Source organism: Burkholderia sp. AU6039, from assembly GCF_002223365.1.
Lineage (GTDB): Bacteria > Pseudomonadota > Gammaproteobacteria > Burkholderiales > Burkholderiaceae > Burkholderia.
Window position 1 is genome coordinate 1 of the sequence record NZ_NKFK01000010.1, and the last position, 55,495, is coordinate 55,495.

At 61.4% G+C, this 55,495-nt stretch carries 59 protein-coding genes, 8 pseudogenes and 1 other annotated feature (1 of these 68 cut by a window edge); of the genes and pseudogenes, 23 read left to right on the top strand and 44 right to left on the bottom strand.

The features are described from left to right. Nucleotides 1–34: 34 nt before the first annotated feature. Nucleotides 35–343: pseudogene (locus CFB39_RS37535) on the bottom strand (transposase); the annotation flags it as partial. Between the two features lie 511 nt (nt 344–854). Between CFB39_RS37535 and CFB39_RS37540 the strand changes: the two are divergent. After that, the gene (locus CFB39_RS37540; RefSeq protein WP_089476842.1) at nt 855–2,597 is read left to right on the top strand and encodes a thiamine pyrophosphate-binding protein; all 1,743 of its coding nucleotides are present in this window, start codon (nt 855–857) and stop codon (nt 2,595–2,597) included. A 103-nt stretch (nt 2,598–2,700) separates the two neighbouring features. Here CFB39_RS37540 and CFB39_RS37545 read toward each other — a convergent pair. Then, nucleotides 2,701–3,040: pseudogene (locus tag CFB39_RS37545) on the bottom strand (integrase core domain-containing protein); the annotation flags it as partial. Nucleotides 3,041–3,131: 91 nt separating this feature from the next. Here CFB39_RS37545 and CFB39_RS37550 point away from each other — a divergent pair. The 9 genes and pseudogenes from CFB39_RS37550 to CFB39_RS37590 form a co-directional block, all read left to right on the top strand. Further along, nucleotides 3,132–3,824 (top strand): annotated as a pseudogene (locus tag CFB39_RS37550) (IS256 family transposase); the annotation flags it as partial. A gap of 270 nt (nt 3,825–4,094) precedes the next feature. Beyond that, a complete protein-coding gene (locus CFB39_RS37555; RefSeq protein ID WP_089476843.1) occupies nt 4,095–4,397 on the top strand; it encodes a helix-turn-helix transcriptional regulator in 303 nt (100 codons plus the stop codon). Between the two features lie 61 nt (nt 4,398–4,458). After that, nucleotides 4,459–5,448, top strand: coding sequence for a zinc-dependent alcohol dehydrogenase family protein (locus CFB39_RS37560; RefSeq protein WP_089476844.1), 990 nt, complete (start codon nt 4,459–4,461; stop codon nt 5,446–5,448). 69 nt (nt 5,449–5,517) lie between these two features. Continuing rightward, nucleotides 5,518–6,511 (top strand): annotated as a pseudogene (locus CFB39_RS37565) (IS3 family transposase). After that, nucleotides 6,499–6,678: pseudogene (locus CFB39_RS37570) on the top strand (IS30 family transposase); the annotation flags it as partial. The pseudogenes CFB39_RS37565 and CFB39_RS37570, both read left to right, overlap by 13 nt. Before the next feature lie 48 nt (nt 6,679–6,726). After that, nucleotides 6,727–7,298 (top strand): annotated as a pseudogene (locus CFB39_RS37575) (IS3 family transposase); the annotation flags it as partial. Beyond that, nucleotides 7,008–7,124, top strand: a sequence feature (AL1L pseudoknot). Its footprint overlaps the pseudogene before it by 117 nt. Continuing rightward, nucleotides 7,276–7,599: pseudogene (locus tag CFB39_RS41085) on the top strand (hypothetical protein); the annotation flags it as partial. The pseudogenes CFB39_RS37575 and CFB39_RS41085, both read left to right, overlap by 23 nt. Before the next feature lie 763 nt (nt 7,600–8,362). Next, entirely contained in the window at nt 8,363–8,950 is a 588-nt protein-coding gene (locus tag CFB39_RS37585) for a chorismate mutase (protein WP_089476845.1), read from the top strand. 14 nt (nt 8,951–8,964) lie between these two features. Then, a pseudogene (locus CFB39_RS37590) lies at nt 8,965–9,299 on the top strand (Tn3 family transposase); the annotation flags it as partial. 65 nt (nt 9,300–9,364) lie between these two features. Here CFB39_RS37590 and CFB39_RS37595 read toward each other — a convergent pair. The 14 genes from CFB39_RS37595 to CFB39_RS37650 form a co-directional block, all read right to left on the bottom strand. Then, the gene (locus tag CFB39_RS37595; protein WP_089476846.1) at nt 9,365–9,697 is read right to left on the bottom strand and encodes a hypothetical protein; all 333 of its coding nucleotides are present in this window, start codon (nt 9,695–9,697) and stop codon (nt 9,365–9,367) included. A 58-nt stretch (nt 9,698–9,755) separates the two neighbouring features. Further along, the gene (locus tag CFB39_RS39965) at nt 9,756–9,959 is read right to left on the bottom strand and encodes a hypothetical protein (protein ID WP_144030387.1); all 204 of its coding nucleotides are present in this window, start codon (nt 9,957–9,959) and stop codon (nt 9,756–9,758) included. Nucleotides 9,960–9,978: 19 nt separating this feature from the next. Continuing rightward, nucleotides 9,979–10,320 (bottom strand): hypothetical protein, encoded by a 342-nt coding sequence (locus tag CFB39_RS39970; RefSeq protein WP_144030388.1) that lies wholly within the window; start codon nt 10,318–10,320, stop codon nt 9,979–9,981. 31 nt (nt 10,321–10,351) lie between these two features. Continuing rightward, nucleotides 10,352–11,077: a GIY-YIG nuclease family protein gene (locus CFB39_RS37600; RefSeq protein WP_256991560.1), complete on the bottom strand. Its 726-nt coding sequence runs from the start codon at nt 11,075–11,077 to the stop codon at nt 10,352–10,354. A gap of 24 nt (nt 11,078–11,101) precedes the next feature. Then, entirely contained in the window at nt 11,102–11,419 is a 318-nt protein-coding gene (locus CFB39_RS37605) for a hypothetical protein (protein WP_089476848.1), read from the bottom strand. Between the two features lie 132 nt (nt 11,420–11,551). Continuing rightward, a complete protein-coding gene (locus CFB39_RS37610; RefSeq protein ID WP_089476849.1) occupies nt 11,552–11,845 on the bottom strand; it encodes a hypothetical protein in 294 nt (97 codons plus the stop codon). Between the two features lie 38 nt (nt 11,846–11,883). Further along, a complete protein-coding gene (locus CFB39_RS37615) occupies nt 11,884–12,114 on the bottom strand; it encodes a hypothetical protein (protein ID WP_089476850.1) in 231 nt (76 codons plus the stop codon). A gap of 57 nt (nt 12,115–12,171) precedes the next feature. Then, a complete protein-coding gene (locus CFB39_RS37620) occupies nt 12,172–12,687 on the bottom strand; it encodes a hypothetical protein (RefSeq protein ID WP_089476851.1) in 516 nt (171 codons plus the stop codon). Nucleotides 12,688–12,718: 31 nt separating this feature from the next. Next, the gene (locus tag CFB39_RS37625) at nt 12,719–13,204 is read right to left on the bottom strand and encodes a hypothetical protein (RefSeq protein ID WP_089476852.1); all 486 of its coding nucleotides are present in this window, start codon (nt 13,202–13,204) and stop codon (nt 12,719–12,721) included. 113 nt (nt 13,205–13,317) lie between these two features. Beyond that, entirely contained in the window at nt 13,318–13,797 is a 480-nt protein-coding gene (locus tag CFB39_RS37630) for a hypothetical protein (protein ID WP_089476853.1), read from the bottom strand. Nucleotides 13,798–13,992: 195 nt separating this feature from the next. After that, nucleotides 13,993–14,178, bottom strand: coding sequence for a hypothetical protein (locus tag CFB39_RS37635; RefSeq protein ID WP_060349285.1), 186 nt, complete (start codon nt 14,176–14,178; stop codon nt 13,993–13,995). A gap of 221 nt (nt 14,179–14,399) precedes the next feature. Beyond that, entirely contained in the window at nt 14,400–14,750 is a 351-nt protein-coding gene (locus CFB39_RS37640; RefSeq protein WP_060321556.1) for a type II toxin-antitoxin system ChpB family toxin, read from the bottom strand. Next, nucleotides 14,744–14,995 (bottom strand): AbrB/MazE/SpoVT family DNA-binding domain-containing protein, encoded by a 252-nt coding sequence (locus CFB39_RS37645; protein ID WP_017425280.1) that lies wholly within the window; start codon nt 14,993–14,995, stop codon nt 14,744–14,746. The genes CFB39_RS37640 and CFB39_RS37645 overlap by 7 nt, the downstream gene beginning before the upstream one ends. 168 nt (nt 14,996–15,163) lie before the next feature. After that, on the bottom strand, nt 15,164–15,961 hold the full coding sequence (locus tag CFB39_RS37650; protein ID WP_373452772.1) for a tyrosine-type recombinase/integrase: 798 nt from the start codon (nt 15,959–15,961) through the stop codon (nt 15,164–15,166). A gap of 37 nt (nt 15,962–15,998) precedes the next feature. Here CFB39_RS37650 and CFB39_RS37655 point away from each other — a divergent pair, with 37 nt between their 5' ends. The 9 genes from CFB39_RS37655 (at nt 15,999) to CFB39_RS37695 (ending at nt 25,307) form a co-directional block, all read left to right on the top strand. Beyond that, nucleotides 15,999–16,325, top strand: a complete 327-nt coding sequence (locus CFB39_RS37655; protein ID WP_089476854.1) for an H-NS family nucleoid-associated regulatory protein — start codon at nt 15,999–16,001, stop codon at nt 16,323–16,325. Between the two features lie 127 nt (nt 16,326–16,452). Beyond that, entirely contained in the window at nt 16,453–17,364 is a 912-nt protein-coding gene (locus CFB39_RS37660; protein WP_089476855.1) for an SOS response-associated peptidase family protein, read from the top strand. A 73-nt stretch (nt 17,365–17,437) separates the two neighbouring features. Next, nucleotides 17,438–18,154, top strand: coding sequence for a translesion DNA synthesis-associated protein ImuA (gene imuA / locus CFB39_RS37665; RefSeq protein ID WP_089476856.1), 717 nt, complete (start codon nt 17,438–17,440; stop codon nt 18,152–18,154). Further along, entirely contained in the window at nt 18,075–19,553 is a 1,479-nt protein-coding gene (locus tag CFB39_RS37670) for a DNA polymerase Y family protein (RefSeq protein WP_179257804.1), read from the top strand. The genes imuA and CFB39_RS37670 overlap by 80 nt, the downstream gene beginning before the upstream one ends. Nucleotides 19,554–19,559: 6 nt before the next feature. Then, a complete protein-coding gene (locus tag CFB39_RS37675) occupies nt 19,560–22,709 on the top strand; it encodes an error-prone DNA polymerase (RefSeq protein WP_089476857.1) in 3,150 nt (1,049 codons plus the stop codon). A gap of 74 nt (nt 22,710–22,783) precedes the next feature. Next, nucleotides 22,784–23,125 (top strand): H-NS family nucleoid-associated regulatory protein, encoded by a 342-nt coding sequence (locus tag CFB39_RS37680; protein WP_226113879.1) that lies wholly within the window; start codon nt 22,784–22,786, stop codon nt 23,123–23,125. 90 nt (nt 23,126–23,215) lie between these two features. Then, a complete protein-coding gene (locus CFB39_RS37685; RefSeq protein ID WP_089476858.1) occupies nt 23,216–23,608 on the top strand; it encodes a DUF2471 family protein in 393 nt (130 codons plus the stop codon). A 218-nt stretch (nt 23,609–23,826) separates the two neighbouring features. After that, nucleotides 23,827–24,756 carry a tyrosine-type recombinase/integrase gene (locus CFB39_RS37690; RefSeq protein WP_089476859.1) on the top strand — a complete coding sequence of 310 codons (930 nt, stop codon included), beginning with the start codon at nt 23,827–23,829 and terminating at the stop codon, nt 24,754–24,756. Between the two features lie 71 nt (nt 24,757–24,827). Continuing rightward, nucleotides 24,828–25,307, top strand: a complete 480-nt coding sequence (locus CFB39_RS37695) for a hypothetical protein (RefSeq protein WP_089476860.1) — start codon at nt 24,828–24,830, stop codon at nt 25,305–25,307. A 130-nt stretch (nt 25,308–25,437) separates the two neighbouring features. On the opposite strand, the gene CFB39_RS37700 is transcribed toward CFB39_RS37695, so the two are convergent. The 11 genes from CFB39_RS37700 to CFB39_RS37745 all read right to left on the bottom strand — a co-directional run bounded on the left by CFB39_RS37700 (nt 25,438) and on the right by CFB39_RS37745 (nt 35,552). Next, the gene (locus tag CFB39_RS37700; protein ID WP_089476936.1) at nt 25,438–27,240 is read right to left on the bottom strand and encodes a phosphoadenosine phosphosulfate reductase family protein; all 1,803 of its coding nucleotides are present in this window, start codon (nt 27,238–27,240) and stop codon (nt 25,438–25,440) included. A gap of 71 nt (nt 27,241–27,311) precedes the next feature. Then, entirely contained in the window at nt 27,312–27,875 is a 564-nt protein-coding gene (locus CFB39_RS37705; protein ID WP_089476861.1) for a phospholipase D family protein, read from the bottom strand. 86 nt (nt 27,876–27,961) lie between these two features. Further along, the gene (locus CFB39_RS37710) at nt 27,962–28,369 is read right to left on the bottom strand and encodes a hypothetical protein (protein ID WP_089476862.1); all 408 of its coding nucleotides are present in this window, start codon (nt 28,367–28,369) and stop codon (nt 27,962–27,964) included. 60 nt (nt 28,370–28,429) lie between these two features. Beyond that, entirely contained in the window at nt 28,430–28,618 is a 189-nt protein-coding gene (locus tag CFB39_RS37715) for a hypothetical protein (protein ID WP_089476863.1), read from the bottom strand. Between the two features lie 22 nt (nt 28,619–28,640). Beyond that, a complete protein-coding gene (locus CFB39_RS40485) occupies nt 28,641–28,817 on the bottom strand; it encodes a hypothetical protein (RefSeq protein WP_179257805.1) in 177 nt (58 codons plus the stop codon). A 79-nt stretch (nt 28,818–28,896) separates the two neighbouring features. Beyond that, on the bottom strand, nt 28,897–31,218 hold the full coding sequence (locus CFB39_RS37720; RefSeq protein ID WP_089476864.1) for a nuclease SbcCD subunit C: 2,322 nt from the start codon (nt 31,216–31,218) through the stop codon (nt 28,897–28,899). Then, on the bottom strand, nt 31,206–31,727 hold the full coding sequence (locus CFB39_RS37725) for a hypothetical protein (RefSeq protein ID WP_089476865.1): 522 nt from the start codon (nt 31,725–31,727) through the stop codon (nt 31,206–31,208). Before CFB39_RS37725 ends, CFB39_RS37720 begins: the two co-directional genes overlap by 13 nt. A 198-nt stretch (nt 31,728–31,925) precedes the next feature. Next, complete coding sequence (locus CFB39_RS37730; protein WP_089476866.1) at nt 31,926–33,281, bottom strand: metallophosphoesterase family protein; 1,356 nt, start codon at nt 33,279–33,281, stop codon at nt 31,926–31,928. Between the two features lie 80 nt (nt 33,282–33,361). Continuing rightward, a complete protein-coding gene (locus tag CFB39_RS37735; RefSeq protein WP_089476867.1) occupies nt 33,362–33,847 on the bottom strand; it encodes an NADAR family protein in 486 nt (161 codons plus the stop codon). 167 nt (nt 33,848–34,014) lie between these two features. Continuing rightward, nucleotides 34,015–35,289, bottom strand: coding sequence for a hypothetical protein (locus CFB39_RS37740; RefSeq protein WP_089476868.1), 1,275 nt, complete (start codon nt 35,287–35,289; stop codon nt 34,015–34,017). Continuing rightward, the gene (locus CFB39_RS37745) at nt 35,286–35,552 is read right to left on the bottom strand and encodes a hypothetical protein (protein ID WP_060321642.1); all 267 of its coding nucleotides are present in this window, start codon (nt 35,550–35,552) and stop codon (nt 35,286–35,288) included. Before CFB39_RS37745 ends, CFB39_RS37740 begins: the two co-directional genes overlap by 4 nt. A gap of 616 nt (nt 35,553–36,168) precedes the next feature. On the opposite strand from CFB39_RS37745, the gene CFB39_RS37750 reads away from it, so the two are divergent. The 4 genes from CFB39_RS37750 to CFB39_RS37765 all read left to right on the top strand — a co-directional run bounded on the left by CFB39_RS37750 (nt 36,169) and on the right by CFB39_RS37765 (nt 38,829). Next, nucleotides 36,169–36,777, top strand: coding sequence for a DUF1845 domain-containing protein (locus CFB39_RS37750; RefSeq protein ID WP_089476869.1), 609 nt, complete (start codon nt 36,169–36,171; stop codon nt 36,775–36,777). A 122-nt stretch (nt 36,778–36,899) separates the two neighbouring features. Continuing rightward, nucleotides 36,900–37,715 carry a hypothetical protein gene (locus CFB39_RS37755; protein ID WP_089476870.1) on the top strand — a complete coding sequence of 272 codons (816 nt, stop codon included), beginning with the start codon at nt 36,900–36,902 and terminating at the stop codon, nt 37,713–37,715. Between the two features lie 12 nt (nt 37,716–37,727). Continuing rightward, nucleotides 37,728–38,135 carry a polymer-forming cytoskeletal protein gene (locus CFB39_RS37760; RefSeq protein ID WP_089476871.1) on the top strand — a complete coding sequence of 136 codons (408 nt, stop codon included), beginning with the start codon at nt 37,728–37,730 and terminating at the stop codon, nt 38,133–38,135. A 196-nt stretch (nt 38,136–38,331) separates the two neighbouring features. Further along, the gene (locus CFB39_RS37765) at nt 38,332–38,829 is read left to right on the top strand and encodes a hypothetical protein (RefSeq protein WP_089476872.1); all 498 of its coding nucleotides are present in this window, start codon (nt 38,332–38,334) and stop codon (nt 38,827–38,829) included. A 48-nt stretch (nt 38,830–38,877) separates the two neighbouring features. Here the strand turns inward: CFB39_RS37765 and CFB39_RS37770 are convergent, their stop codons facing one another. From CFB39_RS37770 to CFB39_RS37850, 17 genes are all read right to left on the bottom strand, one after another. Next, nucleotides 38,878–40,584, bottom strand: a complete 1,707-nt coding sequence (locus CFB39_RS37770; protein WP_089476873.1) for an ATP-dependent helicase — start codon at nt 40,582–40,584, stop codon at nt 38,878–38,880. A 17-nt stretch (nt 40,585–40,601) separates the two neighbouring features. Next, nucleotides 40,602–41,495, bottom strand: coding sequence for an ATPase (locus CFB39_RS37775; protein ID WP_089476874.1), 894 nt, complete (start codon nt 41,493–41,495; stop codon nt 40,602–40,604). 347 nt (nt 41,496–41,842) lie between these two features. Further along, entirely contained in the window at nt 41,843–42,448 is a 606-nt protein-coding gene (locus CFB39_RS37780) for a DUF4400 domain-containing protein (protein WP_089476875.1), read from the bottom strand. Continuing rightward, entirely contained in the window at nt 42,438–42,701 is a 264-nt protein-coding gene (locus CFB39_RS37785) for a hypothetical protein (protein ID WP_089476876.1), read from the bottom strand. The genes CFB39_RS37780 and CFB39_RS37785 overlap by 11 nt, the downstream gene beginning before the upstream one ends. Beyond that, entirely contained in the window at nt 42,655–43,173 is a 519-nt protein-coding gene (locus tag CFB39_RS37790; protein ID WP_060221180.1) for a hypothetical protein, read from the bottom strand. Before CFB39_RS37790 ends, CFB39_RS37785 begins: the two co-directional genes overlap by 47 nt. Before the next feature lie 10 nt (nt 43,174–43,183). Beyond that, the gene (gene traD, locus CFB39_RS37795; protein ID WP_089476877.1) at nt 43,184–45,052 is read right to left on the bottom strand and encodes a conjugative transfer system coupling protein TraD; all 1,869 of its coding nucleotides are present in this window, start codon (nt 45,050–45,052) and stop codon (nt 43,184–43,186) included. Next, nucleotides 45,049–46,377, bottom strand: coding sequence for a TraI domain-containing protein (locus CFB39_RS37800; RefSeq protein WP_089476878.1), 1,329 nt, complete (start codon nt 46,375–46,377; stop codon nt 45,049–45,051). The genes traD and CFB39_RS37800 overlap by 4 nt, the downstream gene beginning before the upstream one ends. Next, nucleotides 46,377–47,366, bottom strand: coding sequence for a type IV secretion system protein (locus CFB39_RS37805; RefSeq protein ID WP_373452773.1), 990 nt, complete (start codon nt 47,364–47,366; stop codon nt 46,377–46,379). The genes CFB39_RS37800 and CFB39_RS37805 overlap by 1 nt, the downstream gene beginning before the upstream one ends. 17 nt (nt 47,367–47,383) lie before the next feature. Further along, entirely contained in the window at nt 47,384–48,124 is a 741-nt protein-coding gene (locus CFB39_RS37810; protein ID WP_089476880.1) for a type VI secretion protein, read from the bottom strand. Nucleotides 48,125–48,135: 11 nt separating this feature from the next. Beyond that, a complete protein-coding gene (locus CFB39_RS37815) occupies nt 48,136–48,348 on the bottom strand; it encodes a hypothetical protein (protein ID WP_089476881.1) in 213 nt (70 codons plus the stop codon). A 10-nt stretch (nt 48,349–48,358) separates the two neighbouring features. Beyond that, nucleotides 48,359–50,836, bottom strand: coding sequence for a VirB4 family type IV secretion system protein (locus CFB39_RS37820; protein ID WP_089476882.1), 2,478 nt, complete (start codon nt 50,834–50,836; stop codon nt 48,359–48,361). Beyond that, on the bottom strand, nt 50,833–51,144 hold the full coding sequence (locus tag CFB39_RS37825) for a VirB3 family type IV secretion system protein (protein ID WP_089476883.1): 312 nt from the start codon (nt 51,142–51,144) through the stop codon (nt 50,833–50,835). Before CFB39_RS37825 ends, CFB39_RS37820 begins: the two co-directional genes overlap by 4 nt. Next, a complete protein-coding gene (locus CFB39_RS37830; RefSeq protein ID WP_060321674.1) occupies nt 51,137–51,517 on the bottom strand; it encodes a TrbC/VirB2 family protein in 381 nt (126 codons plus the stop codon). The genes CFB39_RS37825 and CFB39_RS37830 overlap by 8 nt, the downstream gene beginning before the upstream one ends. A 17-nt stretch (nt 51,518–51,534) precedes the next feature. Then, on the bottom strand, nt 51,535–52,581 hold the full coding sequence (locus CFB39_RS37835) for a CpaF family protein (RefSeq protein ID WP_060321675.1): 1,047 nt from the start codon (nt 52,579–52,581) through the stop codon (nt 51,535–51,537). A 275-nt stretch (nt 52,582–52,856) separates the two neighbouring features. Beyond that, nucleotides 52,857–54,095, bottom strand: a complete 1,239-nt coding sequence (locus CFB39_RS37840; RefSeq protein ID WP_089476937.1) for a VWA-like domain-containing protein — start codon at nt 54,093–54,095, stop codon at nt 52,857–52,859. A gap of 7 nt (nt 54,096–54,102) precedes the next feature. Beyond that, a complete protein-coding gene (locus CFB39_RS37845) occupies nt 54,103–55,032 on the bottom strand; it encodes a hypothetical protein (RefSeq protein ID WP_089476884.1) in 930 nt (309 codons plus the stop codon). Nucleotides 55,033–55,130: 98 nt separating this feature from the next. Beyond that, nucleotides 55,131–55,495, bottom strand: partial view of an ATP-binding protein gene (locus tag CFB39_RS37850; protein ID WP_089476885.1) — the final stretch only. Its footprint extends 661 nt past the window's final position; only the last 365 of its 1,026 coding nucleotides appear in the window; its start codon lies off the right edge, out of view; it ends in the stop codon at nt 55,131–55,133.

A 55,495-nucleotide genomic window follows, 5' to 3' on the forward strand; every position in this document is an offset into this window, starting at 1 on the left:
GCAGCTTTACCAGCAGCGTCTGGGCGCGACGTCACACGGTCGTGTAGTTCGGTACCGGCAAATCGGCGAAAGCCAGGTCACGCAGGCTTTGTGCGAAGCCTTGCACGGCACGCAACGGAAGATGGAACACGGTCTTCAGTCCGAGCAAGGCCCGAATCAGCACATCGCTGTACAGCCGCGGACGCCCCCGCGTGGGCGCGATGTCGGGCAGGTTCGCAAGAGCGTCGTCGTCAATCCACATCGTGATTTTGCCTCGATTGATCAGGCCGGCGTTGTATGCCGCCCAGTTTCTGACGCGGTATTTCGCCTTCGGCTCCTGCGTCCCGCTCTTGTCCTTGCGCATGTTCTCGCACGCAAAGATCGAGAATCTACGCAGGATGCCGAATTGTTAACAGAGGCATCGCTCAGGCTGTTGTGCGTAAACGTCATCGCCACGGGTGGGATTAATGCAACAACGCCCCTTGCTGCATACGGACAAGGACTTGACGATACTCAAACAATACGAACCTCCGGTTGGTCATAGGCGCTCCGTTCAAAAAGAACAAAGCGTACCGACTGGGAAAGTTCAAACCGCGCTTACAACCCGGCATCACTGGCGTCAATGCGCCGATCATCAGGTGGCTCCTTTACGCCGACCACGGATTGGCTCCATAACGGCGATCCGTGACATCTGCCGCAAAACTCGCGCTCGGTTTGGCCCAGGATGACTAAAGCAGATCAAAAGCTACCGAAGGCTGGCCGATCCACACCAGATCGCTGGAACAACTCGCGATAAAGAAGTCGTTGATGCGCAAGAATGTTCAATCCCGCAGCTTTGCTTACGTTCTATCCTGCGCCCTTTGTTAGAGGAAGACATGGCTGAAACTCTCTCGGGAAACACCCCGCAAAAGGGGGATTCCAGCACAAACAGAAATGTCTTTGCCCTCGACGAGGTTCAACCCCCGCGAGGCGCAGAAGTGCTGGTCGATATCCTCCTCAGCGAAGGTGTGCGTTATGTGTTTGGTAACCCAGGTACGACCGAATTGTCGTTCATCGATGCGCTCACCGATGTACAGGACCTGTCCTACATTTTGGGTCTGCAAGAAGCCGCCGTGGTCGCGATGGCAGACGGCTATGCGCAGGCATCCGGCCACACTGGGTTCATTAATCTCCATACGGTGGGCGGACTTGGCCATGCCATGGGCGCGCTCGTGAATTCGAAGGCCGCAAAAACGCCATTGGTGGTCACGGCGGGCCAGCAAGATATGCGTCATGCTTTTACCGATCCACTGCTTTATGGGGATCTACTGGGGGTCGCTCGACCCGCGGTCAAGTGGGCGCATGAAATCGCACATCCGGACGAAATCTCGGTGCTCGTGCGAAGAGCCTTCCACGACAGTAACGCGGCCCCGTCAGGTCCGGTATTCCTCTCGCTACCAATGGACGTGATGGAGCGCACCACGACCAGACCTGTCTCGCATCGGTCTGCAATCGACCGGACCTCAGTCGCCAGTGCGTTGCCCGAACTGGCCGACGCGCTGGCATCGATCGCGCCGGGTCGGCTTGCCCTGATTGCGGGCGACGATGTGTTCGCGTCGGAGGCGAGTGCGGAGGTGGTGGTTGTTGCCGAAATCCTGGGTGCGACCGTGTTCGGATCGTCGTGGCCTGCTCATCTCCCTTTTCCGACGTCGCATCCCTTGTGGGCGGGCAATCTCCCCACGACTGCGTCCGCCATTCGCGCGGCTCTCCAGCCATACGATGCCGTTTTCGCGCTCGGCGGCAATTTCACGGTGACGATTCTTTATTCTGAAGGTCCCGCTATTCCGGCCACTTGCAAGCTATTTCAGTTGACGGCCGACGCGAATGATCCGGGTCGAACTTACGCAACCGACCTGGCGTGTGTTGGTAGCCTACGGCAATCGCTCCAAGCCTTAGTGCCGCTGCTGAACGAGGCGACGCACTGCCAACGTGCCGCAATCGAATCGCTGAAGTGTAACGCGCAGCGCGAACGCGAACGGCGGCGCACTGATCTCGCGCTGCGCTTCGCGTCCGAGGTCGATTCACCGGACACGACGCCATTTGTGGTGGCACACGAGGTGGCCCGAGCAGTAGGCGCGAGGATACCGATCGTCGACGAATCGCCTGCCACGATGCCACTTCTGCGCAGTGCGCTGGATTCTGGCAGTACACGGCAGTACTACGGCACACGAGGGGCCGTCTTGGGCTGGGGCATGGGCGCAGCCGTCGGGGTATCACTCGGATTGGGACGAGAGCCCGTTGTTGCCATCATAGGCGACGGTTCTGCCCTTTACGCGCCGCAGGCCTTATGGACAGCAGCGCACGAACGTTTGCCAGTCACCTTCGTCGTGCTCAACAATCGTGAGTACAATATCCTGAAGAAGTTCATGAAGTCGCAAAGTCATTTCGCGAGTGCGCGCACGAGCCGTTTCATCGGCATGGAACTGGATGATCCGCCCATCGACTTCATTGCCCTCGCCCGTTCCTGGGGTTTGCATGCGCTCCGCGTCGACCGCGCCGCTGACATTGCAGTGGCGGTCGAGCATGGCATTGTGTCGGGTGTGCCTAACCTGATCGAGATCCCTGTCGGCCTGGTTTGATGTGGGGTATTGTCAACTTGGCGGCCCGAACGGGTTACGGTTTTTCGAGGCTACAAAAATCTTCTGCGAGCCTCATTGACATGCGGCGGAATTTTGTAACCAATCAGGCAGTGAGTCTCGAGTCGAGATTGTCGGAATCCAGCCAGGCTCGACGGACCGTGGCCGGAGGTTGATGGCGATGCGCGCTGTGGGGCCAGCGCTCGTTGTAAAACTGCCGCCAGCGTTCGATGAGCACCACCTTGGCCTCGGCGCGGCTGCGGAACCATTCGCGGTTTAGCAATTCGTCGCGCAGCCTGCCGTTGAAGCTTTCGATGAACCCGTTTTTCCACGGACTGCCTGGAGCGATGAAGGCCGGGGCGATTGCAGCATCTCGCAGCCAGCTGCACGACCTTGGCAGCGGTGAATGCGCCGCCGTTGTCCGACCGAATGAAAGCGGGGTTGCCGCCAAACGCTTTGCGCTACAGAAGATGAGATCACATCGCGTTTAAGGAATTCGAATAGTGCAGTAGCGGTTGGAGGGCGGGGTAAGGTCACTTCGGCACCGAGGTCTCGCCCGACTTCATCAGCTCTCTTACCGACAGGTCGTGGCCAAGGCGCTGACCTGGAAGAGCTGCCCCCGGTGGTGTTCTTCGATGCACTGCGCGTGAAGATCCGAGACGACGGCGTGGTCAGCAACAAAGCCGTGTATCTGGCGCTGGGCATCCAGACCGGCGGTCAGAGCGACGTGCTCGGCCTCTGGATCGAGTAGACCGAAGATGCGAAGTTCTGGCTGCGGGGTGGTCAACGATCTGAAACTGCGCGGCGTGCAGGACATTCTGATTGCGGTGGTCGACGTGCTGAACGGCTGCCCCGAAACGATTGACTTCGTATTCCCGGAAACGACGGTTCAGACCTGCATCGTGCACCTGATCCGGAACTCGCTGGACTCCACGAATTGGAAAGATCGCAAGCCGACTGCCGCCGCACTCAAAGAGGTCTATCGGGCGCAAACGGCCGAGGCAGCCGCCATAACACTGGAGGTGTTCGACGCCGGCCGTGGGGCGAGAAATACCCGACCATCGTGCAATCTGGCAGCGCGCGTTGGAACACGTCGTACCGTTCTTCGTGTTTCCGTCGGAGATTCGACGGGTTGACTACACAACGGATGAATGACTGAACATGCAGTCGCGCAAGATCGTCAAGACCCGCGGCCACTTCTCGAATGACGAAGCGGCCATCAAGCTGCTCTGAGCCGCCCTCAACCTTAATCCGCGTACCTGGAGGTGCGGCAGGCCCATACATGATGCCCAGTGCCGCGGAAGCCGGTGATCGAGCAGCGGGTTGGACAGAACATCGCCGTGACGGTGCGCGATCCTAAGAGGTCGGGCGCCAGCCTGGGCCGTGCCCGTTAGACAGAGCCTTCGGCATCAGATTGCCAGGATTTGCTCGAGCCCAGGCTGACTCTACGGCGGTCAACTCTCATATTGACAAATCGTGAAATACCGATATACTCGCATCATGGAATTGCTCGAAATATTCAAAGCCCTCTCGAACCGGACACGCCTTGAAATCTTGCAAGGCTTGAAGGATCCCGTGAAAAACTTCCCTCCGCAGGATGAAGGGGACGTTCTCACGGTGGGCGTCTGCGTCAGTAGTATTCAAGAAGGCGTCGGACTGTCGCAGTCAACGGTGTCCGATTATCTTGCCACCCTGCAACGAGCAGGCCTGGTCGAAGTCAGGCGCATCGGTCAGTGGACCTACTACAAGCGGAACGAAGCAGCCATCAGCGCCCTTGCCAAGAGCATTGGCAAAGAGCTGTAATTTTTTACCCAATTATATCGATAATTCCCGATATCCCTTTTTACAGAAACAAGGAGTTACAATGAAAGCACTCATGCTCAAATCATTTGGCAGCCCGGAATCGTTCGAACTTTGCGACGTGCCCAAGCCTGTGCCGCACACGGGACAAGTCCTGGTCCGGGTACAAGCAACCTCCATCAATCCGTTGGATTACCAGGTCCGACGCGGCGACTATTCCGACCTGGTGCAACTGCCGGCCATTACCGGACACGACGTATCTGGCGTTGTCGAAGCAGTCGGGCCGGGTGTGACGGCCTTCTCTCCAGGAGACGAAGTCTGGTACACCCCGCAAATCTTCGACGGCCCAGGCAGCTATGCCGAATACCACGTTGCTGCCGAAGGCATTATCGGGAAGAAGCCTCCCTCGCTGAGCCATCTCGAGGCGGCAAGCCTGACCCTGGTTGGCGGGACGGCGTGGGAAGCACTGGTCGTGCGTGCGGCGCTGAGAGTGGGAGAAAGCATTCTGGTACATGGCGGCTCGGGCGGCGTTGGCCATGTGGCGATCCAGCTCGCAAAAGCCATTGGCGCAAGGGTGTTCACGACCGTGCGCGAAGCAAACGTCGAGTTCGCTCGAAGCCTGGGTGCCGATGTGGTCATCGACTACGAGAAGGACGATTATGTCGACGCCATCATGCGGGAAACGGATGGCCGCGGAGTCGATGTCGTGTTCGACACCATCGGCGGCAACACCTTGTCGCGCAGCCCCGACGCGCTTGCACAACTTGGCCGCGTAGTCACGATCGTGGACATTGCACAGCCACAAAACGTCATCCAGGCCTGGGGCAAGAACGCGAGCTATCACTTCGTTTTCACCAGACAAAACCGCGGCAAGCTTGATGAGTTGAGCGCATTGATTGTGCGCGGCCAACTGCGGCCGCACGTTGGCGCGGTCTATTCCCTTGCCGACATTCCGCTCGCCCATGCCCGACTAGAGAGTCCCAACAACGGTGTTAGAGGAAAAATCGCGATTGCAGTCGGGCCGTCAGCTCATCTCGAAAGTGTGTGCCTTTAACCGTTGCAGGCCCTTTTGACCCTGCCTCGATTCCACGTACAGCAAGAAGTTTGAAAACTTTTTGACTGTATGGAGAAGAACATGGCAGAGAACGTGGTACCGAGACGGCAGTACACGAAGGAATTCAAGGTTGAGGCGGTGCGGCTGGCTGAGAGCGTCGGTCAGCATGAGGCTGCTCGCAGGCTGGGGGTGCCGGTGGCGACGCCGGGAAACTGGTACCGTGATCGGCGCGATGGAAGTGCGCAGGCCGCAGCAGGGCCGGCGCCGAGTGCACCGAGCTCAAGTCGTCGTCCGGTCAGCGACCTGGAGGCTGAGAACAGTCGTCTGGGTAAGGAACTGGCCAGCGCAAAACTGGATATCGAAATTCTTCGAAAGGCGACGGCGTACTTCGCGACGGGGGCGCGGTGAGGTACGCCTGGATTGACGCACATCGCGACCAGTACAGCGTGAGTCGGCTTTGCCGGGTTCTGGGTGTGTCGCGCAGCGGCTATTGCCAGTGGCGCGGCCGGGAGCCAAGTCGGCGGGCACTGGCCAATGCCATGTTGGACGCTGAGGTCGCCGCCATTCATCGTGCCAGCCGCGGCAGCTACGGCCGTCCTCGTATCGTGCGACAGTTGCGTGCTCAGGGCCGGCCGGCGAGTGCCGAACGCGTGCGTCGCAGCGGCTGCGCCCGGTCTACAAGCGCCCGTATCGGGTGACGACGGATTCGACCCATCGCCTGCCGGTGGCGCCGAATCTGTTGGATCGGCGTTTCGATGGCTGGCGGCCCAATCAAGCCTAGGTAAGCGACATCACGTTCATCAAGACCGGCGAGGGCTCGTTGTATCTGGCGGCGATCCTGGATCTGGCGAGCCGACGCATCGTCGGCTGGTCGATGTCCGAGCGGATCAACGCGGACCTGGTCTGCCAGGAGTTGCGCAGCGCGTGCTTGCAACGCAAACCGCCACCGGGATTGCTGCTGCACTCCGATCGCGGCGCTCAAGGTGGATTCAACCGGTCGTCGCAACACCTTAATCCAGGAGGTGTTTCATGGGTCGTCCATCGAAGTGGATACAACAGTTGACGAGGCGAGGAGCGATGCGCTCGCCAGGTGCACCATCGCTTCGGCACGAGGTTGAGCGCCAGTTTTGGGAGCAGGTTGCGACCGGAATCACAAGCGAGAAGGCTGCTGCGGCAGTTGGCGTGTCCCAGGCGGCAGGGACACGCTGGTTTCGCGAGCGTGGCGGTATGAACCGCCCCGAGTTTTGTGGAGGCTCCAACTCTTGAGAGAATGGAGCCATGAACAAGAAGCCAAGCAAGTTTTCCCCGGAAGTCCGAGAGCGCGCAGTGCGCCTGGTACGCGAGCAGCGTAGCGAGCACCCGTCGATGTGGGCGGCCGTCGAATCGATTGCGCCAATGATCGGCTGCACGCCGCAGACGCTGTTGGATTGGGTTAAGCGCGACGAGGTCGACCGTGGAGAGCGCGATGGCGTGAGTACGGCCGAGCGTGAACGCATCAAAGCCTTGGAGCGCGAGGTCAAGGAACTGCGCCGGACCAACGAGATTCTCAAACTGGCGAGCGCATTTTTCGCCCAGGCGGAGCTCGACCGCCGTTTCAAGTCCTGAAAGCCTTCATTGATCAGCATCGCGACACCTTCGGGGTCGAGCCGATCTGCAAGGTCTTGCGGATTGCCCCGTCGGGCTACCGACGCCATGCAGCACAACTTCGCGATCCGTCGAAACGCTGCGCCCGCGCGAAACGCGATGAGCTTTTGCAACCGGAGATCAAGCGTGTCTGGCAGGCCAACATGCAGGTCTATGGCGTGCCGAAGGTCTGGAAGCAGATGAACCGGGAAGGCATTGCGGTGGCACACGGTCTACCTCGAGCGGGCCGTTCAGGCCGTTCAGGCCGTTCACGCGCGAAGTGTACCGGCCGACACAGCGCCGCTGCTCCCGTATTTGTCGCCGCTGGGCTGGAAGCACATCAACCTGACGGGCGACTACGTGTGGCAGCAAAACCGGAGACTTCAGTCCGTCAGGTTCAGGCCCCTTCGCCCAACCGCGGATTATTCCCCCGGACCGGATACATCGCACTCTTCGCATATATGGAGACTTTTTCCGATTGGCGATGAGAGAACGCGACTTTCTGTGGAGAAATGTGCGTTTCTATAGTGATCGAAAGAGGGAATTATGCTGGGCTGTGGAATCGGCAAGAATGCTAGGACAACCCGGATCTGAATCGAGGATAGATACTCAATTTGCAACAGGTTCGCGCCCCGATCGCTCTTTTCGCCTGAGGGCTGGAAACGGCGAGCGAATGCGTGTCAACTTGAATGTCTCGCCATAAAAGGAGAATCAAGTGACCATTGAACTCAGATCGGGTCGTACTTAAGGGCCTGCGACACCGCCCGGCCCGGCAGAGCAGCCCCATCACTAGCCGGTGTCGCCGGGCGAACCCGCCAGTCGCCCTCACCCCTCTGGGCCATTGGCCGGTCTGCTTGGGAAGACCTTCCGAGATCACAGGACGCATTGCATCTCATATGGAACCGCAGTTTGTGCATGAGCGAAATAGATTACGGGTTACGCAACAGTTGACCGTCGTCGAGCACTTGCGTGCTATGGCAAGTATGGGTTCTGCAGCTCAGTCCGGCTATGGCGCCGAATCCCCCCTCGCTGTTCCCACAACTACGCGACAATCCGCGCCACTACCTCTGCATCAAGGCGTGTTACGGCACTGATGCTAGCACGATCACGACGCGGGCGGCACTCACGGTGTTGACGGACAAATGGCGTCGAACGCCTCGCAGTTCGCGTCAGGGAAAGTCACCTTAGCGTACATTTATTTTGAATTCTGAAGCCATCCCTCTAAAGAATGAGAAATTTTCCGCAAAGCCACGTATCGAACATCGTAAGATGAATTATATAGGAATACAAAATGAAAGTGATTTTCGGCCGCACGCGATCCCGGCGAATCGTGGAATATGCGTTTTCCACGTGCATCGTTTCGGGATGCTTATCTGCGATTGGGGCTCCAGCTAATGCGTTCGTGCCACTCGTCCGCAGCATAGCCGACCGCCTGGACACAGCTGCCCAAGTCGCCCTTAGCAAATGGGATACCGGTCAAGCTGTCTGCGACCCTAAGCGAGAGGCGCAAGTTATAGCGAACGCATCTGTAATGGCTGCCTCTCTTGGATTGACTACTGACGATGCGGCAAACATCTTCACAGACCAGATCGAAGCCAGCAAGGAAGTCCAGTATGCGCTACTCAATACTTGGCGACGTGATGGCGGTGCCCCTGCGACTCCACGGCAAAGCCTGACCGATGTAATTCGTCCTGAACTGGATAAGCTCCAGGTCTCAATTCTCCAGAATTTGCAGGATGTGGGGCCTCTACGTAGCTCTGCAGATTGTCAGGCACTTGTTGCGATAGCGGTGGGGAAAATTGCCCAGGAAAAGGCGCTCGATACCCTCCGCCTCGTGGCTCTGGATAGGGCGACTGCGCACATATGCATTAGATCCTGAACTTGCGCCGCTGCTTGCCGAAATACTGGGGTAGCGGCAAGCGCGCGTCGGCGGACGGCACCAAGTGGAGCCTGTACGAGCAGAACCTGCTGTCCGAGTATCACGTCCGCTATGGTGGATATGGCAGGATCGGTTACTACCACGTGTCCGACATATACATCGCGCTGTTCAGCCACTTCATTCCGAGCGGCGTTCACGAGGCCGTCTACATTCTTGATGGGCTGATCCTGAACGGCGCCAACGTCAAGCCCGATACGATCCACGGCGATGCGCAAGCGCAAAGTGTCCAGTGTTCGGCTTGTCCTACGTGACGGGTACGCACCGTGCCATCCGCAAGCGCCGTTTCGAGTGCCGCAGGCATCGATAGGTAGGTAGCGAGCATCCACCGAATTGTCTTCATGGGCGTTTTCCGACTTATGAGGCACTGCCGGTGCGTTCTCGGAAAGCATCGATAGCCGCCAGGTGAACGCGATAGAGCTGCTGCCCGTGCGCACTGAGAGACAGCTCGTCCACAAACGACGGCTGCACATGGAACGTCGGGTCTCCGCTGATACGAACCCCAACTACGTACCAAAGAAGCGTCACGGGAGATCTGCCAGGTTCTCGGTTTTCCGTCTCGACGTCGTCACGCACTACTTTGGTCAGGGCCGCCATGGCGGCCTCACGCCCTCGGTCAGCCGAGAGTGTGAGAATACGGTCCAATATCAGCCCCGGACTGCTGACAAACGAATTTTTGCTGTCTTCCATGGTTGACGTCTCATCTCCGGCTTCGGGCCTTTTCCGGGCGCTCGGCGCCAATGTTTTCCTAGTCTTCTTTCCGTGAACCGCGTGGCGCCTTCTGCACCTGGTCAACGAGGTCGCTGTCGACGTCATTGAAAAAACGCTGGTCGAACTCGTAGAGGTCGATTTCTTTCAACGCAAGGCCGACTTCTCCCGATATCGGATGACCGGCGCATGTGCTGATCAATCCATCCAGAGGCTGGTGACAAAGCCCGCAGACTTGTTTCACGAGCTCTTCCGCTTTCCGACTACTGGTAACGCTGGTTCAGCTCACTGGCCGCCGCAACTGCGTCAACGTCCGATTCGAACATGTCGACCAAGATTTTATTGTTATCTTTAAGGGCGCCCTTGATCGCATCGTGGCGCATCAAGTGGTTTCGCGTCAGGCATTTGCCAACTTCAGCGAGCCAGTTTTGTAGCAATTCGCCCTGAGGAATTTCCGGCAAACTTTCCCAGCGAGAGTCACCGTCGTCCGGGCGGATTAGCCACGCCGAGCCGTCATCGCAAAGAGCTGCGATTACAAGCTCTTGTTCAGCATCGCGAGGGCCGTTGCCAGTGGTTGTCATAGAAAGTTGAATAATTTTTCGCATCTGATGTTCTCCGGTGTCTGCGATCGAGCTTTCAGGTCATTCGAGGGCTTGGTTCCTCAACGTCGTCATCCCTCAACTCTGAATTCTTCGGCAATTCAATAATTTTAATCATCCGAGAGGCAACCATTTCCAACGAACAGCCATTGCGCTGTAGTTTGGCACAGGGCCAGACATGGGTCGGTATCCGAGAACCTCGCGCCTTCGGCCCCCATACCTCTGCACCGGGGAGCTCATATCCAGCCGCAGCGGCTCGGGCAAACCATTCGGCCTCGGCACAATCTGCATCCTGCTGGTTACCGAATACCGCTTGCACAAGCGTCACGTTCACGGCGAGGCTCCTCTCCTCGGCCCAATCAAACAACGATCGGGAGCCCTGGTTGCCGGTGCGGCGCCTCCAATGCTCTCGCATTCGCCTACTCACGTTGCGTGTCTGACCAATGTAGCACGCCTTTTCGGCCGCGCTTTGAGCAAAGAGGACGTAGATCCAGAAGTCGTAGACGACGTCGCGGCCAACCGGCTGCCCTGCTCTGCGTGCCCTTTCGTGGTTTCCGAGGTAGAGTCGGAATCGGCGGCCGTCAATGCTCATCACGCTGACGTGTGTCGACCCGACACGCAGGACTTCTAGGTTCTGCTCAGCTACAAAGCTGAGCATTCTGGCCATGTGGGTGATTCCATCGGCGTTCACAAGCCGTTGGTAGTCTTTCTTTCCGGACATAATTAAGCGGTCGAGTTTTCGATTCGTCGATCCGGCCGTCATCGACATAATGCTGAGGCAGTTTTTCTAGTCGTTGTACTCGTCGTGATACCGCCCCGTTTGCACACCGTTTTCGGTGAGGGTCACCGTGAAACGATTGATATCCGGTATGTTTTGGAACGGTCCACTAGGATCGTACGAGCGCACGTGCAGTTCAACCCGGGCGCCAGATTCGTCCACACCCTCGAACCGGTATTCAAGCTTGGTCAACGAGCCGGTTTGACCACCGGTCAGGCCAAGCTGTACTGCATACTCGCAGGCTTCGTTGAAGCCTCGTGCAGCTACAGTCCGCGCTATGGCGTCGGCCAGTAGATCTAAAGCCTGTTTCGCGGTGGTAAGCAGCATACGGTTTCCTATCGCACTGTGCCGTTCTTGCAGTGACCGCACCACATCCCCTTGCTTGCGCTGCACAAAGCAAGACGGCCACAGTGCTGACAACGGATCGAGATTGCTCCTAGATACATAGCGTTTTCCGTGTCATTGAGGGCGACCGTAGTTCAGACCGTACTCGTATTCGTCCCGCGGCAATTGACTGACGATCAGCGCTTTTTCAGCGGCCACTAAAGCGAGTCGCAGGAAGCCGTCTCGGACGGCGACCCGAGCGTAGTCGAGTTCGCGTTGCTCCCACGCGCCGATTGCCCCCTCTCGCTCTTCTTCCATCGCGCTCTGGCAATCAGCAATGACATCGAGGACCGCTTGCTCGTGGCCCTCATAGCTGTTGGCCACAAGCTGGAAGCCTTCCGCAATCGCGCTCATCTGCTTCTCGTACATTGTCTGTTTCTCCCGCCGTTTTTTTTAGCTCAGGTTGGTCACGCGGACTGGTTGAGAACTTCGACTTCGAAGCCTTCCGGCCAACCATGATCCTTGGCACCGGTGGCGTCGACGAGCTCGAAGTCGCAATCTAAGCTCCAACGATTGTTACCTTGCCCGCTGACCATTCCATGCGCTTCGGCACCGCTGATCGCGATACCGAACGAGCGCTCACGGCATGCCTGGTCGATAAGCACACACAGCTTGTCGAACGTCTCGCTCGCATTCATATCACTTCCCTTCCCTGGCTCGGCCAGAGTTTTCCGATCAGTTTTTCAGCACATTGGCTACTGCCCTTGCATCTGGGGCGCGTCCGCCGGTGGCGTGTGCTTGGATCGGATCTGTTCGATGATTTGAGTCAGCACCTCAAATGTCGCGCGCGGTTCAGCCTGCGCAGGCGGAGCTCGGCGCGGATTTCGGTGAGCAATCCAGTCGCGATAATCCTTGATTTGCTTGGCCTGCCCGAGCAATACCCCGTCGATTTCGCCTTTAAATAAGTCGAGAATTTGGTCAAGTCGCCAATACTCGACCTCATCTTTGAATTTCTTCGCGAGCTTGCTTGAGTATCCGGCCGGAAATCCGTTGCTCAGACGCTGATTCGCTGTTTGCAGATGCTCGATCACGAACCGTTCGAATGTTGCGAACAGTGCCAGAATGGCGAGATCGGATGCTTGACTGGCTGCGTCCGAAATGGCGGAATTCGCGTCAGCTTCGGCGAGTCCGTAAAATTGGGTGCGATGTACGAGCGTTGCCTGCTGGTCCCGGATTGTTCGCTTGGCGACCTTAAAGCAATCGCTCGACACCTCATATGCCTTATATATTGGCGCGAGGGGATTACTGGAACTCATAGTCCGAAACGTCCGTGATCAAGTCGAGGAACAATGCTTCATCAACGCGCTTTGCCTTCCGGATCGAAGCCTCGTACCAATACCACCCGTCTCCGTCGATCCCTGAGTAAATCGGAGTGGGGGCTTCGTGCGAGATGGTGCCATCTGCGGCCGTCGTGGTTATCCCAATTCCGGGTCCTTTGCCAGTTTGATACAGAAATGCATGACGTGCTAGACGGCCCCTCAGATCGATTCGGCCATGCGCACCGATGATGGCCGAGCCGGTCGGGAGGAGTTCGGCGATAGGAATGTCGCTATCTACAGTCAAGATCCGGATGGAGCGTGCCTCGTATTTCGGGGTATACGACTCCAACACATGCGTTGGGGTCTCTTCGACCCTCAACCCGTGTGCCGTACACCATCCGTGCGCCTGGACCATGAAATCCTTCACACGCTGCTGGTAGGTCGCTACCTTCTCACTTAATTGGTCCATTTGTGTTTACTTCCTTCCAGTAATCGTTGCAGCTCTAAGCTCGGTGCACACCGACCGATGTGCGGTGTGCGCCCGCGCTAAGGCTTTTCCTTTGTCTATTTCGTCGCCGGCCGTCAAAGAAGCGGGACGTTCAAGCTCGTCCCTTTAATATGCAGTTCGGTACTCCCGTAATCGACGAAGCCGGCGGTCGCATGTTCGAAGCCGTTTTCGCGAAACCAAGCAGCTGCTGCGTCCTGCATGCGGTTCATAAGATCGACGACCTTGTCCCATTCTGATGGACACGGTTGCTCATCGTTAAGGGGAAAGCCGTCTGAAATCGTGGCGGCAGCTATCTTCTCCAAAATCTCTCGGGCTCCGTTGCTGTCAACCACATGCCCGCTCTCTTCGCCGTCGCTCATTCCTTCAATCATTTTTTTCAACGCGACTGGTGCAAGAAAGCGGACAAAATATGCGGGTGGCTCCGTGGTGACGCTGGCCGTCTCGAACTGTGTCAATCCGTCGGCGAATGCAGCGTCAATGGCTGCTTGCCGAGACGGAAAGCCCGACACCCACTTGCCAGCAGCGTTCTTAAAGACGTATGTCGTTTCCTTCATGGCGCTTTCCTATCGCTTCCAGACCCATAGCACAAGGGCGGCAAGTGGACTGCAGTTCACCACTGCCCAAATTGCGACGAACCCCATCTTGCCCCGAAGCGCGCCGCATTCGTTGCGCATCCCGATCACGAGGATTGGCCCGCTGACCAGAATCCAAATCAAAAACGCGGCGATCGGGAGGATCATCGTTTTCCGTTACAGGTCGTATTTCGCGCGCAATTCAACAACGCGCTCCAAGCGCGCATGATGCGCCGAGCGAGCGTCGGCCGAAACGTCCGCGAGATTCACCTTCCCACATGCGACCGACGTTTCCCATTCGGTCGTTCGGCGAACCAGGTCGACCAGCTCGCGCAGTTCACGCTTCATCGTGTCGAACACCATCGCGCCCCCGTTTGCCGATTTTCCGATTTCCTACGCTTTTACCGAACCGTTCCCCGTGCGATTGGGCTTCGACGCGGATGTCGCCTTTTGCGATCCTGTCTGGGGTCCGGGTTCACCGCTCAGCCGTGCTTTTTCTGCCAAAATTCGCAACAGAGTCGCTTTCTTGTCCGTCAGTTCGCCGTGTCCGACGTGCGTGCCTTTTGCCATGTCTACGTTTTCCGTTATTCCAAAATTGTTTGAAGGCGCGCGAGCGCATCTTCGACAACCTCGACCGGCGCGCGCTCAACCTTGCGTGCGCCGCGCGCGTCAAGATCGAGCGTCCGAACCATGTTCACAAGCGCGACGCCTTGCGTTTCGGTGCCCGAACCCGAGAGCGGCACGGCGAACCCGGCATATCGCGCAAATTCACCGCCTTGCGTAATCGGCGCGACTAGCGCCACGCCGAGCGCATTGAATGCAGCGGGAGACAGAACGAGCGCGGGCCGAAAGTCCCCTTGTTGCTCCTTTCCCATCGTCGGATTCAGGCTGACTCGCACGATATCGCCACGCTCGAACTTGACACGCTTCACCATGCTTCACGTCCCACCGCGTTGACCTCACCCCATGCAGCAAGGTCGGCCGGTTCAGGGGCATTCGCGTCGCACTGCGCGACAAGTTCATCGAGCGAATACTTGCGACGAGCAGGCGTAAGCAATACGCCATCGGGCCGCACATCGGCATTCAGCGAGCTACCCGCCGATGCGCCGATCTGCTCCAGTAACACTGCGGGAAGCCGGACGGCGGCACTGTTGCCCCATTTCTGAATCTTGAGTTCCATGATATCGCTCCAAATGTAGATCCATTGTAGACACTCACCATGAGAAAGGCAAGCGTTTTGTATCTACATTGAGTCTACGCGCGGCTCGCTTGACGGCCCCATAAACGGCTCCCCGGTTTAACGGCATCCCGCGCCGAAACTCAATGCCCCGCAAGCGCCAAATGGCTCTCATAACACTTCGCAAAACATCTGCCGTAGCTTTTTATCGGACACGGCCAGATAGGGCCGAACATGCTCCAGCTCCGCATGACCTAAAAGCTGCTGTACCGTTTCAATGTCGTGCCCTTGCTCAATCAGGTTACTGGCGAACGAGCGCCGTCCTGAATGGGACGATCCGCCGCGTATCCCGGCATCCCTGTAGAGCTTTGTGACGTAGGCTTGGAGGCTGTCACACGCCGAGTAATCAACCGGCTCCCCGGCCTCGTTGATGCGCCGCTTGGTGCTCATCGCAAACTTGCGGCCCGTGCCAGCAAGGACCAGGCAAGTTGACGGCGCGAGACCTCGATAGCGCTCTGCGGTTAGCTCGGTTCCCATGCCGCGTGCAATGCGATGGGTCAGATAGCACTCCAGGGCCGAAACCGTTTTAGGATGCGTGAGATAGACGCATCGTTGCCGACAACCCTTCGTGATTGCGGCCCGAAGACTGACCTCTGAACGGATTGCGCCCGATGGAAACAACACGTCTTGAACTTCGATTTGAGCTATTTCGCTGACGCGCATCCCGCATGTAATGCCTAGCAGGAGAACGAGACAATCGCGTTCCGGATGGCGCGATGTTGCAGACGTGACGGCGAGTAGATGCCGGATTTGAGCCGGGCGAAGTGTTGCAGCTTGGGCCATGCGTCCCTCTGAACTGGACAGGTTAATGACGTATTCAGAGAGAGATTTGGTAGGGGTCTTTTTCGAGCCTATCACGGCTTGTTTATTCACAACCTCGGAAAATTCGGCGTGGCGCCGACCATCCATTACCATTCCGTCCTATTGCAATTACTCGGCAACGATCGTGACGACTGAACTACAAGACCTACAGGCTCAGCTCCGCGAATTGAATATTCGACTCGCAGACGTGAAAAAGGACGAGAAGCAGGCGTATTTGGCCGGCGTCCAGGAGCACGTTGCGCTCTATGGCATCACCGAAGAGGAACTACTGCGCGCGGCGGGCTTCCGGAAATCCCGCAAACCGCAGGCGCAAGCGAAGTACTACGACCCCTCTTCGGGTAAACAATGGTCTGGATTCGGGCCGCGACCGAAATGGCTGGAAGGCAAGAATCTCGACGACTACCTGGTCGAGCGTGCTGCAAAACCGTGGTGGCCCGGAGAGGACGCCTGACGGCTCGTCCTCGCGATGATCGTTCGGGGAGGACGTTCGGCGATCGGCCGAACGTCGCGACAGTGGTAGGTCCATGCTCAAAACTTGCGGTACCCTGTCCCTGAACGGTTGCTTAGGGGACACGGCAATGTGCTATTCCGCAAAGATCCAAGCCAACTACCGGGAGTACGTGCGGTGCTATGGCGCCGACATGGACATCGAGACGTTCAGGCGCATCTTCTTCGCGCGCGCATCCGGGGCCGACATCAAGATCCCGAAAGCGGTTGAGGCCGCGTTCGCCGGTGTCGATGAAGAGATCACTGCCGCGATCGCCGCGTATCGAAGCCAGCGAACACGGAAGCTGGAGACGGATCTGTTCGAGCAGCGCGCGCGGCTCGCCGCGGCCGAGAAGAAGCTTGCCGCGAAGGTCACGAAGAAGGCCAGCGAGGACGTCCGGATCGCCACGGACAAGATCGAAGCGGCGATGCGCGGGCTCGACGATCTTCGTCGGACGGACCTGCAGGAGCGCGAATCGCGGATTTATCCCGGCTGGTATGCGCCCGTGCTGATCGACCTCGAAGGCAAGCGGCTGATCGTACCGATGCGATATCGATGCCGCATACCGGGATGGACCGAGGCAGATGAGAGGGCGAAGCCCGGTTGTTATAACAGCCGCGTAGATTCACTTTCCACGGCCTGGCGCAAAGTCTTCGGCTTCACGCACGGCCTACTACTGGTCGACGCGTTTTTTGAAAACGTGAAGCGCGACGGCCAGAATGTCGTGCTTCGCTTCGATCCAATGCCGCCGCAACACATGCAGGTCGCCTGCCTATGGACGCGCACCGAGTTCCCGGGCGCAGACGACCTCTGGTCATTCGCGGCGATCACCGACGACCCACCGCCCGAAGTGGCGGCTGCCGGACACGACCGATGCATCGTGCCGATCAAGTCCTCGAACGTCGACGCCTGGCTCGCACCGGACCCGTCCCGGTGCGCGCAGTTGCGCGAGATCCTGGCCGACCGCGAGCGGCCGTACTACGAGCACCAGCTCGCAGCGTAAACGCGGGGGTTGGAGGGGCGGTTATCTCTGGCATATACTGTATAAAAATACAGTGTTTTGCGTAACCGACCCCATGCACCCCGCCCTCGCCCATCCGGAAGCGATTCATCCGAGTCTGTGGAAGGCGTCGCAACTGCCCCGTTCCGGCACGCGCGGCGTCGACACGGGCCATCCGGAATTGACAGCCGAACTGCCGGGTGGCGGTTGGCCGGCCGGCGCGCTGATCGAACTACTCGCGCCGCAGCCTGGTATCGGCGAGCTTCGGCTGCTGGCGCCCGTGCTCGCGCGCGTGGCCGGGAAGCCGGTGATGCTGATCCAGCCGCCGCACGCGCTGCAGCCGCTGGCGCTCGCATATTGGGGCATCGACCCGTCCGGCTTCGTGACGCTGCCGGCGCCGCGCACGGCCGATGCGCTGTGGGCCGCCGAACAGACGCTGCGCGCCGGCACGTGCGCTGCCGTGCTGATCTGGCAGCCGCATGTCCGTACGGACGGATTACGGCGGCTCAACCTGGCCGCACAGAGCGGCCAGGCGCTGTTCTATCTCTTCCGGCCGGCGGCCGCCGCGCGCGACGCTTCGCCAGCACCCTTGCGGCTCGCGCTGGCGCCTAAGCGCGACGGAATCGACGTCACGTTCGTGAAGCGCCGTGGGCCGGCACGCGACACGCCGCTGTTCGTCCCTTTGTCCCCCTCGCCGATTTTGTTGAACCGCCATGCAAGTCTGGATCGGCGTGCATCTGCCGCACCTCAACCTCGAAGTGTTCCGGCCGCGATCGCCGGCGCCGTCGCCTGACGATGCGCGCGGGCTCGTCGTGCTTGAGGGCGGCCGCGTCGTGGCGCTCGATCGCGCCGCGCGTACGCTCGGAGTGGTCGCCGGCATGCGCCGCGGTGGCGTGCTGTCGCTCGCGCCGGACGCGCAGATCCGCGAGCGCGACGCCGCGCGCGAGCGCGAGCTCGTGCTCGGCGTTGCCTATGCGCTCCTGCAGTTCACACCGAACGTTGTCGACGCCGAAGAAGCCGTGGTGGTGCTCGACGTGACGGCGAGCCTGCGCCTCTTCCATGGCATCCGCGCGTTGCGCCAGCACGTGCGCGACGTCGTCGCGTCGTTCGGCGTCACCGCAGCGATATCCGTCGCCTCGTCGGGTCCGGCCGCGTGGATGGTCGCTCGCGGCCTGCGCGGTGGTCTCGCGCTGTCCGCGCGATCGCTGCGCCGCGCGCTCGCGCGCGTGCCGCTCGTCGTGGCGCCGGACGCGCGGCGCTACGCGAACTGGTTTGAGGATCTCGGCTGCGAAACTCTGGCCGATCTGCAGCGCTTGCCGCGCGCCGGGCTGAAAAAGCGCTGCGGTACGCAGTTGTTGGACTGGCTCGACCAGGTCGCCGGCACCGCGCCGGCCCCATACGACTGGCTCGAAATGCCGCCGTCGTTCGACACGCGCGTCGAACTGATGGACCGCGTCGAGCACGCCGAGGCGCTGCTGTTCGTCGCGCGCCGGCTGATCCTGCAGCTGACCGGCTGGCTCACCGCGAAGCAGCTGGACGTCGCCGCGTTCGCGCTGCTGCTCGAGCACGAGCGCGGGCGGGACGCGATCGCGCCAACCGAGATCGAGATCGCCTTGGGTGCCCCTACCCGCTTCGAGGAATACCTCACGCGGCTCGTCAAGGAGCGGCTCGGCCACGTCGAGCTCGCCGGGCCCGTGATTGCGGTGCGCCTGATCGCCCGCAGGGTGCAGGAAGCGGCCGCGCCGAGCGACTCCCTGTTCCCGGAGCCCGGCGGCACGCCGCAGGATCACGCACGGTTGCTCGAACTGCTGACGGCACGGCTCGGCGCCGAGAACGTGCTCGTACCGGCTCCCATGGCCGACTACCGTCCGGAGCCGGCCGCTCGCTGGGTGCCGATGCGCGATGCGCCGAAGCCGGCGCCGCTGCCGGCGGATCTGCCGCGCCCGGCCTGGCTGCTTGCCAAGCCAGTGCCGCTGCTCACGCGCAAGCATCGGCCGTTCTACGGCACACCGCTGCGCATGGTTTCGCCCGGCGAGCGCATCGAAGGCGGCTGGCAGGACGGGCAGACCGTGACGCGCGACTACTTCGTTGCCGAGGACGACCACGGCGTCTGCTACTGGATCTACAAGGAGCGGCCGACAGCCAGCGACGAGAGCGAAGCGCGCTTCTTCCTGCACGGCCTGTTCGGCTGATCCGTCATGGACGCCGGCAGTTTCGGCGCCCTGCCCGCCTACGCGGAACTGCAGGTCGCCTCCGATTTTTCATTCCTGCACGGTGCGTCGCGCGCGGAGGAATACGTCGCGCGCGCGGCGCAGCTCGGCTACAGCGCGATCGCGATCACCGACGAATGCTCGCTGGCCGGCGTCGTGCGCGCGCACGTCGAAGCGAAGGCGGCGAACATGCCGCTGATCATCGGCTCGCACTTCCGGCTAACGGCCGCCGACGGCGCGCTGGCGATCGCGTTCACCGCACTCGCGATGAATCGCGACGGTTACGGCAACCTCTGCGAATTCATTTCGCTCGGTCGGATGCGCAGCAAGAAAGGCACGTACCGCCTAGCGCCGCTTGATCTAGAGCATCCGGAAGCGCCGTACACCCACCTCCGCAGCCTGCCCGACTGCATCGCGATCCTGTCGCCGGACTTCCCGGCAAACGAGCAGCGCCTCGACGCGCAGGTCGAATGGTTCGCACGCGTGTTCGGCGATCGCGCATGGGTCGCGCTGACGCTGCACGCACGCGCGATGGACGACATCCACCGCGGCGTGGTCGAGCGCGTCGCCGCGCGCCACGGCGTGCCGGTGGTGGCCACCAGCTGGCCGCTGATGCACGTGCGGTCGCGCAAGCCGCTGCAGGACGTGCTGACGGGAATTCGCGTCGGCCGACCGGTAACGGAGTGCGGGTACGAGCTCGCGCCGAATGCGGAGCGTCACCTGCGATCGCGCCTGCGGCTCGCCAACCTCTATCCCGCCGGCGCGCTCGAGGAAACCGTGCGTGTCGCGCGACGCTGCACGTTCTCGCTCGACGACCTGAAGTACGAGTATCCGGATGAACTGGTACCGGCCGGCACCGACCCGGCGACGTACCTGCGCGAGCAGACCTACATCGGCGCACGCCGGCGCTTCCCTGCCGGCATCCCGGTCGACGTCCAGGCGCAGATCGAGCACGAGCTGCAACTGATAGCGGAGCTGCACTATGAGCCGTACTTCCTGACCGTCTACGACATTGTGCAATTCGCACGGGGACAGGGAATCTTGTGCCAAGGGCGCGGATCGGCGGCGAATTCGGCGGTGTGCTATTGCCTTGGCGTGACCGAGGTGGACCCGTCCCGCTCCAACATGCTGTTTGAGCGTTTTGTCTCAAAAAATAGGGCCGAACCCCCAGATATCGACGTCGATTTCGAGCATCAGCGCCGCGAAGAGGTCATGCAGTACATCTACCGGAAGTACGGGCGCGATCGCGCCGCGCTGACGGCCGCCGTCACGACATACCGGCCGCGCAGCGCGTTGCGCGAAGCCGGCAAAGCACTCGGCGTGGATCCGGCGATCGTCGAACGCGTGGCGAAGCAGCATCACTGGTTCGACTCGCGCGCCGATCTGCTGCAGCGGTTTGCAGAGGCCGGTCTCGATCCCGAAGCGCCGCTGAATCAGCAGTGGGCCGCGTTTGCCGCTCAGTTGCTCGGCTATCCACGTCACCTGTCGCAGCACTCGGGCGGCTTCGTGATCAGCCGCGGCAAGCTCACCCGGCTCGTACCGGTCGAGAACGCAGCGATGGACGATCGCTCGATCATCCAGTGGGACAAGGACGACATCGAGGCGCTCGGCATCCTGAAGATCGACGTCCTGGCGCTCGGCATGCTGTCGATGGTGCGACGCGCGCTCGACATGATCTCGGAAAAGCGCGGCGAGACTTTCGAGTTGCAGGACATCCCGGCAGAGGACAAACCGACCTACGACATGCTGTGCGACGGCGACAGCATGGGCGTGTTCCAGGTGGAATCGCGCGCGCAGATGTCGATGCTGCCGCGCCTGCGACCGCAATGCTTCTACGACCTGGTGATCGAAGTGGCGATCGTCCGGCCGGGCCCGGTTCAGGGCGGCATGGTCCATCCGTTTCTGCGCCGGCGTCAGGGGCTCGAACCGGTCACCTATCCTTCGCCCGACGTCGAGAAGGCGCTGAAGCGCACGCTCGGCGTGCCGATCTTCCAGGAGCAAGTCATGCAGGTCGCGATGCTCGCGGCCGGCTTCTCCGCCGGTGAGGCTGACCAGCTTCGGCGCGCGATGGCGGCCTGGAAACGCAAGGGCGGCTTGGAGCCGTATCACGAGCGCCTGGTCAGCGGCATGCTCGCGCGCGGCTACGATCACGAGTTCGCCGAGGCGATCTTCGCGCAGATCAAGGGTTTCAGCGACTACGGCTTCCCGGAAAGCCACGCGGCCAGCTTCGCGTTGCTCGTCTACTCGAGCGCATGGCTGCGTCGCCACGAACCGGCCGTGTTTCTGGCTGCCCTGCTCAACAGCCAGCCGATGGGCTTCTATACGCCGTCGCAGCTGCTGCAGGACGCGCGACGCCGCGGCGTTGAGGTGCTGCCCGTCGACGTCAACGTGAGCACATGGGATTCAGCGCTCGAAGGGCCGACGACGTCGGCGCCCGTGCGGCTTGGCTTCTCGCTGTTGCGCGGCATGCGCGAAGATGTCGCCGGCCGCATCGAGCTCGCACGCGCAGCGCGACCATTCGTCGACGTCGCGGATCTCGCGCGCCGCGCGCGGCTCGATCGGCACGACCTGCAGGTGCTCGCGCGTGCGAACGCTCTTCGCTCACTGGCCGGCGGCAATCGACGCGCGGCGCTTTGGTTGGCGGCCGCCGCAGTCCCTGATCGCGATTTGCTGCGCGGTACCGAGCGCGACGACGCGGTTCCGGCGTTGCCTCAAGCATCGGAGGGCCACGAGATCGTGACGGACTATCGCGCGATGGGCTTTACGCTCGGCCGTCATCCGCTGGCGCTGCTGCGTGAGCGCCTCGCGCTCGATCGCCTGCAGTCGGCCGAGCAGCTGGCAACGTTGCGCAGCGGCCAGCTCGCGCGCGCGTGCGGATTGGTCACGGTGCGGCAGCGGCCGGGCACGGCCAACGGCGTGCTGTTCATGACGCTGGAGGACGAGACGGGCCAGGTCAACGTGATCCTCTGGCCCGGCCTGCTGGAGCAGTTTCGGAAGGAAGCGCTCGGCGCCGCGCTGCTCGCCGTGTACGGCGTGTGGCAGGCTGAAGGTAAAGTTCGGCATCTGATCGCGAGCAAGCTCGTCGACCGGTCCGAACTTCTCGGGGCACTGCCCACGACGGCGAGGGAGTTTCGCTGATTTTGGTTGGCCGGAGCCGTATGGGCGGCCCAGCGGAGTGAATTGCGAAAACTTGACTTACCAGATCGCTCCGTATGCTGGTCGATATCGATTTCCTAACCACGACTGGAGAAATGATGTCGACCTTCCAAGAACTGCTCGCACGGCGAGCTGCCCTTGAAACGGAAATTCAGACCGCCAAGGCAGGAGAGCGCTCGAATGCGCTGAAGGAAGTCAAACGACTCGTGGACGAGTTCGACTTTTCGACGCGGGAGATTTTCGGCACGAGCAAGATTCGGAAGCGCCAGACCGTTCAGCCTCGGTATCGCGATCCCGCGACTGGCGCGACGTGGAGCGGTCGCGGCCGGCCGCCGAAGTGGATTGACGGCAAGGACCGCTCGCAGTACCGGATCGAGGCGCCGGCCACGCACGCTTGAACAGCGCGGCGACACTCGATACATTCAACCTATCTCGCTCGCGGCGGGGATACGCAATCCAGCCCGCCGCGTACCATTCAACGACTCCCCATGAAACCCTCCGATAATCCCGCAATCATGGATCTGGAAACGGACTCGGTGATGTTCGAACACGCGCTTGAACGAGCCACGGAAGACTTGCGCCGAATCGTGATGTCGATAACGGAGCGCCATTTCAATTCAGGTTTGGTGCCCTCGATCACCTGGCCTGCGCTGCTCGAGATTGAAGAGGAAGCCTTTTCGGACCTTGCATTCCAAAGCCGCAACGAAGCCGCAGTAGTCGCCGCGCTTCCCCGGATCGGGCCTACTACGCTGCCGGGCATCGATCTGAACGGGCTGATCGACTGGCGCCTGTCCGCACGGTGGCTGCCGATCGCTTACGAATGTGTCCAGGACTACCTGTTGACCGCGCGTCCGGCGGCACAACGCGACGACGAAGTGTGAGGCGAACGTTGCCCCAACTGATCGGTATGGCCCGCCACGGGTCTCGTGACCGTAGCCATGGCGCAGAGCCACCGGCGATGCGTCCGCAATGCTCTCACGACGCGCCGGCGGCCGTGTCAGCACTGCCGCCGGACGACCCCCTCCTCTTGGAGACGAAGGACGCGAATCGCAGATTCGCGTTATGCTTGGGGTATCCAATATTCAGTATATAAGATCGAATGGACGAACCGACTCTCTGGCTGTCGGCACCGACCGAGGCCTATCAGCAGTGGCAGCGCACGGAAGCCGCAGGCGCTGATCGGCGTGCGTTCTCGCCGAGGTCGATCGTCCAGCACGAAGCGATGTTTGAACGCTTCATGCGCCACCTCGCCGCCGCTCATCGGTCGCTGGCCACCTTCGGGCCCGACCACCTCGAATCGTTCTTCGCTGATCTCGATCGCCGGTGCAAACCCGGCACCACGACGCGCCTGCGCTACGAGAAGCTTCTCGACAGGCTTGGCCGACACCTGGTCGACGTCGGCGTGCGCAAGACCAATCCAGCGGCCGCCTATGCGTTGACGCAAACGTGGCCGGCGGACGAACCGGTCCCGGTGTACTTGCTCGAAGCCGACGATCTTCGATTACAGGCGTCGATCCGGGCCATCGACGGGCTCGACGATCGCGCGCTGCGGAACCGCGCCATCGTTGGCTTATTGCTCTCGACCGGCATTACCGCGCAGGAAATCCGACAGGCGGCCGCCGTCGACCTCGATCTGTCGCCGGCGCGGCCGCGCCTTCAAATCCCGAAGCGCGGCCCGCGCGAAGCACGCCGGGTCAACGTAGCCGAATTCGCGGAACCGGCGCTCGCGCGATGGCGGAACCTGTCCGCGGCCGCCGACAGCCCACTACTGTTCCCGTCCCCCCGTGCAGGCGGGCCGATGACCGACGAGATGCTCGGCCGCATCGTTCGGGACGAGCTCCTCGCGATCGACGTTCGGCTCCCCGATATGAGCCCGCGCACCCTGCGGAACACGTTCGCCAGGCGCCTGCTGCTCGCCGGCAGAAGCAACGATGACGTCATGCATCTCTTGGGCCTGACGAGCCAGCGCACTGTGATCCGCATGCGGGCAACCATCCCGACCGAGCCTCAAGCGGCACTCCAGACTTGACTTCCGCCCCGCCTCGATAGCCTGAAAAAGCCAGCAAGTTCGCTGGCTTTTTCGCTATTGGAGCATTCAATATGGACTACGTATCGCGCTACACGGACCTCGTCTACTCCGCCAACGGCGGCATCGCCGTCTGCCGCTACCGGTTGCTCGCGCTCGCGTCGGAACCGAAGCAGCTCGTCATACAGGTCGAGAACCACGGCGGCAACAAGGACCTCCTGATCACCGATCACAACGTCCGCGACGGAATCCTCAACCGAATCGCCGATCGCGAACTGACAGGCATCCCGTTCGACCTGCTTTGCGTTGCGTTGACCGAGGCCGGCCAACATCACATCGTCTTCGTCGAAGCCGATCTCGAGGACTACATACATCGCGGATTTCCGTTTGAGCGATCCGCTCAGCAGGCCGCACGTGGCCGACATATCGAACGGATCTCGATCAACTCCCGTGACCTGGTGGTCGGCCGGACCCGCCTGCAGACCGCGCATGCGACTCCTACGCTCGCAGACGACAGTCTCGCGGCCATCCTCGACCGGCCGACGTCCGTGTAAGCGCCTAATACGCGGGCGTGTAGCCTCGGCTGGGCGTCATGTACTGAGTCCGATCGCCAACAACAACGGAGGCGGCAGGCAGAAAAAAACCCGGTGCAGACGCACCGGGTTTGTTCCAAAGTGTCGAGCTTCAAGCCGCCTGCGAGAACATATCGACAGGCGCCAGGTTCAGCATGGTGAGGTGCTCGGTGTTCGATATCGCGCGGTCGACGAGAAATCGATCAAGCTCGGCTGGCGTCAGGTTGTGTCGCTCGGCGAGATGCGCGAAGTACTGCCCACGCTTGGCCATCTCCTGATACCGGCCCGCCATACCGTCCGGAAGCCTCAGAATGCCCTCGTTCAACCAGAACCGAGCCGACTCCATCCCCGAGTGCTGCTGCGCCTTCACAGACCACCCAGCATCGAAACTGCAGGTCACGAACGCACACGCTGCCTCAACGTCTACCTCGAACTGGTCACTCTCTTCGAAATAGACGATCTGCTCACCGGATCGTGTGCGCGCATATCGGCTCGGCCGATCGGGATGGACATAGCGGTTCCACTGTTCCGCGGCGTAGTCTCGGAGCCCATCCGTGGGCACCTCTGCGTCGTACGCGCCGACGAAGAACCACCCATGATGCGGGATGTCGATCTTCGGCAACGGATCGAGGACCGGAACATGGTAGCGCCGGCCGAGCCTATGCACGTCGAACCAGACCGACAGCGCTGGAAACGCATGCGGTGCGTAGTGGTGCATCGAGAGATAAAAATCGATCGCGACCAGCTGCGCCGGCGCAACCATCTCGAACTGAACGTCGCAGAGCGCGCGGTTCTTGGGTGTGTCAGGTATCTCGCCCGTGGCCAACGCGCCCTCATGCCGCTCAGCGCGCTCGACCTCAAGCGCGTCGAGGGTGAGCAGGTACTGCAGCAATCGAACACGCTCCAGGTACGACAGAACGTCCGGCTTGACCGCCAGATACCCAGCGTCGCTCAGCTTCCGGCCGACGAGCTCGCGACGGCCGAGATCCCATTGCACGGCCATCAGGTAGTTGCGAAAGCGGTTCAGGCCCTCCAGATGACGGTGGCCAGCTTCCTTCACCATTGACTCCATCGAACGATCGCGCTCGCCGGTCACGCAACAGAACGCGCATCCGAATCGAGACCCGCACGCGGCGCGCGCGCCGCCCTCTCCCAGAATCACACCGCAAGTCCCCTCGTTCCCGGCGCGGTATAGATCTGACAGGCGCCGGATCGACTCGCTGGACACGGGCGACGGAAAGGGACGGTCTGAATCCTCCGCGAAGAGCGAAAGCATCGTCCATACACAGTCGGTGGACCACTCGGCGATCGGCGAAAACGTGAGAAATCCGTCCGCATTCCGGACGGGTCTCAGCGCATTCTCGTTGCGAGCGGCCATGGCCGCCGCGCGACTGCCGCTTTCTCCAAACCGGTTGCCGAGAATGGTGACGACTTCACCACTGCCGCCGACGGCCGCCGAACGCTCGAGCGTGACGCGCAGGCGATTCTGCGGGTCAACCTTCCAGTCCGCCGCACAGGCACGTATCCGCTTTCCGTTCTTCACCCCGTTTTCCGGGGTGCGCGGAAGCGTCCCGCGCCCGATCGTCGCAACAACGAACTGCGACGCAAGGGACGGCTTCGCAACGTGCACGGAAACCGGGACATCAGCATCGTGATACGCGTCGCCGATCTCGTCCAGCATGACCTGAAGGTGCCAGTGCATACTCGGATTTTCGATTGTCGTGTCTGCGCTCGTCACGAAGTGCTCGCGCGACACGTCGGTGCCGGCACGCCGCACCGCCTCGAGCATGAGGATCGCCGTACAGGTTGAGTCCTTCCCACCGCTCAACGCGTTCGAGAGGGTGTAGCCCTCTCGAATTAGCGTGACAAGGCCGTCGATCGCCGCTTCCATCTGCGTCAAGATTTCAGAAAACATTTGCTGCTCCACGTGCACGGGAACAGCCCCATGCGGGAGCCGTTCCCGCATGGGTTGAGGATAGGTATCGATCAGGGCGCGCGGTAGAGTTCGCCGCGCGCAGAGACCGATTCCCAGTTCTTCAGATAGACGTCCGCGATCCGCGCGTCGCCGCGCAGAACCACTACGTTTTCCGAGTTGTACCGGGCCGCCTGCTGCGAATAGTTGTAACTGCCCGTCTGTACCGTCACGTTGTCCACGATCAGGACTTTCGAGTGCTGGGCCGAGTAGCTGCTCACGACACGAACCGTGATCCCGGCGTACGTGAGCGCGCCGAGCGCGGCACGTGCTCGGCCGCTGCGATCCTCGTCGAGGTTGCTGCGGGCATCGACCGTCACCGCGACGTCGACACCTCTCCGCTTCGCGGAGATCAACGCTCGAGTTACCGCCGGAGCGGTAAACGAGTAGGCCAGCACGCGAATCGACTGGCGAGCTTCGCCGATCGTCCGCAGCACCAGCGCTTCAGCGCCACCATCCGGCGAGAACGCAATTTCAACCCGCGGCAGGGTCTCCGCCTGTGCGCGGCCGCCCAGCGCGATCGCAACGCAACAGCACAGCCATGCCACCAGCACGGCCCAACCGATTTGCTTCTTCATAGAGGTATCTCCAAAGGAAAAAAGAGCGCCCCTCCGTTCCCGTGCGGGGCGTTGAGAGACGGCATCGAAACGTTGTGACGAACGAATTAGCGGTTCGCCAATACTTTCTCCACATCACGCGCGGTGACGGTCAAAAGCCACCGATCGCTGTCTCTCCGCGGCCACTTGGCGAACTCCGCGTACCCCTCTTTCTGCGGAACAGCTGAACTGCCAACCGCAACGAGAAAGTCGAAGCGATCGGCGGGAACGCGCAGTAGCGCGCAGCTGGATTGGAGCGCGATTCGGACCGCCGAAAGGCCGACGTATGCCGGGGCGTCGATCACCGTCAGCGCATGCATTGCAACATCACGCACCGACGAGTTCTCTGCTTGATCGGCGGTGATCGATAGCGTCGCCAGACGCGCCCGAACCGACATCGAGTCGAACGAATCTCGCGCGCCTTGCGGCACGACACTCGACGCGAGCTGAACAAGATCAACATTCAGGAGTGGCATATAGCGGCCTTAAAAAAAGGGCCCCACTCTCTTACGAGAGCGGGGCCGTTGGTCAACGGATTAGATGCAAGGCTTCGGGCGCCCTGCGGGAAAAGTGTGAACTTGGCCATCCTTGCAGATGACCGCGTCCGTTTTCATAGGCGGCCACCTATTCACGGCCTGCGAAGCCACCGCGTAGCGCATGGCCGGCGGCTGCGAGCCGCCGTGCATCGCGATCAACAGCATCACCAGGTTCGTCATCCCGTCCATCGAACACTCCTCCGTCGACGATTCAGGACACGGCGACAGCCGTAGCGGCCACCGTCACCCAGCACCCATCAACCAGCACGTCGCGCAGCCGCGAGCCGTTCAGCTCGTAGACGTGCTCTGTACCCATGCGGATGGGTTTCGGGCGAACCGAAACCGTCAGGCTTCGATGCAGAGCAACAGAGTTGGACTTCAGTTTCATTGCGTTCCTCGAAAAGAAAAAAGGCGAGGAACGCCCCTGTGGGGAACGGTCCCCACCAGGGTTAAAAATGTGTGCTGCACTACCTCGCGAGTGCGGCCACGTCGATGACCGCATCGGCCTCCGCAATCAGGTCGGGCGTTTGCGAGATGAAAAACTCTCGCGCATACCCGCCCTGACGCAGCACCTCGCGCTTCATACGCATGAACTGCACCTTGCGATCGGGATCAAGCGGACCATCCGACTCGTCGCTAAACAGCGTCTCGTACGGTTGTCCCGCGTTACCAGCGATGTACAGGGCGACGCCCCGTGTCAGGCATTCGTTGATCCACACCTTCTGACCACCAGACATCACGCCAACCGCTTTGCTGCTGTCGCTTTCGGCGTCGTGCACGAGGATTTCAAATCCCTCGCGCGTGTCACCATTGGCCAGCGTGCGCTGCGTCTGGATCTCGACCGTGAACCGCGTGCCGTAGCACGCAAGCAGCAGGTCGTTCACCGTCTGCGTCAGTGCCGGGCCTGCGTCGTCGATCGTCAGCGCGATCACGCCGTCATTGCCCAGCCCTTTCGCCAACAGCTTCCACTTCGCGATCTCGTCCGAGATGCGCTCTGCGAGTGCCTGCGTCGCTGAAAAGCCCTCAAGCTCGCGCTCGAGCGTTACCAGCGTCGTTTCTCCCGTAGCCTGACTCCGGATCAATGCTTCGATCCTGGCATCCAGCCCCGTGCAGGTCTCGCGTCGAGCGGCCAACTGGCGATCGACATCCGCAATCGCTTGCGCGACATCGACAGAAGCCAGACGCGACACCTCCGCCTCGACCTCCCGCAACAAGCCGTTTATCCGCACCGTCTCGGTCTCTCGACGCTTCGACGCCTCGCCTCGCTCAACTTCGAGCGACGCAAGTTCCGCCTGGCCCTGTTGCATCCCGGTTTCAGCTGCATCGAGCAGCGGCTTTCGTGCGGCAAGTTCGGTTGCACGTTGCAGCGCCTGCCGGGCCGCCGCGATTTCCGAATTGACGCGCTGCAGTTCGGCGCGCTTCGCAGACAACGCCTCAACAGCCGGCGCCAGTTGATCCAGTTCCGCCTTATGGCTGCGGTACCGGGTCCGAAGGTCGTTCAACGAGATGGTCTGGACGTCCACCTGCTGTGCCGCGCTCCTCGCTTGCGCGAGCAACGGGCACGTCACGTGAATATCCATCCCCGCACACGGCACCGAGCCGATGACCGCCGATTGCTCGGTCAGGCTCTTGATCAAGTCGGCCTTGGTCGTGCCCTCCGATTGCAGGCTGGTGAGCGTCGATCCGACCGTTGCTGCCCGCAGTCGCTTCGCGTCAAGCTCGTCGATCGCGCGCTGCAAAGGTTCGAACAGTGCTTCGGCCTTGCTGAGCCGAAGCTGTGCATCGTCGCGATCCGCTGCGGCGCCAAGAATGGACTCACGCTGCCGAACAACGGCCGCATGGCCGGCGATCGTGTTACGAATCGTCGTCGCGCGCTGCAACAACCGTTGCTGCTCCGCCTGCCCGTCACGCTCCACGGCATCAAGCGAAGTCCGCAGCTCGTTGCGACGCGCCCCCAGTTCCCCGAGTCGCGCCGCCGCAGCCGCGTTCTCGCCTTGCTTGGCAACCAACACGGCGTGCTGCTGCGTCAGCGTCGCGATCTCCGCCTGGACAGTCGTGCGCTGCTCGCGCGCGGCAGCGATCTCCGAAACGTCCATCGCGATCGCCTTGCGCATCTGACCGACCCGCTCACGCTTTCCAGAAAATGCCGTGAGGTCTTGCTGCACCACACCAAGTTGCCGGGCCAGCACCTTCGCGACCTCTGCAGCCTTCGTCGACAACGCACGGAGGTGATCGATCTTCAGCAGTTCAGCGAGCAACGCCTTGATCTCGCTCGCTCCGTACGACGCGAGCGGCCGGCGGTTCTGCGCCGAAAATACGCTCGTGAAGAACGACTCGAGCGAACCGCAGATCGCGTCAACACATCGATCGTAGGTTTCGCTCTTGCCATCCGACACGGTGCCGTCCGGCAGCGATACCGGCCGCCACTCGCCATCGGTCGAGCGATAGAACAGGAAGTAATTCGCCTTGCCGGTCTTGCCGGGCTTGCGGAACGCGAAGGTCGACCGATAGCACAAGCCATCGTGCTCCCATTCAAACTCCTTGCGCGCCTGCACCCCGCAGATGTGATCCCAGTACGAGAACGCATCGACCGAGAGCTTCGACGCGCGCGACGGCATGATCCGGTACGGATGGAGGTTGTCCATGATCGTCGTCTTGCCGGCGCCGTTCGGCCCCGTCAACGCGATCAATCCATTGGGCAGTGACTCCAGATCGAGTTCGACGCTGTCGCGTTTCATCCCGTCCCGCACGCCATGGAACCCTTCAAGCAACAGTTTCAGTGGTCGCATGACTGGATCTCCGCGAGCGTAATGGGCTGCAGATAGTCGTCAGGCAGGAACGGCACGTCATCGTCGTCGATCGTCAGCGTCGGCTCGGGCCGGGAAGCCGGCTTGCCCAACGTGCCATCGACAGCAGCCTGCACCGTCCCGCAGAGGCGACGGAACGCGTCCGACGTCTGCTTGAGCACCGCGTCCCAATCGGGACAACCCGTGAGGATCTGCAGCTCGCGCCCCGACCACTGACCCGAGTAGCCCGAGTCGAACGACCAGAGCAGGTTCTGCAGTTCGACGCCCGGCGTGACCACGATTTCAGCCTGGTCGGCTTCGATCACATGGGTCAGGACGAACAGGCCATCGCGTTGCGCGATGACAGCGCCGCGCTGAGCACCGAACGGTTGATGAAAGAGAGCTGCAGTGCACCCGCCATGGTCGACGAGGAGCTTCTGCAGCGACTTGGCGTCGGTGGACGCAGTATAGGTTTGCGCCCAACGGACGCCAGCAGGATAGAGACCAAACATGAGCACACTCCGGAATGAAGACGGAGTGCGCCCCTGACGGGGAACACGCCCCGTCAGGGTAGAAAGAAACTGGATGCAGCGATGCTGCGTTCGATGCGCCAATGGGCGCGGGGTGAACCTCGTTTCGATAGCCACACGGGCTATCGGAACACGGCTAGTGTTCGAAAATGACGGGATGCAAACCGTCCGTGGGCCAAGCTACGCCGCAAACAAATCGTCGATGAGCCAGGATTGTTCGTCAGCGGCCGCCGCGATAGTCGCCATTGTGGCCAGCGGCAAGGCCGACTCGACGATCGGCGTGACGGGCTGACCACCAGCGGGCTCGTCAGCACTGGCTAAACGCGCCAGGATTGCTTGCGCGATCGCGTCCGGCTCCCCGGTCTCGAGCAGCTGCAGCCGGTCAACCAGCGGAACAGCATCGACGTCGGCCAGCTCGCACCATCGGGACAGCTTCGCGTCGACCGTCGGCGCCGTGCTGATCCCCTCTGCCCGGCTACGCATGACAGGAAGCACGCGCGGCTCGAGCTTCACGCCGGCGGCCGTCGAGAACATTGCTTCGATCGCCTTGCGGTCGACCAACTGCTTATGCTCTTCGTCGATCTGCCAGCGAATACGCACGAACTTCCCGGCGGACGCAGCCGCGAGCGCTTCGAGCTCGTTCGTGTCAGGCGGCCCGTCAAAAGCAACCGAGACCATTTCACGAGATGGCGTCGGAACCAGCGCCGCATGAGCGTCGTTCGCCGAAACTTCCCACGAAAGGTAGCCCTTGTCGCCGAGCTCACCGTAGTGGAAACGCCCGATCGAACCCGGATACCCCACGAGCCGCCCCTCGCGCTCCCACGTCTGGTGCTTGTGGATGTGACCGAGCATGAACGCCGAGCACTCCGCGCCAAACAGCGCGCTCAGGCTGAACTCGTGATCGAATCCTGCCATCGTGACGCCGTGTTCCGTCTGACAACCGTTCACCGTGCCGTGCGACACTCCGATCGTCGGGACGCCTGCCGCTCGGAATGCCGCATTGACCCGGCCGGCAGCAGCGAGGAACCCTGCGAGGGTATCCGCGAGATCAGTCGATGCCGCCAGCGACCCGACGCGCAGCGCCAGCTCCGCTTTGTTCATCGTCGGAAGACACGTAAAGATCGCTTCGGGCTCGCTGTACAGATGGTGTCGCACTTCGTCGTCGTCGAAGACCGGCCCACGCGAGAACCAGAAGTTTCCATCGTAGAGAGCAACCTGACAGACGCGGTCCGCAATGGCCACCGGATACCGCGCGCCCATCAGCGCGAAGTTGTCGAGTGTCCCGGGCGGCTCGTGCGAGAACGTGCCCTGCAGCATCAGCACCGGCATCGCTTGCGCAAGTCGGTGCACCTGAGTCGCGAGTGAGTTCAGCGCCGGCGCATGGGCATCGAGCCGATGGTCGGTCGAGTCACCGCTGATCACCGCCACCTCGACCTCGCGTGCTATCGCGTCACCTACCGCATACGAGAAGCACCGGTCCGCCTCGTCGAGGTGTTCAGGCGCGTAATGCAAGTCAGAAAAATGCGCGATCTTCATCAACGCCTCCAGAAAAAGAAAAGGCCACCCGCAGGCAGCCAGAGATAGATCCGCGCCGGCATGCGGCGCAAAAAGAAAAGTTACGATCGAGAAAGCGCGTCCCGCACGTGCATGAGCGCCTTGCCGAGCAGGTTCAACCCCTGCCAGGCGGACGGATCAGCGATGCGGGGATCCTGTTCGCCGAGCCCGACGCCCCAGATCCGGTCATACGGGCTCGCCTCGACCAGAACCGACGTCCCGGTCGCGCGCAGCGCGTTCGCGAGAGCCTCGTTTTGTCGAAACTTCTCGCGACAGCCTACGAACATGATCTTCTCGCGCGCCGCTAGCCAACGGGCCTCGTCGAAGCCGCGTACCGAACGGCCAAGCCGCTTCTGCTCGCGTGGCGATGTCGACGACAGGATTGCTTCCGCTGTCGCGTGGTCATCGAACAGCATAGCTTTCGCGTACATCATGAATTGTTCGACACAGTTGAAGGTGACTTCGTGGAACGTGAAGCTGCACGGGTGCCAATTGCTGAACACGTCGGCGGCGCCGAAAAACGCCGTGATGTTGCCGATCCGGCGCATGGGATCCTCCAGAGGGATGGGTCAAGAGATGGCCGCTTGCGCGGACGATTTCGATGCGTGAGGCACGCGGTCGAAAGCACTTGAGCAAATGACTTTGCTGAAGGACTCTCAGGTGCGCGATGTAGAAAGAGACACCGGCCCCGAAGGGCCGGCGAAAGGGGAATCAGTTACGCGTTGCGGAACGATTCGACCGCCTCACCGATCTCGCGATCGAGTGCTTGCGGATCCATGAGCCCGGTCTGCAGCCGCGCGATCATCTTGTCGAGATCGGCGGGCCGCTCCGTCCAGCCACGTCCGAATCGGGAGTGACCGTAGATGCGAAACGACTTGCGTTCCTCTTCCTCAACGAAGCGAAGACGCTGCAGCAGGTCTTGCATGCGATGACGCTTCTCTTCCATGGTCTCCGGCGGGCCATCCTCGGGCTCGTCACTGCTAGCGTGCCCAGCATCGCTCCCGCCGTCTGCCGGATGAAGCTGAATCACCGTGCCGCCAGGATCGCTCTGCGTGGTCGTTCCCGAATCCTCGATCGTCAACGGCACATCCTCAGCGCCGTCGAGCAGCGCGCCGATGTCGATGTCAGCGTCGAGCACGGTCAGCATCTGCATTTGACGCACCGCCTCGCCCGCCTCGTTGATACGCGTGATGTCGAATTCCCGCTTCGAGATCCAGAACTTCGTCCCCGTCAGCTTGCCGCGAGCCAGCTGGACCGTTTTCATCGCCGCGTACGCTTTCTGCAGCACGTAAATCGAGTTCGTCGGAAGCTCGATCAGGCCCAGACCTTTGATGTCGGGAATCGCGAAGATGAACTGCGCGCCGAGGTTGCATTGCCGCCCCTGGTACTGCGGGCATTGCTCGGGGTTGCAGACTCCGTCGGGAATCGCGTCATCCTGACGGAAGATCACGTCGCGGCCGCCGAATTGGCGAACTGCGCGCGTCGCGTGCGGATCACGCTCGACCTTCGCGTACGTCTTGCAGTAACGGAGCCCGTCATGCCCGTACTCCGAGAAGTACTTGCGGCCACTCGTGCCCCACGCCGCCATCTGGTTGGGGATGTTCTGCATCCAGTCGTTGAAGGCGAACAGTACCGGGAAGCGGTAAAGCCTGACGCCTTGCCCGCGGTCCTCGCCGTAGAGCCGAAGTATCTCGTCAGCGACCGCCGGATTGTTGAAGTCCGAGCGCCGGCAGGTGAAGTAGTCGGTGTTGCGCGGCGCCAGCGCATTCCTGAGTCGACAACGGGACTCGATCGCCTTGCCGATCGTCTCGAACGAGTCGCCGGCGGCCACCATCGCTTCGTACAGCGCAACCGCATCCGGATTGCCCCGGGCTGACGACGTCAGTACCTTGATGCCGGGCCGGATCTTCCCGATCACGGGCGGGCGCATCGCCCGCTCTTCGACGACGCTCCGTACGGGGCCACCTGCCAAACTGACAACTGCATTCATGATGGTTTCCTTGCAAGTTTGAAGATCGCCTGGGTGCGCAACGCATCCGCCGATTGCTCGAGCGCGTTGGCAGCCGCCTCTCCGCGGCGGTGGGCGATACTGGACAGAAAAATCCGGCGATCGGAGTCGGTGAACATCGCGACCTGGGCCACTTCGCAACGCTCCCGCCAGGCGGGTGACGTCGTGTCGGTGGCCGACCTTTCCTCGGCGATCGTTTGACTGATCACGTCGGCAATCCGGGAATTGAGACGATTGGGAAGCACAGGTACCTCCGGGACAGAAAAATGACGAAAAAAAAGCGCGTTCCTCGGCAGAGGAACGCGCTTCGTGGATTCGGTGAAATGACCCAAGCACCACGTCCCTTCCGGGGACGTGGTGCTCAGGGAGCCGGTCGGCTCATATAGAGGACGTTAGGTCGTCCTCGCACAGCATGGTCACGCTGCGCTACAGCCCATTTTCGGAAGTGCCATTCCGACGCAGGTTCACGGCTCAGTCGACTACAGTCGTTCTACCCAGACAGAGGCCTGGAGAGAGACACCCGTTATCCGGGGTCGAACGACGTCGCGGCGCAAGTGAATGCGGCCAGCAACGAGTTTTATGACTGAAATGGGGAGCGCGGGCGAGGCGCTCATCAGAAGTGAATTCCACACTGGTTGCCAACCAGTCGGAGCATGCCCATAGGCACGGCTTGTACAAAAGATGGACTTCGGCCAGCGAAGTCAAGGTCGATGCGTCAGGGACGCGAGAAGTAGAGTCAGTATCGCGGTAATTCCGGGATGCGCTCCCCGAAAAGCTCACGAAAACAGGCTCGCTTTTGCCGGTACGTGCATCCGGTGGCTCGCTCAGAATCATCGATGAGAGAGACCACCCGAAAAAATCATGTCTGCCGTTCTCGAACCACCGCACGAAGGGCGCGGGCAATCTGACACGCCCGCGCAAAGCACCCCGCCCACCGACGAGCCGCCGGTGCGCCTCGCCACGTCGACAGGATTGAAGCCGATCCAGCGCCTGACGAGCGACAGCCGTATCGACAAGATCGTGCCGGATTCCGACGCGGTCACGATCCTGCACTACAGCTCTGTCTTCGCACGCACGTTCATCCGGAGCGACTACAACTTCTGCGCAGCCAAGATCGCCGTTGCCCGCGGCGGCAAGGTGCTCGCCGTCCAGACTGCCCTGCGCGAAACCGCCGACTGGATGCGGAAAGCCACCGCGTGGGTCGAGCGGCACAACGCGCGCGCGCTGACGTTTCCGTACGAGCAGATCGAACTGAAGGTGACGCGGCCGCTGGCCGGCCTGCTGGTCAGGTGCCTGACCCAATACGACCGCCTGTTCGTCGCGTCGATGGAGGCCCAGCTCGCGGAAAAGATCACGCCGCAGGATCGGGCCAACATCCTCAAAAACGCCGAAGGCCGGATCCTGCACGTGAGAACCGCGTGCATCCCGGACAACGACCGATACGACGCCGACGGCACCGCACGCGACTGACCCGGAATCACCTGCTGCACGATCCGACCGACTTGACATTGCCGGCCGGTGAATAAGCTCGTTTCGAGCCCGTCGCGCATTCGAACGGCGTCGCGACGTACCGATCATCTACGGAGTAAATCTTGGACATTCGAGAGATCCAGGCGCTACATGCCCAATACTCGTCGCAACCCGTCGTCATCGACATCACCAGCCATGTGCGGGCGCTCCCTGCTCCTGACCGGCAGGAATCGGCGCGCGAGCGCGTCACCGCTCGACTATCTTCGGCCTGCCGAAACGTCGCCCGGCCGGCCGCCATCGTCCTTGCTGGTGTAGCGGCGGCCGGACTCACGGGCATCAGCGTGGCAAAGCTCTGGCACGCGCTCCATCCCCCGCAAGCCGTTGCACACGTTGAGCGGTCGACCCCACATACTGCGACCACGCCGCCCGCGCCCGCCGCAGCCTCGACGCCGCCCGGGGTCCGACGGCCGCTCACCGGTTCGGACTTTGCCGAGCCAGCCGATCGCACGCCGGCGGCCACGTCACGCATCGACGCACAAGCGCTGCGGACCAGCGAGTCCGGAGGGTCGACGGCGCCGGCAACCGCCGCGATGCCCTCCTCCGCGACCGACCTGGAAAACGCTGCCGCGTCACCGATCCGAGCCGCGCGCGCGACCTCGAACCAAGCCGCCGGCCAGCAACAGGTCGCTACCGCTCAAACCGCTTCGCGACCGCCGCCCGCAACGTCGCCGGCACCCGTCGCAGCACAGCCCACGGTGCAGCCCGCAGAACAACCGAAAGTCGCGCGCCACCGGATCCACCGCGCCCCTAGTCGCCAGCGCCAGGAGCCGGCCACCACGGAGGCGACGGCATCCACGCCGCATAACGAACCCACGAAGACCGAACACTCCCCGAAATCTTCGCCGCCCGCCAAGACCGGCGACGTTCCACTTTTCTGAAAGAGGCACACCATGAAAGCGAAACCGAACAACGTGACGGTCCTCATGCCCGGCCTGGTCGTCGAAGGCAACATGATCCTCGACCACGGCCTGAGCGTATTCGCTCTCGCAAACGGCGACATCATTTCCACCGACGGCCTGCTCCACGTCGGGGCCGGCGGCATCGTCAAGGGCAAGGTTCAGGGTGAAATTGTCCGAATCGATGGGACCGTGGAAGGCGACGTCCACGCGCGCGAGGTGCTCGAAATCAATGGGCGCGTGCTCGGGAACGTGTTCTACTGCGGAACAATCAGACTCGGGGCGCACGCCGCGCTCAACGGTCAGCTCAAGCGCGTACCGCCCGAGCTGGTAATCGAAGCGCAGACCACCGTGACACCGGTCGCCGACACCTCAAACGCAGCGTTTCTCCCTACGTCCTGAACAATTCGAGCAAATGCGTGGCCGCGTATGTCCGGCGCAGTGGCATGGCTCTCAATCCGCTTGCCTTCACTGATGCCACCGAGCCAACTTGGGTACTTCGGAAAGAAGATGCGATCATTACTGCCGTAAATGCTAGCCGATAAAGAAACTCGCGGACTGCATCCTAAAACCACTACATCCAATCGAGGACGACCCGTTGAAAAAAACTCTCGCCGCAATCGCCCTTGCGCTCGTCACGGCACATGCAGCTGCTGACGACCAGCTTTTGAACGGCTTCAACATCGCTTGGCAAAAAGACGGGCAGACACTGGTAGCCAGCACGCACTATTTCACTGACCCGTCGGGTCGCCTCATCCCTTTCGCGATGACCAACGGACAGAGCGTCGGATATGCTACATGCACGGTGAACGGCCCGACCACGACTCTGACTTCGAATCAGCGAACTGTCGGGCGCGCTCTATCACTGTCCCCCGACTCGGACGCAGACGGAGCGCTCAGCTTGACGATCGAAGCGGAAGACACGGTGCTCGTGGGGATCAAGGAGGTCGAGAACGGCCCGTGCAAGTCCCAAGTCGTTGAAGCTCGTGGAATGCCACTCACCCGGGTGACAGCAAAACTCGCTCGGAAGGGAACGACCGTGGTTCCGTTCCCCGGCGGTCACTACGAGCTTCGGTTCACCGCTCTCGATCAATAACTTCGACAGAGCGTCGGTGAGCGTCGGCCGCCTTGCGCGGCCGATCTTTTATTCAATACCGGATTCGATAACAAATCGCGACACTGCGTTCTTCTTGATCGAAGAAATGGTCAGACTGTCCCGAGCGCGCGTCATCGCGACGTAGAAAAGGCGCCGCTCCTCCGATTCCGGGCTCTTTTCGTCGGGCACCACGCCCTCCTCCGATCGACTGATCCAGACGTGGTCGTACTCGAGCCCCTTCGAGCTGTGCATCGTCGTGAGCACCAGGACTCCGGCGCCCGGCTTGTTGTTGTCGCGCTTCAGGAACTCGATGCGCTCGGTAAACGAACCGTTCAGGCGGCTCACCACGTCGTAGATGCACTGGATCGCCCGGATCGCGACATCGCCCTTGGCGTAGGTCATCATCCACTCGTAGACGCCTTCCAACGCGAGCGATTGGAACGATCGCCCGCAGAGCGCCTGCCACTCGCCCAGCCGCTTCATGAAGGCTCGGTACGCAGTCGCCGTCTCCTCGCGCAGCCCGACGCCGACGAGCTCCTGCTTTTGCATCTGGACGAAGGCAGCGCCCATGCGCTTGTGCAGCGCGCCGAGGTCGTAGGAACTCATGCCCATGTAGCCCAGGACGGCGTCGATACCGTTCTGCTTGTGGCCTTCGACCACCTGCAGCAGGTTGCACATCAGCGCAGCCTGAGGTTTGTTGAGCACCGATCCGCCCGACGCGCGGTAGTACGGCACACCGTGTGATCGACACACGGATTCGATCGGATCGAGGATCCGGTTGGTACGCGCAAGGATCGCGCAGCTCGCGCCAGCGGCCAACCGCGGTTGGAGCATTTCGACGGCGGCCACCGCGTCGCCATACTCATCGTCGAACCGTCTCGCCGTGACCACGCCGCCGGCACCGCGGTCCGCATGAAGGACCTTCGGCATCCGATCGACGTTGTTCTGGATCACCCGGTCGGCGGCCGCCAGGATCTCCGCGCGACAGCGATAGTTGCTACCCAGCACCACGCGTTGCGCCGCGAACGTGCTCGCGAAGCTTTCCATGCCGCGAAAGCCGAGTGCGGCCCGGAACCCGTAGATGCTCTGGTCGTCGTCGCCCACAACCGTGACGTGCGTGCCCGCGCGCGCGTGCAGCTCGACCCACCGGAACTGCAGCGGGTCCGTATCCTGGAACTCGTCGACGAGCAGATCGGTGAACCGATACGGCTTGATGTCCTCACTCTGCATCCGCTCGACGGCGAGGCGCAACATGTCCTGGAAGTCGATCTTGCCATTGCGCTCGAGCGCGTCCTGGTAGGCGGCGTAGAGCGTGGCCTCGGCCGAACCCTCATCGGCTCGACCGAAGTTCGTCTTGATCCGCTCGACGATCGGTACTGCCTCTTCAACCTTCCAGTCGAACCCGAGCTCTGCAAGCACGCGCCCAAGCATCCCGAGGCGATCGCCTTCCGATGCAATATCCGGCCGGCCGCGACCGGGTCGTTGAAGCTGCTTGTATGCTAGCGAATGGAAGGTGCCGGCGATCAGCCGACGCTTGGCATCGGGCGGCGCCAGCGCGAGAATGCGCTCGCGAAGCTCGACGGCCGCATCCTTGCTGAAGGTGACGGCCCCGACCACCGCCGTCGGATCCTTCAGCAAGAACGCGGCCTTCGTCGCGCTCATCTTGGTCTTGCCCGCGCCCGGGCACGCGATCGCGAGGCAGTGGCGGCGCAGAAGTGCCACCTCGCGCTGTTGGGGATTCAACTCGTCGAGCATGGCACCGGTCTTCCCGATCAGTTACCGCGAACGGTGTTCATCAGCTTCAGGTGGGTCGTGTAGCCGCGCAGGCCGACCGGGTGGAACTTGCGCAGGAAGCGCGCGGTCTCGTCGTCGACGTCGGACTGGTCACGAATCCCGTTCCAGACGAGGAAGTCGAAGTGGTCCATCACCTGGTCGAACTTCAGGATCACGGAGAGCAGGCGCATCGAGAACCGCGAGTACGCTTCGACTTCGATATCGAGCGAAGGCTTCGTCACGGTCGGTGCGAATACCGTTTCGCCGCGATCCCGCATTTCCGTTTCGGTCTTCACGCGGAAGCCATGCGCAACGTCGAGCTGTTCGTTTACATAGCCTTCGAGCTGCTCGAGCTGCTTCTCGAACCACGTGCTGACGATTCCCTGCTCGTTCGCGCCGTACGTCGCGCGACCGAAGCGCTGCATGTTGATCGTCATCCGGTTCAGGTACGGCCACCACTGCTCGAACAGCGGCCGAAGACGCGTGTGTTTCATCGTGACTCGCGCGGTCACGACCGCGGCGCCCGACAGCTGCTTGTTCATCAGCTCGCGACCGATCTCGCGACGGCGTTGGATGATTCGCGCGCGCTCTGCGGGCGAGAGGTCGCGGAACAGCGTGCGGGTGCGTGCCACCTCCTCGAGCTTGAGCTTCGCTTCGTCGCTGCTGATCAGCCCTTCGCGCTGCAACACGTTGGCCGAATTCTCCATCTCGTCGAGCTCGCGCTCGACTTCACCATCGTCCGCGCCGTCCGTCGTCTGCCGGGTGTCGCCCACTACCAGGCTACCCGTGACTGCTGATGCATCGTCGCCCGCCGGCAGAAGTACGGCTACGTGGCCAGGTGCTGCGTCCGCAGTATCGGTGCCGACGTGCGCTTCTTCGTTGATCGTGCTCATGTGGATCCTATCTGGTTGACTAACCGCACGTGCGGCTTGCGTCTATTCTTGCGGTCCTATGCGGCGACAGACGCCCAAAACGTGAACGATTTCGCGCGCCTTTCGGGGCCGCTGCGGCACGCTGGGCGAAAAAAAAGCCCCCTCCGGGGGAGAGGGGGCAAGGCTGAAAGCTCTACGGGGAGTCGAGCCTTCTGAGGACCGTAAACCATGACTCATTGTGGCGCGACCAGGCCGCCCAGTTCGTTCGAATCGTCAGGTATTTCGACAGCCTTTTCCCGGTACTGGACGCGCAACCGGTTGTGGGGCTTTCGACAAAAAGCTGTACGAAAAACTGGAGCTTTGCCAGGCTACTGGTATGAAGACGCCGCTTTCCAGAGCAACGCGCCGAGACATCCAGCGATCGCCAGCCAGTACGGTGCAAGGAGCGGCACCGGCGCGATCAACACCGTGAAAGTCACACCGAATACCAGCAAGATCCCGTGCCCGGCGAGATGAAATGACAGCGGGCTGACGTAGCCGGCTGCCGCGGCCCGCACCTTGCGCCGGACTGTCCCATCGATGAACATCGCGATACCGAAGACGAGCGCACCGAGCAGCCAGTACTTCATCACGGTGAGCCGATAGACCATCCGGTACACCAGTCGCCAGAAATTGTGGACCCACCGACTCGCGAAATTCGCCACCCCGCCGTCCTCGATCTGCGAATCGTTCGTCGACTCCATTGACGCCTGTACCAGCCCCGTCTCGACGAAGTACCGCTTGAACGCTCGATTCGTCGCATCGATCGCATCCGCGGTTCGCGCCTCTCCAAGGCTGGCCACAACCGATTCTGCTTCGGCATCCGGGATCGCGAACAACGACGGGTCGGGTAGCGCCGGCATGAGCGCAATCGAGAGCAGCGGCACAAAGAAGAACCACATCTTGATGTGGCCGACAAAGCGGCTACCAGCCATACAGATCTCCCAAGAGGCCACCGAGGAGATAGATCGGCAGGACGATCAGGCCGGCGAGGCCGACATAGAATCGGGCCGGCCGGCGATCGATGAACATCGCCAGTGCATACGCCATCGCGTTCCGGCCCTGCTGGAACTCCTGCGGCGGCGGTGCTGCCGGGTCGTCCTGCGCCGCTGCAGTTGTGATCGCGCGATGCACGGTATGGTCATCGACGCGCGTCAGTATCCGAATCAGAATATGCGTGAGCGACATCGTATTCCTCGAAGTACAGTCGGAAGGTTTCACCCGTCAGCGCGCGTGCCGCAAGCTGGAACGCCGCCGATCGCTGGCTGATGTTCTCCGGGCAGCGCTCGTCGACCATTTCCGGTGCATGCTTGTGGCGCGACTCGAACACGGTCACCGGCTCGAACATAGGCGACCAGACGTGGCAGCGCTCGCCATCGCGCACGACAAAGCGCCGCGCGTACAGCATATGGGCAGACCCGAACAGCCCTTGCATGAATGCGACGTGCGGATCGCCGGTTTTTCGCACGCGCTTGAACGCAGCAAGGCCGTCCACGAACATCTCCTTGACGAGGGGCTCCGCCTTCCCGATGAAGTGCTCACCGACGAACTCCGCGACACGCGTGCACACCAGCTCCAGCTCAGGAGCAAGGGTGAACACCGGGGTGAGGTGGGCAGAGAGCTTGTGCTCGCGAATGATTTTTTTGAATACGGCAGACATGCTTGGTTGTTTAGCCTGTAAGAATTGGAATACGTCCCTGGTACACCGCGCCGCCGGAAATCCGCATGAAGTACTGCAGGTTCGGCAAGCTCTGGATCAGGCGAGTCGGGATCAACGGCACCGCCTCCAGCTGCTGCGACCGCGTCACCGATCCAGTGAACTCGCCGACATGGCCCTCGCTCGCCTTGCTCGTACTGCTGGAGACAATCAGGTTTCGAATCGCGGTATCCCCAACCTTTTTCGAGAACCACTCAGCCGTGTCGGTATCTTCCAAGCGTAAGATGATCTGGTTGTTCAGGTTCCCCAAAACCTGCAGCATTTTTGCGGCATTCCCCAACTTCGCCTCGAGGTCGGCGCGCGTCTGGAATGCCACGAACGCCTTGAAGCCGGCGCCACGACCCTTGTTCAGGATCTGGATCACCTGTTCGTTGATAGCCTCGGCAACCTCGTCAACGATCAGCACCACTTCAGGCGGCTTCTCGTAGAAGTTGTAAATCGCACCGCACACCGCCGACATATCGGCCAGAAGCATTGACGCTACGGCCTTGGCAACGATGCTGTTCGATAGCGAGTCCATGCCGATATGCAAGATCGCCTTCTGACGAATAACCTTCTCGATCGTCCAGATTTCGCGTTCGTCCTCGAAGTCGTCAACCTTCGGCGCGAGCATCAACCCGGTTTCGCCTGTGGCGAGCATCTGCAGCAGGGGCAATGCGGACGCGATGATTCGCATGTAGTGCTCGCGATCGTGAACGTGAGTCGCGATCAGCCCATCGATCGCTTCGTGTCCGCGATCGTTCGCACCAAACCGAGCCTGATACAACGAGATCATCGCGTCGACGCGCGTGGAGCCCGGCTTGTTCGCGATCTTGACGGTGTCCGCCGTGACCAGCTCTTCCCAATCGGTCAGTCCGCTTTCGACGAAGAAACGCTTGAGTGCCTTCTCCAGCAGCGGGTCGATCCCGAGCTGAGCGTACTTGAGGATCGAGCGCAAGTTCGGCTTGTCGCCAATGTACAGTTCCCCGTTCACGGATCGACTAATGAACAGAAACGCGAAATCGCGGAATGGACCTTCCTCCATCAGCTGTGCGATGCGGCTCGGAATCTCGGATGGCTGTGACCAGCTATCCAGCGGTTCAAGCCGAATCGATTCAGACGGCTTGGCCTGATTGAAATAGAGGAACTTCCGGCCCGTTCGTTGCGCTTCGCGCTCAGCGCGCTTCTTCCAGTCCTTATCATTTTTCGGGTCGACGTTGATCAGCACGTCACCGCCGTGGATCACCTGCGTCGATATCACTTCGTATGTCCGGGTCTTCCCGGAACCGGTAGTGCCGCCCACCGCTGTATGGCCGTTCATCGCACGGTAGTGGAACGGCACATAGCCCTTCTTTGCCTCAAGACCATGGATCCACGAGACCCCTTGCGGCTCCAGGTCGCGGATACTGTGCTTTGGTGCGAACAGATTCTCGATCATCCGTTCGAAGTCGCGCCCCACCTTGGTTTTCGGCAGCCACTTAGGCAACCCAGGGATGTCCGTAGTCGGCATCCGCAGGATGTCGTGAGCCATCTGGCAATGCTTCTGCGTCCACTCGAAGCCGGTGCCGAGATACATCGCATTGGCCTCCGCCCGCATGCGAGTCTGTATCGCCAACAGCGTGGGCACCGCAAGAGTCGTCAGCCATTTCGTCGACAAGGCCATACGAAACTTGAGTGCTCGCCACACCTGGCCAGACCGGACGACAAACAGGGCGAGCGCGAAAAGCAGAAACACCCAACCATACGGCATGCCCGAAATCAACAACACCGTGATCGCCATCAGCCAACCGATCACCGCCCGCACCTCGAAGATCGGCCGGAAATGATTGATGTAGCCGTTCATGCTCCACGCTCCTGAATCAGGTCGCCGATGCGCGGCGCCAACGTGACCTCCGTGGGCTCATTGGCGAGCAGCAGGCTCCGGCGCCGCATGTGCTCGATCAGGGTGTCGCTCGCGACGCCATAGCTGCCGATCGTCCGCTTCGAAAGGACGAGTCCCTGATCCGTCCAGCGCACCTTCGCTTTCGCCGTCGAGACGTCCTGCTGCAGCGCCGAAAAGAAGTCCACGATCATGCGTGGTGCGCCTTTCAGCACCTCATCGAAGTGATTGCCGTTCGGCGCGGCTGCGGCCGGCTCGCGGCGAATCTCTACCGGATTTACCGCCGCGGCCGGCGGCGGAAGCTCGAGCGCCATCTGCCGGGCATCTAGGCCCTTCGGTGCCCCGTGCGCAGCCGGCGCTGCCGGCGTCGCCGCCGTCGTCGTGCTATCGGCGGCGGGAGTCGGCAGCGATCCGGGAACCGACGGCGTGCTACCGCCGCCAACAACGAGCGCCGGCGCGAGATCTGCTGTCGCCGGCTGCGCCGGTGCCGGCGTGGGCTTTGGCGTGGCCACCGTCGACGCCGCCTCGACCTTCGGCTCCAGTTCCGCCGCCACGTGGATAGCAGAGGGAACTGCAAACGTCACCGGCTCGAAAACCGCCCGCTGCGCCTTCCGATCGAAATCAGCAGCCGTCGCAACCGCTTGCCGCACCACTTTGTGGGTCAGCGACTCGACGCCCATCGAGCTCTGCGTCGGGTTGATGGCTCCGAATATCTCGGCCTGAACTTCGGTATCGAGCCCCCCGAGCAATTCGCTGCCGACCAGCGCATGCGCCAGCATGCCGGTCCGCATCCGTTCGATGGGAAGCGGCGTAGCGCGACGCGTCACACGGTAGCTCGCGCCGGCCAGCCACGGCCCGACCGCACCGTGGACGGACGGGTTCCAGACCTGGCGGTCCGTCGCACGCTCGACATCGAAATGACGATACGGCTCATCTAGGCCCGAGCAGATCGCCGCGAGAAACACGCCGAAGTTGTATTGCGGTTCAATCCGACGACGACGCTCCGACGGTAGGTTCGTGCCAAACTTCAGCCCGCCCGACAGCCGCATCGCGTAGAACGCGGTTTCGACTGTCCAACGGAAAGCGCCGGCCGGCTCGCGGTACAGCTCCGGGCTGAAGGGCACGGACGAAAACCAGTCTGCACACCGCCGGATAAGCACCATCCACCTTCGATCGAACTCGGCGCGTGACGTCTCGTTCGCGCACTGCGCGATGAGATCGATACGGCGTTCGTTGCGGCCAATAAGGTCTCCGGCGTCGGCCGGCTCGAAAAGGCGTGCGTCCGTCATCAAGCCATGCCCTTCGTTGCAAGCTTCGTCAGACCCTTGATCGCCCCGCCGCTGGCATTCGCACCGCCGCCAAACATCGAAGCGAACTTCGGAATCTCGAATGCGAGGATCAACACGAAAATCGAAAGATCCAGCGTCAAGGACCCCGCATATGGCGTCGTCAAGCCTTTCGAGATCGTGTTGCTGAACGACGTCGCCAATGTCGCCGTCATCAACCGTTGAAGGATCGACGCGACGACCATGTACATGCCCGCGCTGATCGTGAAATCCAGCCAGCTCTTGAAATAGCCTCGCGTAAACTCGGACATGCCGAGCGAAAACGCGATTTTTCCCAAAACAATCGCGACCGCCATCTGGATCGTCCCAAGCGAGATGAAGAACAGGAAGACCAAGGCGGCGACCATCAGCAACGCCCAGGAAATCAGCAACGGCAAAAGGTTGATCAGCAGCGCCATATAGTTCCACCAGTGCTCTGCCTTCAACGCTTCAATCACCGCGTCGAAAATCGCGCCCGCAGACTTCACCATCGCCATGGGCAACGACTCGGCGTCCGTCCCGGAGACCGCAATCGCCATTTCATTGAACCACTTGTAGAAGCCCGGTGCCCACTTCCCGTACGACACGTACACCGCTGCAAAGATGCCGAGGATCGCTAGATCTTCGAATACGCTTCCCCAAGCCGCGACCGGATCCCGGGTCGCCGCGAACCGAATCCACGCCAACACGAAAGTGATCACGGCCAGACCGCCGGCCATCTTGTCCGAGTACTTGTCGAGCGTCTTGCTCAGCTCAACCGCGAGATCGATCAGATCCTTCAGCAGCTTCGTGATCTCTTCGATCGCCGCGGTCGCACCCTTCGCGACCTCGCCCTTGACGTAGCTCGAACTCCAACCCGAGGGCATCATGTCCTTGATCTTGTCCCAGGCTCCCGCGTTCGCCACGGTGGGCAGTGCGAGCGCTAGAACGATCAAGCCACGCATGAGCCACATGCGAATTGCGCGGGCACTCATTGCTCGGTGACCCCGTACGCGGCTCGCTCGGCCTGTTGCTTGGAAATGAACTTCTCCGCGTCCGCAGCCTTTTCCTTGTCGTCCTCGGCCTGTTGCGCGTCCTTCTGGGCGTCCTTCTGAGCCTTCGCCGCATTCAGCTGCAGGATGTCCGCGTTCTGGCTCGTCACGATATCGAGGTAGTGCGTCGTGATCTCGGCCGTCGCCTGTTGGGTCGGCGACATCGATAGCTCGGATTGCAGTTCCTGACGACGCTTTGCCATCTCGTCGGTGTGCTGCATGATGTTCGAGCCCATCTGAAACAGGGTCCGCGCCACCTTGTCATTCTGTTGAACCAGGGTGTTCATGTCCGCAAACCACTGCGCGTTCGACTTTCCTGATCGTGTGACTAACCCCTGCACCTGAGTGACCCATTCACCGCCTTTCTTCAGGTCGCCGTAGAGCCCTTGCAGCGTGCCGACGAGCCCCTTCACCTTGTTGATATCGCCCGTGATCTGGTCATACGCAGCCTTCCACGCGGTCGGGTTCAGGTTCTTTGCCTGGAGCAGATCGTTCACCATCATCTGGTACTGGTACAGGATGTTGGTGTTCTGGTAGATCTCGCCCTTGACGGCCTTGGCCGCCGAAATGACGTTCTGCACATAGTTGATCGGGTCGAATACTTCGAGCGCCGACGCGTGCTTGGCGACGAAGAGGGAAGCCGCGAACGCCGCGGCGCGAAGGGTCGGCGAGAGTTTCATCGTGGGACCTTTCAGTCGAAGGATCGAAGTGCCGTACTAGCGTCGCACGGCGTCGTAGGAGCGTCTTGCTGCTGTTGCCGAGGCGGCCGTTGCCGGCCGCCCGCCGGCGCCACCAGGCGCACGCGAACAGGCGTCCCGATGACGATCTGGTCGATTTCGTCAGCTGTGAGCGCAAAGAGGTCGCGGTACAACGACTGCACGTTGAGAGTCGGATTGAGCTTCATTCGGTTCCTGTCAGTCGACGGTTGCCATTTCCTGCAGATAGTCTTCGGCCCAGTTCGGGGAGCCCGTGGCCAGGTGCTTGTCCAGAGTGCGCTGGGCCGCGCCGTCCGCGCGCAAGATCGCGAGTGCTTCCTTCGGGAATTTGGCCTGCAGCATCCGCGAGTGATCCGGGGTGACCCATAGGTAATCGCGGTTGGGAACGCCCTCGCTGATCATGTCGATCTGGTCGTCGGTCAGCCCAAACACATCGCGGTAGAGGCGCTTGTTGTTCCGGGCATCACGGTTCGGCAGGAAGAAGAAGTTCTGGATGTTCTCCTTCAAGATTTCGAAGTTCGGGACGCGTTCAAGCTGGCTCAGCGACTGGGTCGCCATGACGAGCGTGCCGTTCAGCCCGCGGATCGTCACAGCCCACATTTCCAGACGTGCATAGAAGCGCGGGTACCGGAAAAAGAAGCCGCACTCCTCAACCTCAATGATCGTGACGCGCTTGCCATCCAGCCATTGCGAGATCCGGTAGAAGGCATAGTCCATGAACAGCGCCGCCGCGACCGGGTAGCTTTCGAACAGTTCGCCCATCTCGATCGCCAGATCGTCCGAAAGAGAGAACGCGTCTTCGAAGTGATCGAAGAATCGACCGTTCTTCTCCCCGTTCGTCCAGATTTGCAGGCGCTCGCGCAACTCGACGGGCAACAGCGTGGTCAGAAACGTCAGCGTCCAGAACTCCCGGCCATACCCTTGCGCCAGCGTGACGACCCGCTCATAAATCGTGCGCTGCTGTTGCGGGGTGCAGATAAAGTCCTCGCCGTCACCTTCGATTGCCATCTGAACCCAATCCGACACGTACGTGTAGTGCCGAGGGTCGGCCAGCAGGGATAGCGGATTGACCTGTGTCGCCGCCGCAAACTTGCCCGTTGCATCGACGAATTTGCCGCCAGCAAACACGGTTGGGATGCGCGTCGACCGGTTCTTATCGAACTTGATGCGGCGCGGTTGGAACCGCCCGGTTTGCGAGACGAGAAAATTGAGGAAGATGGTCTTGCCGGCGCCGATCGGGCCAACGATCAGCGTGTGAGACTTTCCGCTTGGATCGTGCAACGTGACGCGCTGCAAGGTCCGATGGCGCGTCGGTAGAAGCGTCAGCGGGCCGACCCTCTGTCCGAGCTGCTGCGTGAGCCATTGGTTGACGTCGCTCCCTTCCGCAACGCCACGCACGGGCGCAATGTCCGAGACCACCGGCGTCTCAACGAACTGCAGCCGCTTCTGCTGGTCCCACCTCCCGGGCAGCGTCGATGCCCATGCTGCGGGGAGGTTCCGCTTCTCGACCAGCACGCCGAAGCCAGCGTTGCCAATGCGACCGACGATCTCGCGCGCGTTGTCATCGCACTCGTCGATCGTATCTCCGTAGACGACTACTGAGATATTGACGAAGCCGTACTGCTGGCCGTCAGCGATCAGGCGCGCCAGTGCGTTCTCCGCCTCCTCGGCGAGGATCTCGCGCCCCTTCTCGTTCTCCATGCTTTCCTTCTTCTCATCTTTCGAGAAGAAGCTCTTCAGCACCTTGACCGGACTGAACGCTGCCACCTTGTAGAACTTGCGCATCCTCTCGATGTACACCTGCGCCTTGCTGGTCGACAGGAATCGAAACATCACGCACACGTCGAACTCTGAATCGACGTCCGCGAGCACATCGAGCGCGGCCTCTTGAAAGCCCATCCACTCTTTCACAGCGATGATCTTGCCGTACCTTGTGCCGTAAGCCGACTCGAACATGATGTGTTCCGCACCGTACGTCACGAAGCTTTCCGTCAAGTGCGTATCGAGCATCGTCACGGGGTAACGTACGCGTCGCGGCGGAACTGAGGGGTTGGCCGTCTGGTGCAAAAAGCCCAGCGCGTTCTGCAGTTGAAGCCGCTTCATCTTAAGGCGTGCCACGCCCCCTTTAAACGCGTCCAGTATGCCTTCGAAGCGCTTGATATCCGACGTGATTCGCTCCATGTCGAACACGAACGCACTGCGCGCGAACACCATATCCTTGATGGTCTCGAGCAAGGCGATCGGTACCGACTTGCCCCCCACCGTGATGTGATAGGCGATCTTCTCGAAAAGCTTATTGATCCCCGTCTCAGGCGTGTAGGCGAGGGCGAGCGAGTGGGTGTTTCTGAAGTACCTTCCGCTCCCCACGCTCTTCTGGTTGATTGCGTCAACGTGCTGATCCATCGCCGACTCGAAGCGTCCACCGATCTCGCCCCGAACGCGGCGATGCGACATACGCCACCATGCGGTGATTCGATGATCGAAGTTCTTGCAAGCGTGGTCGAGGTTGTCGCGGGCGGCCGATATCTCGTCAGTGTTCGGGCTGTCCGCATCCACGCCTTCGAACGTGTATAGCGCTAACAACGACCCATCTTTGTCGAGAACGGTTTCCGGGGTAACCATCGTCGCCCACGGAGCGATTTCCTGAATCGCTCGACGCTTCGGTTTCGCGCTCACAGCGGAAGCTCCTGATCAAATCCATACGGCCGCCGAAATCGGGCGGCGACATCGGAGGTATGCAGTGGCTCGTGCACGTCCGGATACCGGTTGTAGACGACCAGCACCTCCTTCCACCACGGATCGCTTGAAGACAGCCAGCGCAGGATCCAATGCACTACGATCCCGACGACAAGATAGGTCGGTGACATGCTGCTGTAGCAAAGCAGCGTCGTCAGCGTGCCGTTGGCGATCGCGAGGCCGCGATCGGCGCCGCCCATCTGGCGCGGCAACGACAGCGACCGGCTGACTTTCTTCCGTTCACGCACAGGTGTAGTTGATCTTCAGCTGGTTCTTTACGATAGGGAGCGCACACGACGCAACGCCCAAACCCACGACAATGGTCGAGAGGAACTTCCCGAAGTTGCTTTCGGAATTCGAGATCATGACCGCGCCGACGATGATCATCACGATGCCGATTCCGAACAGCCACGGCCCACTGACGTAGGCCTGAATCAGGCAGATGAAGTTGGCCGCGTTACCAAGGTCCCCGAGATCGACCGCCCTCGCGGCCGGCGCAGCAAACGTGAGCAGTAGTGCGATCAAAGTCGAGAGCCGGTTGCCACGACCGAACAGATAGTGACTGGTCTCCGTCACTTTCTTACGGACCAGCGAACACAACGTTTGAATGTGCTTCTTCATCGGAAAACCCCGTGTGGTTAGAAAACGCGTTCGAGGACGTAGTCCCCGTCTTTGAAACCTTTTATCGCCAGTACTTCGGAGACGTGGCGCAGCTCGCCCGTGCGACGAAGGTGGATGACGTAGTGGAAGCAATCGGCGATCGCCTTGCGCATGTCGGAGAGCTCCCACCGGCTTCCGGGCGGGACTCCCAACATTGCGAGGCTCTCGAGGCGAGTCAGCCCGCCGCGCGCATCGTTCGAGTGAATCGAACCCATGCCGCCGTCGTGGCCAGTGCTCAGCGCCTGGATGAAGTCGTACGCTTCCCCGCCGCGCACTTCGCCGACGATGATTCGGTCGGGCCGGAACCGCAGGCAAAGCGCGACGAGCACCTGCGCGGTCACTCCCTTATCAAGGTTCGAGAGCAAGCGAACGAGGTTCGGAACCGTTAACTTCAGTTCCTTCGTGTCTTCGATCGTGATGACACGCTCGTCAGTCGGAATCGCGCCGTTGAGTGCGTTGAGGAACGTCGTTTTGCCGGTAGAGGTTCCGCCCGCTACCAAGACGTTGGCGCGGCTCCTCACCATTTGGACGAATGCTTCTTCCAGCACCTCGTTCTCAGCGCCCGCGGGGAAAATTGCCCGCTCTGCCTCGCGTCGCGCGTGCACACGGGAGAACGCCCCGAGCCGGGTGTAGTCGCCCAACACCAGATTCGTTTCACGATGCCGACGTATCGCGAGCGCATCTCCGTCGATGGCCGTCGGTTTCATTACTGCGGCGATCCGGAGGTTGTCGTGCCCTGCGTTGATGATCCCCTGCGCGGTTCCCCTCAGCGCCGACTTCTCGACGGAGGCCGCGAGCGAATGGATAGCGCCGGTCAATGTCATCGGATTGAACTGGGCGTCCAGGCGATGCATCACGCCCCGCTCTTCGACCCAGATGTTGCCCGCGTTGTTGATCAACACTTCGGCGACATTCGGGCTAGTTAGCGGTTCTTCGATCAGCTTCAACGACTCGAAGAACAGCCTCACGGCGTTCTCTTCGAGTCGTGCGACCTTCAGGAAGGGACTTTCGGCAATTTCAGACATGCAGCTATTGTTCAAGCTGGCACATCCGCCAATCGCCCGAAAGAATGGCTAAATTGAGCAGCTTTCGCGCTCCGGGCGGACCGCGTCGTAACGCTCTCAAAGCGCGGACTCTGGCGCAACTGGTTGAGGGGGCAAACCCGAAATGCTCCAGAAAAACGTATAGCTTTCTCCCCTTTCTATCGTCCGCGCCGATGGCATGCGTTTGCGAAGGACGAAAAAAAACCCGGTCACGAGGACCGGGTGTGTTTCAGGAAATAGCGCGCCATCGCAGCCGCTCAGCAGACGACTTCGATCGTCTCGCCGAACGGCGCGCGCCGGGCACGCATCAGCGGTGTCGTCGACGCCCATAGAACCGGGTAAGCCGGCTCCTCGGACGGGAACGTACCTTCCATGTCGGTCAGGTACACGAGAAACGCCGGTTCGATCTCCTCGCCCTTGATCCGTCGAAACGGATCGATGAACGAGGTGCCGCCACCGCCCTTCAGCTGCGCCAGCTCGACCGGCTCGCCGCGCTCGAATACCTGAACCTGGGTCACGCGCACGTCGCAATCCATCACGATCAGGCGCCGCGGGCGGACCGCATCGGCGACGGCCAGAATTTCGGCCGCAAATTGCGCCTGCGTTTCATCCCAGACTGAGCCGCTGGCATCGCGTACAAACACCGCGTCGCCCACCGCCGGCTCGTTCAGCGACGGCAGATACATCCCGAGGTGGAGGTAACGACGATTCGGCTGCGCCCACGTATAGTCGGTCGGCGCCGCGTCCTGCGCAAAGCGATGCAGGAGCGAACGCCAGTCGACGACCGCAGCGACGGCCTGCGCGACCGCGGCTTGCAGCGACCCGCCGAAATTGCCGCAAGCCTGCGCTGCCTTGGCCGCCTGCAGCACGGCCACCTTCCACTCAGCTTCCTTCGCCGCCTTGTCGGGCCCGGTGTGCTGCCGAACCTCGCAGCACGTTTGCGGTGTATTGGACGGGTGGTCATCGGCGCTTGATTGCATCTCCGAGGCGCCTGACGACTGCGGTAGACCGTCACCGGCCGCTACAGCCGATGGCTGCCCGCTGTCGGCGCTACGAGATTCCCCAGTATTGGACGAACTACGACTTTTGCGACGCTCCTGCTGCCGCTCATGCAACCGCATGCCGTAGATCTCTTCAGCCGAGCGCCCGAAGAAACGCGGATCAACTAGGACACTGGGTGGCAAACGCAACCCTGCGCCAAGAACAATCGACGCAACCGCAAAAGTGCACGCCTCGTCCCATCCTGCTGGATCACGATACCCCCGTCGCCAACAATGTCCGTTCGCGACGTGCCACACCCCCGTGGCAAGTACGCCACGCACCTCCAGGTCGGAAAGCCCTGATGCATAGGCCGGGTTGTAGCCCAACGTCTCACCGTCCGTCCAGAACGCATCGCAGGACGGATCTTCTCGCACCTCGAGGCGTAGGGACAACGCGCCGACGAACGGGTGATCGAGGACAAGAGCGGTCCGCTGTTTTGCTATACGTGCGTCCATAGCGGCCTCACGCAGCAACCAACAACGACAGGGTCGTCGCCGACTGATCCGGAATCTGGTCAGTCAACGGCGCCGCCGGCGCGCCGCCCATGAAAGCCGCCATCAGCCCTTCGATCTCGCTTGCCTTGCTGGCAACCTGCGACCGGAGCACCCGCGACTCCTTCAGATCCGCCCCGTTGTGCGCGGCGAGATGCTGCTTCGCCTCCGCGAGGATGTGCGCGAGCTTCGGGTCGTCGCTGAAATTCAGCTTCGGCAGCAGGTCGCACAACTCGCGCACATGGTTCGCGACGTCAAGACGGACATTGCCAGTCGCGTACAGGCGAGATGCCATCGTCGACACCGCCTCGTACAATCGGCCAACCAGGTCGTTGTTCGCGGTCTGGATCGATGCCATCGCGTGCTCGTCAATCTCCGTGCGCAACGTGGTCAGGACATCGCTCGGCAAATCGACACCGAACTGGCTGGCGTCCGGAAACGGCAGTACGGACAGCTTGACGCCGAACTTGCCCTTCAGCTCGGCCAGAGTGGGGTAGTCCGCCTCGTTGTATAGGGTGTTCATCTCGGCCCTCGCCTGTTCCTTCAGGTCGAGGTAGTTCGTCAGGAAGATCGACACCGCGAGATCGAACTCGTCTTTCATCGCGCGCAGCCGCTCGGCCAGCTCCATATAGACCATGGTCGGCAGCAGCCGCACGCCCAGCTGGTCGTACTTCAGCGTCCGACTGTAGTAGTGCGAGCGGATCCGATTGCCGATCGACACCACTTCGGCGTAGCTCGGCGCGTACTCCGGCAGCAAGCGCTTGTTGAAGCGCCCGATGCCGCGCGTGTGATGGCTTTTCTCGACCTCTTCGGTGACCTTCCCGTCATAGCGACGAGCGACCCACGTGGAAATCGCAACGGACGACAGCATGACCTTGGACCGCAGATCGGTGATGTTCATGAATGGCTCCAGATAGACACAAAATTTCGAGACAAAAAAAGCCACGGACCGAAACCGGCCGTGGCAACAGGGAAAGGCACTACAGGGTTTGAACGTGGTTACTCGCCGCGAATGATCTTGCCGATCTCCCCACCTTGCGCACGAATGAACGCGTGGTGGCTTTGCAGATCGGGCTTGCGCGCGATCGAGTCACGCACCAGCACCGCCGTGAACTCACGACGCTCGGCGCCAACGAGGCGTTCCGCGTACTGCAGAACTCGGTCGAAGTTGCCATCGCTCGCCTTGTGCGCGAGCGCCGCAGTTACCGCGTACAGGATGCTGGGCTCGTCCGGGACTACGCCCCGGCTCGGGTCCAACAGGATTGCGTCGACCGACGGCAGAGCACGATAGATTGAAAGAAAGCTGATCAGCTCAGCGCCGGCACCTTCACCGACCGTCGCCTTGATTGCGTCATCCAGCAAAT

Excerpts from the sequence above, each read along its gene's own strand:
- CFB39_RS37830 (WP_060321674.1), bottom strand. The coding sequence starts at position 51,517 with ATGAAGAAGCACATTCAAACGTTGTGTTCGCTGGTCCGTAAGAAAGTG.
- CFB39_RS37840 (WP_089476937.1), bottom strand. The coding sequence starts at position 54,095 with ATGGACGCACGTATAGCAAAACAGCGGACCGCTCTTGTCCTCGATCAC.
- CFB39_RS37650 (WP_373452772.1), bottom strand. The coding sequence starts at position 15,961 with ATGGATGGTCGGCGCCACGCCGAATTTTCCGAGGTTGTGAATAAACAA.
- CFB39_RS37690 (WP_089476859.1), top strand. The coding sequence starts at position 23,827 with ATGGACGAACCGACTCTCTGGCTGTCGGCACCGACCGAGGCCTATCAG.
- CFB39_RS37750 (WP_089476869.1), top strand. The coding sequence starts at position 36,169 with ATGTCTGCCGTTCTCGAACCACCGCACGAAGGGCGCGGGCAATCTGAC.
- CFB39_RS37640 (WP_060321556.1), bottom strand. The coding sequence starts at position 14,750 with ATGGTGAAGCGTGTCAAGTTCGAGCGTGGCGATATCGTGCGAGTCAGC.
- CFB39_RS37715 (WP_089476863.1), bottom strand. The coding sequence starts at position 28,618 with ATGGACGGGATGACGAACCTGGTGATGCTGTTGATCGCGATGCACGGC.
- CFB39_RS37710 (WP_089476862.1), bottom strand. The coding sequence starts at position 28,369 with ATGCCACTCCTGAATGTTGATCTTGTTCAGCTCGCGTCGAGTGTCGTG.
- traD (WP_089476877.1), bottom strand. The coding sequence starts at position 45,052 with ATGAACGGCTACATCAATCATTTCCGGCCGATCTTCGAGGTGCGGGCG.
- CFB39_RS37725 (WP_089476865.1), bottom strand. The coding sequence starts at position 31,727 with ATGTTTGGTCTCTATCCTGCTGGCGTCCGTTGGGCGCAAACCTATACT.
- CFB39_RS37695 (WP_089476860.1), top strand. The coding sequence starts at position 24,828 with ATGGACTACGTATCGCGCTACACGGACCTCGTCTACTCCGCCAACGGC.
- CFB39_RS40485 (WP_179257805.1), bottom strand. The coding sequence starts at position 28,817 with ATGAAACTGAAGTCCAACTCTGTTGCTCTGCATCGAAGCCTGACGGTT.
- CFB39_RS37760 (WP_089476871.1), top strand. The coding sequence starts at position 37,728 with ATGAAAGCGAAACCGAACAACGTGACGGTCCTCATGCCCGGCCTGGTC.
- CFB39_RS37740 (WP_089476868.1), bottom strand. The coding sequence starts at position 35,289 with ATGAATGCAGTTGTCAGTTTGGCAGGTGGCCCCGTACGGAGCGTCGTC.
- CFB39_RS37800 (WP_089476878.1), bottom strand. The coding sequence starts at position 46,377 with ATGACGGACGCACGCCTTTTCGAGCCGGCCGACGCCGGAGACCTTATT.
- CFB39_RS37595 (WP_089476846.1), bottom strand. The coding sequence starts at position 9,697 with ATGGAAGACAGCAAAAATTCGTTTGTCAGCAGTCCGGGGCTGATATTG.
- CFB39_RS37785 (WP_089476876.1), bottom strand. The coding sequence starts at position 42,701 with ATGTCGCTCACGCATATTCTGATTCGGATACTGACGCGCGTCGATGAC.
- CFB39_RS37600 (WP_256991560.1), bottom strand. The coding sequence starts at position 11,077 with ATGACGGCCGGATCGACGAATCGAAAACTCGACCGCTTAATTATGTCC.
- CFB39_RS37585 (WP_089476845.1), top strand. The coding sequence starts at position 8,363 with ATGAAAGTGATTTTCGGCCGCACGCGATCCCGGCGAATCGTGGAATAT.
- CFB39_RS37790 (WP_060221180.1), bottom strand. The coding sequence starts at position 43,173 with ATGTCTGCCGTATTCAAAAAAATCATTCGCGAGCACAAGCTCTCTGCC.
- CFB39_RS37555 (WP_089476843.1), top strand. The coding sequence starts at position 4,095 with ATGGAATTGCTCGAAATATTCAAAGCCCTCTCGAACCGGACACGCCTT.
- CFB39_RS37810 (WP_089476880.1), bottom strand. The coding sequence starts at position 48,124 with ATGAAACTCTCGCCGACCCTTCGCGCCGCGGCGTTCGCGGCTTCCCTC.
- CFB39_RS37630 (WP_089476853.1), bottom strand. The coding sequence starts at position 13,797 with ATGAAGGAAACGACATACGTCTTTAAGAACGCTGCTGGCAAGTGGGTG.
- CFB39_RS37605 (WP_089476848.1), bottom strand. The coding sequence starts at position 11,419 with ATGCTGCTTACCACCGCGAAACAGGCTTTAGATCTACTGGCCGACGCC.
- CFB39_RS37835 (WP_060321675.1), bottom strand. The coding sequence starts at position 52,581 with ATGTCTGAAATTGCCGAAAGTCCCTTCCTGAAGGTCGCACGACTCGAA.
- CFB39_RS37775 (WP_089476874.1), bottom strand. The coding sequence starts at position 41,495 with ATGAGCACGATCAACGAAGAAGCGCACGTCGGCACCGATACTGCGGAC.
- CFB39_RS37720 (WP_089476864.1), bottom strand. The coding sequence starts at position 31,218 with ATGCGACCACTGAAACTGTTGCTTGAAGGGTTCCATGGCGTGCGGGAC.
- CFB39_RS37540 (WP_089476842.1), top strand. The coding sequence starts at position 855 with ATGGCTGAAACTCTCTCGGGAAACACCCCGCAAAAGGGGGATTCCAGC.
- CFB39_RS37560 (WP_089476844.1), top strand. The coding sequence starts at position 4,459 with ATGAAAGCACTCATGCTCAAATCATTTGGCAGCCCGGAATCGTTCGAA.
- CFB39_RS37705 (WP_089476861.1), bottom strand. The coding sequence starts at position 27,875 with ATGAAGAAGCAAATCGGTTGGGCCGTGCTGGTGGCATGGCTGTGCTGT.
- CFB39_RS37610 (WP_089476849.1), bottom strand. The coding sequence starts at position 11,845 with ATGTACGAGAAGCAGATGAGCGCGATTGCGGAAGGCTTCCAGCTTGTG.
- CFB39_RS37615 (WP_089476850.1), bottom strand. The coding sequence starts at position 12,114 with ATGAATGCGAGCGAGACGTTCGACAAGCTGTGTGTGCTTATCGACCAG.
- CFB39_RS37700 (WP_089476936.1), bottom strand. The coding sequence starts at position 27,240 with ATGTTTTCTGAAATCTTGACGCAGATGGAAGCGGCGATCGACGGCCTT.
- CFB39_RS37815 (WP_089476881.1), bottom strand. The coding sequence starts at position 48,348 with ATGAAGCTCAATCCGACTCTCAACGTGCAGTCGTTGTACCGCGACCTC.
- CFB39_RS37780 (WP_089476875.1), bottom strand. The coding sequence starts at position 42,448 with ATGGCTGGTAGCCGCTTTGTCGGCCACATCAAGATGTGGTTCTTCTTT.
- CFB39_RS37685 (WP_089476858.1), top strand. The coding sequence starts at position 23,216 with ATGAAACCCTCCGATAATCCCGCAATCATGGATCTGGAAACGGACTCG.
- CFB39_RS37805 (WP_373452773.1), bottom strand. The coding sequence starts at position 47,366 with ATGTGGCTCATGCGTGGCTTGATCGTTCTAGCGCTCGCACTGCCCACC.
- CFB39_RS37645 (WP_017425280.1), bottom strand. The coding sequence starts at position 14,995 with ATGGAACTCAAGATTCAGAAATGGGGCAACAGTGCCGCCGTCCGGCTT.
- CFB39_RS37635 (WP_060349285.1), bottom strand. The coding sequence starts at position 14,178 with ATGGTGTTCGACACGATGAAGCGTGAACTGCGCGAGCTGGTCGACCTG.
- CFB39_RS37680 (WP_226113879.1), top strand. The coding sequence starts at position 22,784 with ATGCTGGTCGATATCGATTTCCTAACCACGACTGGAGAAATGATGTCG.
- CFB39_RS37735 (WP_089476867.1), bottom strand. The coding sequence starts at position 33,847 with ATGCGCCGGATCGGCAACATCACGGCGTTTTTCGGCGCCGCCGACGTG.
- CFB39_RS37625 (WP_089476852.1), bottom strand. The coding sequence starts at position 13,204 with ATGGACCAATTAAGTGAGAAGGTAGCGACCTACCAGCAGCGTGTGAAG.
- CFB39_RS37670 (WP_179257804.1), top strand. The coding sequence starts at position 18,075 with ATGCAAGTCTGGATCGGCGTGCATCTGCCGCACCTCAACCTCGAAGTG.
- CFB39_RS37730 (WP_089476866.1), bottom strand. The coding sequence starts at position 33,281 with ATGAAGATCGCGCATTTTTCTGACTTGCATTACGCGCCTGAACACCTC.
- imuA (WP_089476856.1), top strand. The coding sequence starts at position 17,438 with ATGCACCCCGCCCTCGCCCATCCGGAAGCGATTCATCCGAGTCTGTGG.
- CFB39_RS37660 (WP_089476855.1), top strand. The coding sequence starts at position 16,453 with ATGTGCTATTCCGCAAAGATCCAAGCCAACTACCGGGAGTACGTGCGG.
- CFB39_RS39970 (WP_144030388.1), bottom strand. The coding sequence starts at position 10,320 with ATGCGAAAAATTATTCAACTTTCTATGACAACCACTGGCAACGGCCCT.
- CFB39_RS37845 (WP_089476884.1), bottom strand. The coding sequence starts at position 55,032 with ATGAACATCACCGATCTGCGGTCCAAGGTCATGCTGTCGTCCGTTGCG.
- CFB39_RS37675 (WP_089476857.1), top strand. The coding sequence starts at position 19,560 with ATGGACGCCGGCAGTTTCGGCGCCCTGCCCGCCTACGCGGAACTGCAG.
- CFB39_RS37770 (WP_089476873.1), bottom strand. The coding sequence starts at position 40,584 with ATGCTCGACGAGTTGAATCCCCAACAGCGCGAGGTGGCACTTCTGCGC.